The organism is Microbacterium sp. NPDC056569 (assembly GCF_042793475.1).
In the GTDB taxonomy this organism is placed as follows: Bacteria; Actinomycetota; Actinomycetes; order Actinomycetales; family Microbacteriaceae; genus Microbacterium.
In genome coordinates this window covers 225,912-283,582 of record NZ_JBHTUV010000002.1, presented here as the reverse complement: position 1 = coordinate 283,582, position 57,671 = coordinate 225,912, and the positions used below count along the sequence as shown (strand labels likewise).

General features: G+C 71.3%; 43 protein-coding genes, 1 tRNA gene and 1 pseudogene (2 of these 45 cut by a window edge). 17 read left to right on the top strand and 28 right to left on the bottom strand.

Annotated elements, in window-relative coordinates:
- The 5 genes from ACFQ7C_RS03640 to ACFQ7C_RS03620 form a co-directional block, all read right to left on the bottom strand.
- Positions 1–467: the 5' portion of a hypothetical protein gene (locus tag ACFQ7C_RS03640; RefSeq protein ID WP_378898035.1), read on the bottom strand. 13 nt of this gene lie to the left of the window's left edge; the window shows 467 of its 480 coding nt (coding positions 1–467); the start codon lies at positions 465–467; its stop codon lies beyond the left edge, outside the window.
- A 74-nt stretch (positions 468–541) separates the two neighbouring features.
- A complete protein-coding gene (locus ACFQ7C_RS03635) occupies positions 542–3,313 on the bottom strand; it encodes a cation-translocating P-type ATPase (protein WP_378898033.1) in 2,772 nt (923 codons plus the stop codon).
- A 56-nt stretch (positions 3,314–3,369) separates the two neighbouring features.
- On the bottom strand, positions 3,370–4,404 hold the full coding sequence (locus tag ACFQ7C_RS03630; RefSeq protein ID WP_378898031.1) for a ribose-phosphate diphosphokinase: 1,035 nt from the start codon (positions 4,402–4,404) through the stop codon (positions 3,370–3,372).
- On the bottom strand, positions 4,379–5,851 hold the full coding sequence (gene glmU, locus ACFQ7C_RS03625) for a bifunctional UDP-N-acetylglucosamine diphosphorylase/glucosamine-1-phosphate N-acetyltransferase GlmU (protein ID WP_378898029.1): 1,473 nt from the start codon (positions 5,849–5,851) through the stop codon (positions 4,379–4,381). The genes ACFQ7C_RS03630 and glmU overlap by 26 nt, the downstream gene beginning before the upstream one ends.
- 1 nt (position 5,852) lies before the next feature.
- A tRNA-Gln gene (locus tag ACFQ7C_RS03620) sits at positions 5,853–5,924 on the bottom strand.
- Between the two features lie 119 nt (positions 5,925–6,043).
- On the opposite strand from ACFQ7C_RS03620, the gene ACFQ7C_RS03615 reads away from it, so the two are divergent.
- Positions 6,044–6,547, top strand: coding sequence for a MarR family winged helix-turn-helix transcriptional regulator (locus ACFQ7C_RS03615; protein WP_378898027.1), 504 nt, complete (start codon positions 6,044–6,046; stop codon positions 6,545–6,547).
- A gap of 8 nt (positions 6,548–6,555) precedes the next feature.
- Here ACFQ7C_RS03615 and ACFQ7C_RS03610 read toward each other — a convergent pair whose 3' ends face one another.
- The 4 genes from ACFQ7C_RS03610 to ACFQ7C_RS03595 are packed head-to-tail and all read right to left on the bottom strand — an operon-like array spanning position 6,556 to position 11,842.
- Positions 6,556–8,370 (bottom strand): ABC-F family ATP-binding cassette domain-containing protein, encoded by a 1,815-nt coding sequence (locus ACFQ7C_RS03610; RefSeq protein ID WP_378898025.1) that lies wholly within the window; start codon positions 8,368–8,370, stop codon positions 6,556–6,558.
- A 50-nt stretch (positions 8,371–8,420) separates the two neighbouring features.
- Positions 8,421–9,791 carry a GNAT family N-acetyltransferase gene (locus ACFQ7C_RS03605; RefSeq protein ID WP_378898023.1) on the bottom strand — a complete coding sequence of 457 codons (1,371 nt, stop codon included), beginning with the start codon at positions 9,789–9,791 and terminating at the stop codon, positions 8,421–8,423.
- Positions 9,792–9,851: 60 nt separating this feature from the next.
- The gene (locus ACFQ7C_RS03600; RefSeq protein ID WP_378898021.1) at positions 9,852–10,778 is read right to left on the bottom strand and encodes a 4-(cytidine 5'-diphospho)-2-C-methyl-D-erythritol kinase; all 927 of its coding nucleotides are present in this window, start codon (positions 10,776–10,778) and stop codon (positions 9,852–9,854) included.
- The gene (locus ACFQ7C_RS03595; RefSeq protein ID WP_378898018.1) at positions 10,775–11,842 is read right to left on the bottom strand and encodes an aldo/keto reductase; all 1,068 of its coding nucleotides are present in this window, start codon (positions 11,840–11,842) and stop codon (positions 10,775–10,777) included. Before ACFQ7C_RS03595 ends, ACFQ7C_RS03600 begins: the two co-directional genes overlap by 4 nt.
- A gap of 175 nt (positions 11,843–12,017) precedes the next feature.
- Here ACFQ7C_RS03595 and ACFQ7C_RS03590 point away from each other — a divergent pair, with 175 nt between their 5' ends.
- Positions 12,018–13,604, top strand: a complete 1,587-nt coding sequence (locus ACFQ7C_RS03590; RefSeq protein WP_378898015.1) for a stealth conserved region 3 domain-containing protein — start codon at positions 12,018–12,020, stop codon at positions 13,602–13,604.
- On the opposite strand, the gene ACFQ7C_RS03585 is transcribed toward ACFQ7C_RS03590, so the two are convergent.
- Together ACFQ7C_RS03585 and rsmA are read right to left on the bottom strand one after the other, a co-directional pair.
- Positions 13,552–14,472, bottom strand: coding sequence for a phosphodiesterase (locus tag ACFQ7C_RS03585; protein WP_378898012.1), 921 nt, complete (start codon positions 14,470–14,472; stop codon positions 13,552–13,554). The genes ACFQ7C_RS03590 and ACFQ7C_RS03585 overlap by 53 nt on opposite strands.
- A 117-nt stretch (positions 14,473–14,589) precedes the next feature.
- Positions 14,590–15,450 carry a 16S rRNA (adenine(1518)-N(6)/adenine(1519)-N(6))-dimethyltransferase RsmA gene (rsmA, locus tag ACFQ7C_RS03580; protein WP_378898009.1) on the bottom strand — a complete coding sequence of 287 codons (861 nt, stop codon included), beginning with the start codon at positions 15,448–15,450 and terminating at the stop codon, positions 14,590–14,592.
- Between the two features lie 93 nt (positions 15,451–15,543).
- On the opposite strand from rsmA, the gene ACFQ7C_RS03575 reads away from it, so the two are divergent.
- Both ACFQ7C_RS03575 and ACFQ7C_RS03570 read left to right on the top strand, forming a co-directional pair.
- On the top strand, positions 15,544–17,007 hold the full coding sequence (locus ACFQ7C_RS03575; protein ID WP_378898007.1) for a sugar porter family MFS transporter: 1,464 nt from the start codon (positions 15,544–15,546) through the stop codon (positions 17,005–17,007).
- Positions 17,008–17,093: 86 nt separating this feature from the next.
- On the top strand, positions 17,094–18,398 hold the full coding sequence (locus ACFQ7C_RS03570) for an MFS transporter (RefSeq protein ID WP_378898004.1): 1,305 nt from the start codon (positions 17,094–17,096) through the stop codon (positions 18,396–18,398).
- A gap of 12 nt (positions 18,399–18,410) precedes the next feature.
- On the opposite strand, the gene ACFQ7C_RS03565 is transcribed toward ACFQ7C_RS03570, so the two are convergent.
- The 4 genes from ACFQ7C_RS03565 to ACFQ7C_RS03550 form a co-directional block, all read right to left on the bottom strand.
- Entirely contained in the window at positions 18,411–18,932 is a 522-nt protein-coding gene (locus tag ACFQ7C_RS03565; RefSeq protein WP_378898002.1) for an NUDIX domain-containing protein, read from the bottom strand.
- A 19-nt stretch (positions 18,933–18,951) separates the two neighbouring features.
- Positions 18,952–19,863 carry a TatD family hydrolase gene (locus ACFQ7C_RS03560; protein WP_378897998.1) on the bottom strand — a complete coding sequence of 304 codons (912 nt, stop codon included), beginning with the start codon at positions 19,861–19,863 and terminating at the stop codon, positions 18,952–18,954.
- The gene (metG, locus tag ACFQ7C_RS03555; protein WP_378897995.1) at positions 19,863–21,443 is read right to left on the bottom strand and encodes a methionine--tRNA ligase; all 1,581 of its coding nucleotides are present in this window, start codon (positions 21,441–21,443) and stop codon (positions 19,863–19,865) included. Before metG ends, ACFQ7C_RS03560 begins: the two co-directional genes overlap by 1 nt.
- Positions 21,444–21,544: 101 nt before the next feature.
- Positions 21,545–22,561 carry a LacI family DNA-binding transcriptional regulator gene (locus ACFQ7C_RS03550; RefSeq protein ID WP_378897992.1) on the bottom strand — a complete coding sequence of 339 codons (1,017 nt, stop codon included), beginning with the start codon at positions 22,559–22,561 and terminating at the stop codon, positions 21,545–21,547.
- A 198-nt stretch (positions 22,562–22,759) separates the two neighbouring features.
- On the opposite strand from ACFQ7C_RS03550, the gene ACFQ7C_RS03545 reads away from it, so the two are divergent.
- The 6 genes from ACFQ7C_RS03545 to ACFQ7C_RS03520 all read left to right on the top strand — a co-directional run bounded on the left by ACFQ7C_RS03545 (position 22,760) and on the right by ACFQ7C_RS03520 (position 36,052).
- Positions 22,760–24,778, top strand: coding sequence for a beta-galactosidase (locus tag ACFQ7C_RS03545; protein ID WP_378897989.1), 2,019 nt, complete (start codon positions 22,760–22,762; stop codon positions 24,776–24,778).
- A 44-nt stretch (positions 24,779–24,822) separates the two neighbouring features.
- Positions 24,823–26,052 carry an extracellular solute-binding protein gene (locus ACFQ7C_RS03540; protein WP_378897986.1) on the top strand — a complete coding sequence of 410 codons (1,230 nt, stop codon included), beginning with the start codon at positions 24,823–24,825 and terminating at the stop codon, positions 26,050–26,052.
- A gap of 156 nt (positions 26,053–26,208) precedes the next feature.
- Positions 26,209–27,831, top strand: coding sequence for an ABC transporter permease subunit (locus ACFQ7C_RS03535; protein ID WP_378897983.1), 1,623 nt, complete (start codon positions 26,209–26,211; stop codon positions 27,829–27,831).
- Complete coding sequence (locus ACFQ7C_RS03530; protein WP_378897980.1) at positions 27,831–28,751, top strand: sugar ABC transporter permease; 921 nt, start codon at positions 27,831–27,833, stop codon at positions 28,749–28,751. The genes ACFQ7C_RS03535 and ACFQ7C_RS03530 overlap by 1 nt, the downstream gene beginning before the upstream one ends.
- A gap of 39 nt (positions 28,752–28,790) precedes the next feature.
- Positions 28,791–31,520: a glycosyl hydrolase 53 family protein gene (locus ACFQ7C_RS03525; protein WP_378897977.1), complete on the top strand. Its 2,730-nt coding sequence runs from the start codon at positions 28,791–28,793 to the stop codon at positions 31,518–31,520.
- Between the two features lie 182 nt (positions 31,521–31,702).
- Complete coding sequence (locus tag ACFQ7C_RS03520; RefSeq protein WP_378897974.1) at positions 31,703–36,052, top strand: hypothetical protein; 4,350 nt, start codon at positions 31,703–31,705, stop codon at positions 36,050–36,052.
- On the opposite strand, the gene rsmI is transcribed toward ACFQ7C_RS03520, so the two are convergent.
- Positions 36,025–36,843: a 16S rRNA (cytidine(1402)-2'-O)-methyltransferase gene (rsmI, locus tag ACFQ7C_RS03515; protein ID WP_378897971.1), complete on the bottom strand. Its 819-nt coding sequence runs from the start codon at positions 36,841–36,843 to the stop codon at positions 36,025–36,027. The genes ACFQ7C_RS03520 and rsmI overlap by 28 nt on opposite strands.
- Positions 36,844–36,866: 23 nt before the next feature.
- Here rsmI and ACFQ7C_RS03510 point away from each other — a divergent pair, with 23 nt between their 5' ends.
- Positions 36,867–38,450, top strand: a complete 1,584-nt coding sequence (locus tag ACFQ7C_RS03510) for a dolichyl-phosphate-mannose--protein mannosyltransferase (RefSeq protein ID WP_378897968.1) — start codon at positions 36,867–36,869, stop codon at positions 38,448–38,450.
- 7 nt (positions 38,451–38,457) lie between these two features.
- On the opposite strand, the gene ACFQ7C_RS03505 is transcribed toward ACFQ7C_RS03510, so the two are convergent.
- The 8 genes from ACFQ7C_RS03505 to ACFQ7C_RS03470 all read right to left on the bottom strand — a co-directional run bounded on the left by ACFQ7C_RS03505 (position 38,458) and on the right by ACFQ7C_RS03470 (position 45,768).
- Positions 38,458–40,308: a thioredoxin domain-containing protein gene (locus ACFQ7C_RS03505; protein WP_378897965.1), complete on the bottom strand. Its 1,851-nt coding sequence runs from the start codon at positions 40,306–40,308 to the stop codon at positions 38,458–38,460.
- A 27-nt stretch (positions 40,309–40,335) separates the two neighbouring features.
- The gene (locus tag ACFQ7C_RS03500; protein WP_378897962.1) at positions 40,336–41,172 is read right to left on the bottom strand and encodes an aldo/keto reductase; all 837 of its coding nucleotides are present in this window, start codon (positions 41,170–41,172) and stop codon (positions 40,336–40,338) included.
- 10 nt (positions 41,173–41,182) lie between these two features.
- Positions 41,183–41,707 carry an ArsR/SmtB family transcription factor gene (locus tag ACFQ7C_RS03495; protein WP_378897959.1) on the bottom strand — a complete coding sequence of 175 codons (525 nt, stop codon included), beginning with the start codon at positions 41,705–41,707 and terminating at the stop codon, positions 41,183–41,185.
- A 570-nt stretch (positions 41,708–42,277) separates the two neighbouring features.
- Positions 42,278–43,063 (bottom strand): ABC transporter permease, encoded by a 786-nt coding sequence (locus tag ACFQ7C_RS03490; protein WP_378897957.1) that lies wholly within the window; start codon positions 43,061–43,063, stop codon positions 42,278–42,280.
- Positions 43,060–43,992: an ABC transporter ATP-binding protein gene (locus ACFQ7C_RS03485; RefSeq protein WP_378897954.1), complete on the bottom strand. Its 933-nt coding sequence runs from the start codon at positions 43,990–43,992 to the stop codon at positions 43,060–43,062. Before ACFQ7C_RS03485 ends, ACFQ7C_RS03490 begins: the two co-directional genes overlap by 4 nt.
- A complete protein-coding gene (locus tag ACFQ7C_RS03480; protein WP_378897951.1) occupies positions 43,989–44,285 on the bottom strand; it encodes a transcriptional regulator in 297 nt (98 codons plus the stop codon). Before ACFQ7C_RS03480 ends, ACFQ7C_RS03485 begins: the two co-directional genes overlap by 4 nt.
- Positions 44,282–44,950, bottom strand: coding sequence for a hypothetical protein (locus ACFQ7C_RS03475; protein WP_378897949.1), 669 nt, complete (start codon positions 44,948–44,950; stop codon positions 44,282–44,284). The genes ACFQ7C_RS03480 and ACFQ7C_RS03475 overlap by 4 nt, the downstream gene beginning before the upstream one ends.
- Positions 44,947–45,768, bottom strand: coding sequence for a CPBP family intramembrane glutamic endopeptidase (locus tag ACFQ7C_RS03470; RefSeq protein WP_378897947.1), 822 nt, complete (start codon positions 45,766–45,768; stop codon positions 44,947–44,949). Before ACFQ7C_RS03470 ends, ACFQ7C_RS03475 begins: the two co-directional genes overlap by 4 nt.
- A gap of 106 nt (positions 45,769–45,874) precedes the next feature.
- Here ACFQ7C_RS03470 and hrpA point away from each other — a divergent pair, with 106 nt between their 5' ends.
- The gene (gene hrpA / locus ACFQ7C_RS03465) at positions 45,875–49,798 is read left to right on the top strand and encodes an ATP-dependent RNA helicase HrpA (RefSeq protein ID WP_378897944.1); all 3,924 of its coding nucleotides are present in this window, start codon (positions 45,875–45,877) and stop codon (positions 49,796–49,798) included.
- A gap of 28 nt (positions 49,799–49,826) precedes the next feature.
- Positions 49,827–50,768, top strand: a complete 942-nt coding sequence (locus ACFQ7C_RS03460) for a zinc-binding alcohol dehydrogenase family protein (RefSeq protein WP_378897941.1) — start codon at positions 49,827–49,829, stop codon at positions 50,766–50,768.
- A gap of 9 nt (positions 50,769–50,777) precedes the next feature.
- Here the strand turns inward: ACFQ7C_RS03460 and ACFQ7C_RS03455 are convergent, their stop codons facing one another.
- A complete protein-coding gene (locus ACFQ7C_RS03455; protein ID WP_378897939.1) occupies positions 50,778–51,629 on the bottom strand; it encodes a sulfurtransferase in 852 nt (283 codons plus the stop codon).
- Between the two features lie 115 nt (positions 51,630–51,744).
- Between ACFQ7C_RS03455 and ACFQ7C_RS03450 the strand changes: the two genes are divergently transcribed.
- From ACFQ7C_RS03450 to ACFQ7C_RS03440, 3 genes are read left to right on the top strand one after another with little or no spacing between them, the layout of a single operon-like run.
- The gene (locus ACFQ7C_RS03450) at positions 51,745–53,115 is read left to right on the top strand and encodes an O-acetylhomoserine aminocarboxypropyltransferase/cysteine synthase family protein (protein ID WP_378897937.1); all 1,371 of its coding nucleotides are present in this window, start codon (positions 51,745–51,747) and stop codon (positions 53,113–53,115) included.
- 42 nt (positions 53,116–53,157) lie between these two features.
- Positions 53,158–54,150: a Gfo/Idh/MocA family protein gene (locus tag ACFQ7C_RS03445; RefSeq protein ID WP_378897934.1), complete on the top strand. Its 993-nt coding sequence runs from the start codon at positions 53,158–53,160 to the stop codon at positions 54,148–54,150.
- Between the two features lies 1 nt (position 54,151).
- Positions 54,152–55,027, top strand: a complete 876-nt coding sequence (locus tag ACFQ7C_RS03440) for an NYN domain-containing protein (protein WP_378897931.1) — start codon at positions 54,152–54,154, stop codon at positions 55,025–55,027.
- Positions 55,028–55,072: 45 nt separating this feature from the next.
- On the opposite strand, the gene ACFQ7C_RS03435 is transcribed toward ACFQ7C_RS03440, so the two are convergent.
- From ACFQ7C_RS03435 to ACFQ7C_RS03425, 3 genes and pseudogenes are all read right to left on the bottom strand, one after another.
- A complete protein-coding gene (locus ACFQ7C_RS03435) occupies positions 55,073–55,900 on the bottom strand; it encodes an alpha/beta fold hydrolase (protein ID WP_378897928.1) in 828 nt (275 codons plus the stop codon).
- Between the two features lies 1 nt (position 55,901).
- A complete protein-coding gene (locus tag ACFQ7C_RS03430; RefSeq protein ID WP_378898274.1) occupies positions 55,902–56,792 on the bottom strand; it encodes an FAD-binding oxidoreductase in 891 nt (296 codons plus the stop codon).
- A 21-nt stretch (positions 56,793–56,813) separates the two neighbouring features.
- Positions 56,814–57,286 (bottom strand): annotated as a pseudogene (locus tag ACFQ7C_RS03425) (FAD-binding oxidoreductase); the annotation flags it as partial.
- 99 nt (positions 57,287–57,385) lie between these two features.
- On the opposite strand from ACFQ7C_RS03425, the gene ACFQ7C_RS03420 reads away from it, so the two are divergent.
- On the top strand, positions 57,386–57,671 hold the start of the coding sequence (locus tag ACFQ7C_RS03420; protein ID WP_378897926.1) for an ROK family transcriptional regulator. It continues 917 nt past the right edge of the window; the window shows 286 of its 1,203 coding nt (coding positions 1–286); its start codon is at positions 57,386–57,388; its stop codon lies beyond the right edge, outside the window.

The following is a 57,671-nucleotide window of genomic DNA, read 5'->3' as shown; positions in this document are numbered from 1 at the left end:
TCGGTCTTGATCGTCTCGATGGCATCGTTGAAGCCGCCGCTCGTGAGCGACGATCCGGCGACGCGGCTGACCTGGATGTCGTCGATGGCTTCGCCCACGACTTCCTCCGCGATGCCGCCGATGAACTGGCTCTGGTACTGCTCCGACTCGCGCTTCTGCGGGTCGCCGGTCACCTCGACGGCCGTGATGATGTCGTCTTCGAGGGTCACCGTGACGCTGATGGTCTCGACCGACTCGGGCGTCGCGTACGAGCCGTCGGCGGTGTAGGTGCCGTCGGCGTAGGAGCCGGAGGCGCCGTCGGAGCCGGTCGCGCCGGTGTCGGTGGACGACGACCCGGTGTCGGTCGTGGCGGGCTCTTCGGCCTCGGAGGCGGTCGGGGCGCAGCCGGCGAGAAGGGCGATGCCGGCGACGGCGGTGAGGGCCGCGCCGGCGCGGACGGGGCGGGAAGCGAGTGCGGTGCGGATCATGATGGTCCTCCTGGCTCGGGTCGGGCTCGTGGCGTCGACGCTGGCTGCGTCGAACACGATCCTGTCAACCGGTCCTATGAGCCGCCTTTGAGTGACGCAGCGGTGCGCGATGAGGCGGACCGCGCGCGCAGCACCGCCTTCAGCGCCTCCACCGCGAGGAAGATGCCGATCGAGGCGAGGATCGGGAGGATCCAGGATGCCGCGGGCAGCGGCCGCGATTCGAACAGCACGTTCATGAACGGCACGTAGGTGTAGATGAGCTGCAGCACCACGAGCGCCAGCGCCGACCACCACACCACCCGATTGCCCCGGAGCACGTCGATCGTGAGGCTCGAGCGGGTGAGGAACCGGCAGTTGAAGAGGAAGGCCAGCTGCCCGAGCGCGAGCATGAGCACCGCCTCGGTGCGGGCCACCTCGATGTCGACACCGGTGGCGGCCACTCCGTAGAAGACGCCCATCGCGGCGCCGCCGATGAGCAGCGACACGATGAGCACGAAGCCCAGCTCGCCACGATTGATGATCGGCCCGCCGGTCGCGCGCGGGGGCCGGCGCATGATCCCGCGCTCCGCCGGCTCGTACGCGAGCGCGAGCGAGAGGGTGACGGCGGTGACCATGTTGACCCACAGCACCTGCACGCTCGTGATCGGCAGCGCCAGGCCGAAGACGACCGCGACCAGGATCACGAGCGACTGCGCGCCGTTGGTGGGCAGCAGGAACACGATGGACTTGCGCAGGTTGTCGTAGATGCGCCGGCCCTCGGCGATCGCGCTGCGGATCGTCGCGAAGTTGTCGTCGGCGAGCACGAACTCCGCCGCTTCCTTGGTCGCCTCGGTGCCCTTGATGCCCATCGCGATGCCGACATCGGCGCGGGTCAGGGCGGGGGCGTCGTTGACGCCGTCGCCCGTCATCGCCACGACCTCGCCGTGCGACTGCAGCGCGCGCACGATGCGGATCTTGTGCTCGGGGCTGGTGCGGGCATAGACGTCGACGTCGCGCACGACTTCGCGCAGCTGCTCCTGGCTGAGCGCCTCGAGCTCCGCACCGGTGAGCACCTCGGCGTCGGCGCCCGCGAGGCCCATCTCGTGGGCGATCGCCAGCGCGGTTCCGGCGTGATCGCCGGTGATCATCTTCACGCGGATGCCGGCAGTGTGGCAGTCCGCGATGGCATCGACCGCCTCGGGCCGGGGCGGGTCGACGATCCCCCACAGGCCGATGAACTCGAGGTCGACGAGGTCGTCGAGCGCGAACTCCTCGGTCGTCGGGCGCACGGGTTTGCGCGCGGCCGCCAGCACGCGCAGGCCCTGGCCGCTGAGCGCTGCGACCGCCTCGTCCCAGCGGGCGAGGTCGAGCGGCTCCGACCCGTCGGCGCCGCGCTGCGTCAGCGAGCGCTCGAGCAGCCGGTCGGGCGCGCCCTTCACAAGGATCGCACGCGACACCTCCCCGGCCTCGCCACCGGAGCGGGCGCCCTCGTTGAGCGTCGCCATGAGCTTGTTGGCGGAGTCGAACGGGATGACCGCGACGCGGCGCCCGCCGGCGCTGCCGACGCCGCCCTTGATCGCGACGGCCTTGAGCGCGCCCTCGGTGGGCTCGCCCACGAGGGTCCACGTACCGTCATCACCGCGCACGATGTGCGCGTCGTTGCACAGCGTCGCGATCGCGAGGATCGCGGCGAGATCGCCCCGGGCGGCAGCATCCGCACCACCGCCGACCGGCACGATCTCGCCCTCAGGGGCGTAACCGAGCCCGGTGACGTCATAGTTCGCAAGCGGGGTGACGATGTGGCGCACCGTCATCTCGTTGCGGGTGAGCGTGCCCGTCTTGTCGGAGCAGACGGTGGTGACCGACCCGAGCGCCTCGACCGCCGGGAGCTTGCGCGTGATGGCGTTGTGGCGCGCCATCTGCTGCACGCCGATGGCGAGCGTGATCGTCACGAGTGCGGGAAGCCCCTCGGGGATCGCCGCGACGGCGAAGCCGATGGCGGCCGAGATCAGCTCGTCGAACGGCATCCCGTGGAGGAACCGGCCGATCATCAGCATGACCGCCGCCATGCCGAGGATCACGACGGTGAGGACGCGGCCGAAGCTGTCCAGCTGACGCGTGAGCGGGGTGGCCAGCGCGTCGGCCTCGTCGGCCAGGCTCTGGATGCGGCCGAGCTCGGTCGCCGGCCCCGTCCCTGTCACCACGCCGCGGCCCTGCCCGGCGCTCACGATCGTGCCCGAGAAGGCCATCGAGCCGCGGTCGCCCACGCCCGCGTCGGCGACGACCGGATCGGTGGTCTTGGACGACGGCACCGACTCCCCGGTGAGCGCGGCCTCGTCGATGCGCAGCTGGTGCGCCTGCAGCAGGCGGAGGTCGGCGGGGACCTTGTCGCCGGGCATCAGCCGCACCACGTCGCCGGGCACGAGATCGGCCGCGGGGACCGTGACCCAGCCGCCGTCGCGACGTGCGCTGGCGTCGGCCGACAGCATCCCGCGGATCCCCGCGAGCGCCTTCTCGGCGCGCCCCTCCTGGACGTACCCGATGACGGCGTTGATGATCGCGACCACCATGATCACCCAGAAGTCGAGCCAGTCCCCCATGAGCGCCTTGATGACGGCGGCGCCCAGCAGGATGTAGATCAGGGTGTCGTTGAAGTGGGCGAGGAACCGCAGCCAGCCCGGCTTGCGCGCGGGCTCGGGCAGCCGGTTCGGCCCGGCGATCTCGAGCCGCTCCGCCGCGTCCGCGGCGCGCAGGCCGCCGGCGTCCGCCTCCAGTTGCGCGAGCACGTCGTCGAAGGGCATCGCCCACGGGCGCGCGACCGTCAGCCTGGCCTCCGTCGGCGGTGCGGAATCGAGCGGCTGCGACATTCTGCTTCGTCCTTCCGTCGCCTCCGCGGAGCCGGTGCCTCGACTCGATGTCGGCGTCAGGCGGCCCCGTCGAACATGCTGGTGACGGAGCCGTCCTCGAACACTTCGTGGATCGCACGTGCGAGCAGGGGTGCGATAGGCAGAATCGTAAGCGTCGCGAAGCGCTTCTCGGCGGGGATCGGCACCGTGTCGGTCACGACGACCTCGTCGATCGCCGGGCTCTGCAGGCGCTCGGCCGCGGGATCGCTGAAGATCGCGTGGGTCGCCGCGACGATGACCTTGACCGCGCCGTTCGCCTTGAGCGCCTCGGCGGCCTTCACGATCGTGCCGCCGGTGTCGATCATGTCGTCGACGAGGAGGCAGACGCGCCCGTCCACGGCGCCGACGATCTCGTTGACGGTGACCTGGTTGGCGACGTTCGGGTCGCGGCGCTTGTGGATGATCGCCAGCGGCGCGCCCAGGCTGTCGGACCACTGGTCGGCGACGCGCACGCGCCCGGTGTCGGGCGACACGACGGTGAGGCGCTCGCGGTCCTCGGCGCTCAGCGTGTTCTCGAAGTACTCGAGCAGCACGGGCTTGGCGAACAGGTGGTCGACAGGCCCGTCGAAGAAGCCCTGGATCTGCGCCGCGTGAAGGTCGACGCTCATGACGCGGTCGGCGCCGGCGGTCTTGAAGAGGTCGGCGACCAGGCGGGCGCTGATCGGCTCGCGGCCGCGACCCTTCTTGTCCTGCCGGGAGTACGGGAAGTACGGCGCGACGACGGTGATCCGCTTGGCCGACGCGCGCTTGGCGGCGTCGAGCATGATGAGGGTCTCCATCATCCACTCGTTGACCGGCGGGCCGAAGCTCTGGATGAGGAACAGGTCGCAACCGCGGATCGAGACCTCGAAGCGGGTGAGGATCTCGCCCGACGCGAACGTGCGGTACTCGGTCGGGACCAGCTCGGTGCTCAGCTGTGCGGCGACCTCGGCCGCGAGCTCGGGGTGGGAGCTTCCCCGTGCGACCACGAGGCGCTTCTTCGTCTTCGCGACGAGTCCCGGGGCGATGTCGTTCGCCCGGTCGAGCTCAACGGTCTTCTTCTTGCGCGCCATCGTCCGCCTTCTGTGCGCTGCGGGCCTTGGCGGCGACATCCGCCGCTCCGGTACCCGGTCTGTTCTTCTCGACCCACCCCTCGACGTTGCGCTGAGGGGCGACGCTGAGAGCGAGGGCACCGGCGGGCACATCCTTGCGGATGACCGCCCCTGCCCCGGTCTTCGCGCCGTCTCCGATCCTAACGGGCGCCACGAAGACGTTGTGCGAGCCGGAGTGGACCTCGTCGCCGATCTCGGTGCGGTGCTTGTTCACGTCGTCGTAGTTCGCGGTGATCGCGCCGGCGCCGAGGTTGACGTGCCTGCCGATCGTCGTGTCGCCGATGTACGAGAGGTGCGGCACCTTGCTGGCCTCGCCGATCGTCGAGTTCTTGGTCTCGACGAAGGTGCCGATCTTGCCCTTGTCGCCGAGGTACGTGCCGGGGCGCAGGTAGGCGAACGGGCCCACGGTCGCCTTCGCGCCGATGACCGCGAGCGTCGCGTCGGTGCGGGTGACGGTGGCGTCCTCCCCCACCTCGCAGTCGACGAGGCTCGTGTCGGGGCCGACGATCGCCCCGGAGGCGATCACGGTCGCACGGAGGATGTGCGTGTTCGGCAGCACCGTCACGTCGGGCGCCAGCTTCGCGTCGACGTCGATCCACGTCGTCGCGGGGTCGAGGATCGTCACGCCCTCGAGCTGCCAGCGTCGCACCGTGCGCGCATTCAGCACCCGCGCCGCCTCGGCGAGCTGCACGCGGTCGTTGACGCCCAGGGCGGCCGCAGCATCCGGAGCCGTCTGAGCGGCGACCAGGAGGCCGTCGCCGCGCAGCAGCGCCACGACGTCCGTCAGATACTTCTCGCCCTGTGCGTTCGCGGTGCCGACGAGCGCGAGCTCGGTGCGCAGCGCCTGGACCTGGAAGACGTACACCCCGGCGTTGATCTCGGTGACGGATGCCTCGTCCGCTGTCGCGTCCTTCTGCTCGACGATGCGCGACACGGCGCCGTCGGCATCGCGGATCACACGGCCGTAGCCGGTGGCGTCGTCGAGCGCCGCGCTGAGCACGGTCGCGGCCACGGCGCGGTCGCGGTGCGTGCGCACGAGCGCCGCGAGCGTGTCGGCCTCGAGGAGCGGCACGTCGCCGCTCAGCACGAGCACGTCGCCCGCGAAGTCGCCGAGGGCGTCCAGCGCCACCTCGACGGCGCGGCCGGTGCCGGGGATGTCGTCCTGATCGACGACGACCACGCCCGGCACGGCGTTCACGACGGCGTCGGCCACGAGGTCGCGCTCGTGCCGGACGACGACGACGACGCGCTCGGGCCCGAGGGCGATCGCGGTGTCGAGCACATGCCCGACGAGCGGGCGCCCGCCGATGCGGTGCAGCACCTTCGGCATCGCGGACTTCATGCGGGTGCCCTGGCCGGCGGCCAGGACGATGACGGCCAGTGCGCTGTCGCGGGTCGTGTCGGTCATGCTCCGCCGCCAGGACTCGAACCTAGACCTCACAGCTCCAAAGGCTGTCGTGCTGCCATTACACCACGGCGGACCGCGGCGCTCCCGGGTGCCGGGCGCCGCCCGTCAAGTCTGCCAGTCCTTCGACGGGCTCAGGAACCGATGGCCGGTCGCTGAACCTGTCGAAGCGCCTCGGCTCGGGATAATGGGGGCATGACGGCGCAGAGCGACGAGGTGGACCGCATCGTCGAGGCGTGGACCACGCAGCGCCCCGACCTCGACTTCTCGCCCCTCGGCGTGCTGTCGCGCGTCGACCGGCTGTCGCGGCACCTCGACCGCGCGCGCCGCGACGCGTTCAAGCGCAGCGAGCTCGAGCCCTGGGAGTGGGACGTGCTCTCGGCGCTCCGCCGCGCGGGCGAGCCGTTCCAGCTCAGCCCGAAGCAGCTGCTGCTGCAGACGCTCGTCTCGAGCGGCACGATGACCAACCGCATCGACCGCCTCGTGGGCCGCTGGCTGGTGCGCCGGGAGTCCGATCCCGACGACGGCCGCAGCATCCTGGTCACCCTCACCGACGAGGGGAAGATCCGGGTGGATGCTGCGATCACGCGTCTGGTCGACGCCGAGGCCCTCCTGCTCGAGGGGCTGTCGCGCGGCGACCGCGACCGGCTCGCAGCCCTGCTGCGCAAGCTCAGCCTCGGGTTCGACGCGGCCGACTGATGTCGCGGTCAGCCGATTTGGTCGGTGAGCTCGAACCAGCGCTCCTCGACGCCGTCGCGCTCCTTCTCGAGCTCGCCGATGCGCGCCATCTCGGCGCCGAGGCCGACGTAGTCGGACTGGTCGTGGTCGGCGAGAGCGGTGCGGGCGGCGCCGATCTGCGTCTCGAGCTTCTCGAGGCGGCGTTCCAGCGACGCGACCTCCTTCTGCGCGGCGCGCAGCTCCTGCCCCGACAGCGACGGCGTCGTGGACGGCACGGATGCTGCAGCCGCGGCATCCGTCGTCCTCGATGTCGTCGGCCCCCCGGCACGCTCACGCTCGCGCAGGCGCAGGTACTCGTCGACGCCTCCGGGCAGGTGCCGGAGGTGGCCGCCGAGGATCGCGTACTGCTGGTCGGTGACGCGCTCGATGAAGTACCGGTCGTGCGACACGACGAGGAGGGTGCCCGGCCAGGAGTCGAGGAGGTCCTCGATGGCGGCGAGCATGTCGGTGTCGAGGTCGTTCGTGGGCTCGTCGAGGATGAGCACGTTCGGCTGCTCGAGGAGGATCAGCAGCAGCTGCAGGCGGCGCTTCTGGCCGCCGGACAGATCCTTGACCGGAGTCGAGAGCTGTGCGCTCTGGAAGCCCATGCTCTCGAGCAGCTGGCCGGGCGTGAGCTCCTGCGCCTTCGACCCGCTGCCGAACGTGTACGTGGTGCGCAGGCGCGAGATGACGACGCGCACCGGGTCGTCGAGGTGCTCCTCGAGCTCGTCCAGGCGCTGCGTGAGAGTCGCGACCTTCACCGTCTTTCCGCGCTTCACGCGGCCGGCGGTGGGTTCGACGTCGCCCGCGACGAGGCCGAGCAGCGTCGACTTGCCTGCGCCGTTGACACCGAGGATGCCGGTGCGCTCGCCCGGTGCGATGCGCCACTCCACCGGGTGCAGCACCTCGCGCCCGCCGTACGAGACCGCGGCGTCGAGGAGGTCGACGACGTCCTTGCCGAGACGCGAGACGGCGAGGGAGCGGAGCTCTGTGGCGTCGCGGATCTCGGGCACGTCGGCGATGAGCACGTTGGCGGCGTCGATGCGGAACTTCGGCTTCGACGTGCGTGCGGGCGCGCCGCGGCGCAGCCACGCGAGCTCCTTGCGGGCGAGATTCTGGCGGCGCTGCTCGATCACGGCCGCTTGACGGTCGCGTTCGACGCGCTGCAGGATGTACGCCGCGTAGCCGCCCTCGAACGGCTCGACGATGCGGTCGTGCACCTCCCACGTGGTGTTGCACACCTCGTCGAGGAACCAGCGGTCGTGCGTCACGACCAGGAGGCCGCCCTGATTCGCCGGCCACCGGCGTTTGACGTGCTCGGCGAGCCACGCGATCGCCTCGACGTCGAGGTGGTTCGTGGGCTCGTCGAGGAAGAGCACGTCATGGTCGCCGACGAGCAGCGCCGCGAGCGACACGCGCCGGCGCTGCCCGCCCGACAGGCCCGCGACGGGACCGTCCCACGCGAGGTCGCCGAGGAGGCCTGCGATCACGTCGCGCGTGCGCGCGTCGCCCGCCCACTCGTGATCGGGGCGGTCGCCGACGACCGCCTCGCGGATCGTGAGGGCATCGTCGAGGGTGTCGGCCTGGTCGAGCACGCCGACGCGGACGCCGCCGCGCACCGTGACCCGGCCGCCGTCGGGCTCGAGCCGCCCGGCGAGCATCGCCAGCAGGCTCGATTTGCCGTCGCCGTTGCGGCCGACGACGCCGATGCGGTCGCCCTCGTCGATGCCGAGCGACACGCGGTCGAAGACGACCTTGGTCGGGAACTCCAGGTGCAGGGCCTCGGCCCCCAGAAGATGTGCCATGTCCCCTCAAGGCTAGGCGAGGGCGCGCGCGCCGGCCGACACGCCCGGACTCAGTACCAGATGCTCAGGCGCGGCGCCGTGTGCCAGCCGAGCACGCGGGTCGCCATGGCGAGCGCGGTCACGGATGCCTCGGCCGCGGTGTCCGTCACCGTCACACGCCCGGCGGCCGCCAGGGTCGCGAGCGACACGCCACCCAGGTACGTGGCCGACAGCTCGGTCACGCCGAGCGTCACCGTCACGGCGTCGACCGTCTCGCCGCCGAGGCTGCGCACGCGCCCGGCACCGGACTCGTCGACCTCGAGCAGGTAGCGCCCCGCGGCGATGCCGAGCGGATCGGAGACATCGAGCACCAGCGCTCCGGGGCCGCCGTAGCGGCGCGTCTCGAGGCAGGCGACCACATCGAGGATCCGCACGTACTGGTGGTCGCGCACGGTGATCTTGGCGGCACGCTGGTCGGCGATCATCCACAGCAGCGGCTCGTCGACCGACAGCTCGCCGGCATGCACCTCGCCGACGAGGTCGAGCTCGAGAAGGAACCGCCACAGCGCCGCGTACGCGTCGTCCGTCTCGGCCAGCAGGTAGTGCACGCTGACGGTCGCCTTGGTGAAGTCGTCGTGGTTCTCGCGCACCGCGTACACCGCCGCGCCGCGGACATCGCCGGCCGCATCGGTGTACTGCACCGCCCGCTTCTCGCCCGTCTTCTCGGCGGCCGGGTTCGTGCCGGCGAATCCGTCCCAGTGGCTGTGGGGCACGTCGATCTCGCCGGCCCGGCGGTGGCGCACGCGGTTGTGCAGCGCCGGAAGCAGCTCGCGCACGCGCTCGCGGCTGACGAAGTCGATCCTCCCGGCCGGCTGCGGACCGATCCAGCCCGCCCGCTTCGTCTCGATCTGCCACGACGCACCGGCTGCCGCCGGAGCGAAACCGTAGCGGCCGTAGAGCGGCGACTCGCTCACCGTGAGCATCGCCATCGGGATGCCGGCCGCGTGGGCGGCGCGCAGCTCACCCTCGAGCATCGCCCGCGCGACACCCCTGCGGCGGTGCGTGGGGGCCACCGTGACCGCCGAGATCGCGCAGGACGGGATCATCGCCTCGCCTGGCACCGTGAGCTCCCCGAGCCATGAGGCGATGGTGGCCACGGGTGCGTCCATCGGCGACTCGGGGTCGAAGACGCCGGTGAGCCGGCGGTAGCCGCTGCGCTCGCGGGACGCCGCGATCTGCTCGCCGGAGCGCTCGCCGTCCTGGAAGCCGCGGGCGACGGACTGCAGCCAGCCGACGTACTCGTCGCCGTCGACGGCCAGCCGGCGGTAGTCGAGCCCGTTCGCCGCGAGCCGGTCGGCGGACTCCTCGTCGACGGGGCCGGCGCGGAAGGACGCGCGTTCGGTCTCGCCGACGCGGCCGTGTGTCTTGTCGAGCGTGCTCATGGGTCTTCCTCTCCGTACCCGCGAACGGGCTCAGGTGGGTCTGCGGCCGGCGAGGCCGAATCAGGTGATCACGCGGGCGCCCGCCACCGGTCCGTGCACGTGGAGCGCCTCGTAACCGGCGGCGGACAACGTGATCTGCAGTTCGAGCGCCGACTCGGGGTCGACGGTGAGGAACGCCAGCGTAGGGCCCGACCCCGACACCATCCCCGCCAGGGCACCGGACTCCTCGCCGAGCTCGAGCACGTCTCGCAGTTCTGGCCGCAGCGACAGCGCGGCGACCTGGAGGTCGTTGCGCGTGTGCTCGGCGAGCGCGATGGGATCGCCCGCCCTGAGCGCCTGCAGCACGCCGGGCGCGACGGCGGGCACGCGCGCGCCGGCGATGATGTCGGGCCGCGCGCGCAGCTCGTCGAGGTGCCCGTACACGTCCGGGGTGGACAGGCCGGCGTCCGACGGCACGACGACCCAGTCGAAGCGACCCTTCGCGAGAGCGGGGCTCAGCTCGTCTCCTCGCCCGGTGCCGACCGCCGTCCCGCCCATGAGAGCGAACGGCACGTCGGCGCCGAGCCGCGCGGCGAGCTTGTGCAGCTCGGCCGTGCCGAGCTCGGCCCCCCACAGCGCGTCGCACGCGACGAGGGCGGCTGCAGCATCCGCCGATCCGCCCCCCATGCCGCCGGCGACCGGCACGTGCTTGACGATGTCGAGGTGCACGCCGCCGGCGTGCCCGACGCGCTGCGCCACGAGGCGCGCAGCGCGCACCGCGAGGTTGCGGTCGTCGGCAGGGACCCCCGTCACGTCGACCGTGCCCGAGATCGACACCGTGAACTCGTCGGAGGGCGAGGCCCACACGTCCTCGTACAGCGACACTGCCTGGTACGCCGACGCGACGTCGTGGTAGCCGTCGTCGTGCACGCCGCCGACCTCGAAGAAGAGGTTGAGCTTGCCCGGCGCCCGCACCCGGACGCCGGAGGCGGCGAGAGCCTGGCTCACCGGTTCGCCGATTCCGCCCAGAGGTCCACGTCGATGCCGTCCGACAGCGCGTCGATGCGCTCCTGCTCCTCCATGGTGAAGGCGGGACCCTCGAGCGCCTTGAGGTTCTCGTCGAGCTGCGCCGGACGCGACGCGCCGATGAGCGCGGACGCGACCACCGGGTCGCGCAGCACCCACTGGATCGCCATCTGCGCGAGCGTCTGTCCGCGCTCCTTCGCGATGACGTCCAGCGAGCGCAGCGTCGACACGCCCTTCTCGCTCAGCGAGCCGTTCGGCAGCGAGCCGCGCTGCTGCGCGCGCTCGGCCGAGCCGTCGGCGAGGTACTTGTCGGTGAGCAGACCCTGCGCGAGAGGCGTGAACGCGATCGCCCCCATGCCCTCCTGCTTGAGCACTCCGGTCAGCCCGTCCTCGACCCAGCGGTTCAGGATCGAGTAGGCCGGCTGGTGGATCACGAGCGGGGTGCCGAGCGAGCGGGCGACGGATGCCGCCACCGCCGTGCGCTCGGCGCTGTAGGACGAGATGCCGACGTAGAGGGCCTTGCCCTGCCGCACCAGGGTGTCGAGCGCTCCCACCGTCTCTTCGACGGGGACGTCGGGGTCGACGCGGTGCGAGTAGAAGATGTCGACGTAGTCGACGCTCATGCGCTTCAGGGACTGCTCGGCGCTGGAGATGAGGTATTTGCGCGACCCGCCGTTGCCGTACGGCCCGTGCCACATGTCGTAGCCCGCCTTCGACGAGATGATGAGCTCGTCGCGGTACGGCGCGAAGTCCTCCCGCATCATGCGGCCGAAGTTCGTCTCGGCCGTGCCGTACGGCGGGCCGTAGTTGTTCGCCAGGTCGAAGTGGGTGATGCCGCGGTCGAACGCGTGGCGCAGCAGCGCCCGCTGGTTGTCGAACGGGATGTTGTCGCCGAAGTTCCACCAGAGTCCGAGCGACACGGGCGGCAGCGTGAGCCCGGACGTGCCGACCCGGCGGTAGTCCGCGCCGTCGTAGCGGTCGGCGGCGGCGGTGTAGGGGCGGTGGAGGTCTCCTCCACGGGACAGGTAGCGCGCGTCTTCGGTCACCGGTCCAGGCTAGCGAGGTCGGCCCACGCGCGCAGGAGGCGCGACACGGCATATCGGCGTGCCCGGTGTCAAGGGTCTACGTCCGAAACGTCGTCGTAACGGACGCTCCTTATCGTGGCGACACGGGAAGCACGCTCGCACCGGAGCGCCGCCCGCCCGACGAAAGGAGGACCGCATGACCCTGCTGTCCGCACTGCCGCGCGCGACGGACCCCTGGAGCGTGCTGATCGAGCGGGGCGACGTGGTCGTCGACCGCGGCATCCTCCATCTCGTCCACGACGACCTCGCCCCGCACGAAGCCCGCGAGGCCGATCTGCTCCTCGTCGCATCGACGCTCGCCGAGGCGGGCCTGGAGACCCTGCTCATCCGCCACGACCACACGGTGCCCGCGCTCGTCGTCGACGTCCGCGATCGTGCGGCCGCGCACGCCGCCCTCGCCGCCGTCTGCACGCGCGAGCCGCTGTATGTGAAGGCGAAGGGACGCCCGCCCATCCTCGCGTGCGATGCGCCGGCGGTCGCCGACACGCCCTCGGTGGTGCGCCTCTACCGTCCGCGGGTGACGCCGTCGGGAGCGCTGCGGTACGGACCGGCGCTCGGCGTGCCGCTCGAGTTCTGGAGCTTCGCCGACGACGTCGTCGAGGCTCCGCGCGACAACGCCCTGCTGCGCCGGCGCACGGCGACCGAGGACGTCGCGTACGCCACCGTGGAGCGCCACGGACGCGCGTGGCGCACGATCGCGGGCATGTTCGACGCGCACCCGCTGGAGGTCACCGACGACATCGACATCGTGTTCTCGTGGGTCGACGGATCGTCGAGCGACTTCCAGCGTCAGCGTGCCGCGCAGCTCGCCGAGTACGTCGTCGGAGAGGGTGACGACGGGCCGGCGCGCTACCGCCACGTCGATGAGCTGCGCTACGCGCTGCGCAGCGTCCACATGTACGCACCCTGGGTGCGTCGCATCTTCATCGCGACGGACTCCCCCGCGCCGGCCTGGCTGCTCGACCACCCGAAGGTGACGATCGTGCGCAGCGAGGAGTTCTTCGCCGATCCCTCGGTGCTGCCGACACACAACTCCCACGCGGTCGAGGCCCAGCTGCACCGCATACCGGGCCTCGCCGAGCACTTCCTCTACTCGAACGACGACATGTTCTTCGGGCGCCCGCTCGAGCCGGAGATGTTCTTCACCCCGGCCGGCGTCACGAAGTTCGTGGAGTGCGAGGTGCGCATCGGCGCCGGCGAACCCGCCCTGCAGCGCAGCGGCCACGACAACGGCCTGCGCGTGAACCGCACGCTCCTGAAGGAGCGGTTCGGCCGCACGATCGTCCGCGACCTCGACCACTGCGCCGCGCCGCTGCGCCGCAGCGTCATGGCGGAGCTGGAGGAGGCCTTCGCCGACGACTTCGCCCGGACTGCGGCATCCCGTTTCCGCTCCGCGACCGACATCTCGGTGACCAACAGCCTCTACCACTACTACGCGCTGCTCACCGGGCGCGCGGTCGCCACCCGCGCGCCGCGCGTGAGCTACGTGCAGACGACGCTCGCCGCCGGTCTGAGGCGCATGGAGCGGCTCACCGAGCGCGCAGACGTCGACATGTTCTGCCTGAACGACGGCGGCGATTCCGAGGTGCCGGAGGAGCTGCGCGTGCAGGCGATCCGCAGCGCGCTGGAGCGCATGTTCCCGGTGCGTGCGCCGTGGGAGCGCGACGAGCTCAGCGAAGCACGGCGATCGGCGCGGTCGGCGCATCCTTCCGTGCGGCGGTGAGCGGCGCGATGCCGGCCGCCAGGAGCCGGCGTCGCGCCTCTTCGGCGTCGATGTGCTCGAGCGTGCGGGGGGCGTCGACGGGCACGACGGAGTGCACGACGGTGTCGTCGTACACGTGCACGAGGTTGAACGCCTGCGCGCCGTCCTGAGGACGCGTGCCCCCGACGGGCACCGTGAGGTCCTGCGCGTAGCAGGTCGACGACGCCACCGACACCGGGATGCCGGCGAACGTCGCGAACGTCGAGTAGTGGAGGTGGCCGGCGATGATCGCCCGCACGTCGGTGCCGCGCAGCACCGCCGCGAGACGGCGCTGCTCACGCAGCTCGACCGTCGCGGCGAGGGGAAGCACGCTCGGCACGGGCGGGTGGTGCATCGCCAGGATCGTGCCCAGCGGCGCGGGCGTGGCCAGCTCGTCGGCGAGCCACGCGAGCTGGTCGTCGCGCAGCTCGCCGTGGTGGTGGCCGGGCACACTCGTGTCGAGCGTGATCACGCGCAGGCCGTCGAGCTCGTCGACGCGGTCGACGGGGCGCGCGTCAGAGGCCTCGTCGTACAGGCCCGCGCGGAACGCCCCGCGCTCGTCGTGGTTGCCCATCACCCAGAGCACGCGTGTGCCGATGCGCTCGGCGAACGGCTCGACGAGCGCGCGCAGCGCGGCGTAGGCGCCGGGCTCGCCGAGGTCGGCGAGGTCGCCGGTGACGACGATCGCGTCGGGGCGGATGCCGCTCGACTCGATCACGCCGATCGTCGCAGCGAGCTGAGCCGCACCGTCGACCGCATCGAAGAGTCGCGGCGTCGCGGGCGCTCGCAGGTGCGTGTCGCTCAGGTGCAGCAGGGTGCGTTCAGGGGCCGGGTACTCGGCGGTGCGCATGTCGGGTCACTCCGGTCCGCCGCGAGGCGAGGTGCCGTGTAACCGGACGGCGGACGCTCGAATGTTACCGGCATGTTTCGTGCGTTCCCCGACGGCGCGGTGAAGATCCGCTGAAAATCAGCTTTCGGGGATGTGTCCCGCGGCCTCCGCGATGCGTACGTAGTCATCGATCGAGAGGTCCTCGCCGCGCGCGGTGGGCGCGACCCCCGCGCGCTCCAGAATCACGGATGCTGCCGCCGCCGATCCGCCGAGCACACCGGCCGTCGCCTGCCGGAGCATCTTTCGCCGCTGTTGGAACGCGGCATCCACGATCGCGAACGTGCGCGCGCGGAGCTCCTCATCGCCGCGGGGCTCGGCGGCTCGGTGGAACCCGACCAGCACGCTGTCGACGTTCGGGACCGGCCAGAAGACCTGACGCGACACCGTGCCCGCCAGGCGCCACGGCCCGTACCACGCGGCCTTGACGCTCGGTGCGCCGTACACCTTCGATCCGGGCGGCGCGGCGAGACGCTCCCCCACCTCGGCCTGCACCATCACGACGCCGCGCTCGAGACCCGGGAAGTGCTCGAGGAAGTGCAGCAGCACCGGCACGCTGACGTTGTACGGCAGGTTCGCGACGAGCACGGTCGGCTCACCCGGCAACTCCGTGACGCGCAGCGCGTCGGCGTCGACGACGGTGAGCGCCCCGTCTGCGACGCCGTGTGCGGCCGCGGTGGCGGGCAGCCGCTCGGCCAGCCGGTGGTCGATCTCCACCGCGGTGACGGATGCCCCGGCCTCGAGGATGGCGAGGGTGAGCGATCCGAGACCCGGCCCCACCTCGACCACGCGGTCGCCGGGCTGGACCTCTGCGACGTGCACGATCTTGCGGACGGTGTTGGCGTCGACGACGAAGTTCTGCCCGAGCTTCTTGGTCGGCGTCACGTCGAGTTCGGCGGCCAGCGCGCGGATCTCGGCCGCACCGAGGAGTGTCACGGGCATGCGCACCACTGTACCGAGCGCCGATGCGGTGCATCCGCCGACGAGCCGCCGATGCCCTCGTGCTCGCCGCGACCGAACGCTAGCGTGACCAGCATGAACTCGACCGGCTCGATCCCCGCAGACGCGTTCTCCCTCCGCAGTCCCTACGGGCGACGAGCGATCGGCCTCTCCGTCGCCGCCGCCGTGGGCGGTTTCCTGTTCGGCTTCGACTCCTCCGTCATCAACGGCGCGGTCGACTCGATCTCGAAGGACTTCGGGCTCAACGACGTCATCACCGGGTTCGTCGTGGCGATCGCGCTGCTCGGCTGCGCGGTGGGCGCGATCATCGCCGGCAACCTGTCGGACCGGTGGGGGCGCCTCCGGGTGATGTTCCTCGGGGCCATCATGTTCTTCGTCAGCTCGATCGGAGCCGGCCTCGCGTTCTCGGCCTGGGACCTCGCCCTCTGGCGCGTCGTGGGCGGTCTCGGCATCGGCATCGCGTCGGTCGTCGCCCCGGCCTACATCGCCGAGATCGCGCCGCGTCAGATCCGCGGCGGACTCGCGTCGCTGCAGCAGCTCGCGATCACGATCGGCATCTTCGCCGCGCTCCTGTCGGACGCGCTGCTGGCGAACGCCGCGGGCAGCGCCGACAACGTGCTGTGGTTCGGGCTCGAGGCGTGGCGGTGGATGTTCCTGGTCGGGGTGATCCCCTCGGCGGTTTACGGCATCCTGTCGTTCACGGTGCCCGAGTCGCCGCGCTACCTGCTGGCGAAGGGCCGTACGGACGAGGCCCGCGCGATCTTCGCGCGCCTGATGCCCCCCGCCGACCTCGACCAGACGATCCGCGAGCTGCAGAACGCGATCGAGACCGACCGGAAGAACGCCGGCGTCTCGATCCGCGGACCGGTGCTCGGGCTTCAGCGCATCGTGTGGGTCGGCATCATCCTGTCGGTGTTCCAGCAGTTCGTCGGCATCAACGTGATCTTCTACTACTCGACGAGCCTCTGGCAGTCGGTCGGGTTCGACGAGAGCGACTCCTTCACGATCAGCGTCGTGACCTCGATCACGAACGTGCTCGTGACGCTGATCGCGATCTTCCTGGTGGACCGTGTCGGACGGAAGCCGATCCTGCTCACCGGGTCCGTCATGATGACGCTGTCGCTCGGGCTGATGGCCGTCTCGTTCCTGTTCTCCACGACGGATGCCGAGGGTGCGGTCGTGCTGCCCGCACCGTGGGGCCCCATCGCGCTGATCGCGGCGAACGTGTTCGTCGTCGGGTTCGGCGCGTCGTGGGGACCGCTGGTGTGGGTGCTCCTCGGCGAGATCTTCCCGAGCCGCATCCGCGGCAAGGCGCTCGGCGTCGCCGCCGGCGCGCAGTGGATCGCCAACTTCCTCATCACGATCTCGTTCCCGGCGATGTCGGCGTGGTCGCTGCCGCTCACGTACGGCATTTACGCCGTGTTCGCGGCACTGTCGTTCATCTACGTCGCGTGGCGCGTGCCCGAGACCAAGGGCATGGACATCGAGCAGACCGAGACCCTGTTCGTCCATCCGAAGGACGCGCCCGCCGCCCGGTGAGACGACGGTGTGCGGACGCGACGCCGGGGACTCCAGGGTCTCGTCCTCCGGCTGTCGCCTGGCCGCCGCCGTTCTAGGATGGCGGGATGCCCTCGCTCGGCGAACTGATCGCCCCACGGCGCCTCGGAACCGATTTCCGGTGGCTGCTCGCGTCGTCGTGGACGAGCAACCTCGGCGACGGCATCGCTCTCGCCGCGGCCCCGCTGCTGATCGCCTCGCTGACGTCGTCACCGGTCCTCGTGGCCGCGGGCGCCATGATGCAGTTCCTTCCCTGGCTGCTGTTCGGCCTGGTCGCAGGCGCCGTCGCCGACCACCACGACCGGCGCCGCCTGGTGATGCTGGCCAACGGCGCACGCGCGGTGATCGTGGCCGTGCTCGTGGTGTTCCTCGTCACCGGGCAGGCGACCGTGTGGCTCGTGCTGGCGACGGCCTTCCTGTACGGCACGGCGGAGGTCTTCGCCGATTCGGCCGGCAGCACGCTGCTGCCGATGCTGGTGAAGCCGGCCGACCTCGGCATCGGCAATGCGCGCATGCAGGCCGGCTATCTCGTCGCGAACCAGCTCGCCGGCCCGCCGCTGGGCGCCTTCCTGTTCGCGGTCGGGTCGTTCTGGCCGTTCCTGCTGCAGGTGCTGTGCGTGTCGCTGGCCGTGCTGCTCATCTCCCGCATCGCCCGCACGCCCGTCCCCGAACACCCGGAGTCGGCCCGCGGCACGAAGGCGCACGCCATCCGCGAGGGACTGCGCTGGCTGCGTCACAACGCACCGGTGCGCACGCTCGTCATCATCATCCTGGTCTTCAACGTCACCTGGGCGGCGCCCTGGGGCGTGCTCGTGCTGTACGCCACGGAGCACCTCGGCATGGGGCCCGTCGGCTACGGCGCATTGACGACCGCGGCCGCGCTCGGCGGCATCATCGCGATCTTCAGCTTCGGCTGGCTCGAGAAGCATCTGTCGTTCGCGACGCTCATGCGGGTGTGCCTGTCGCTCGAAGTGCTCATGCACCTCTCCTTCGCGCTCACCACCTCCCCCGCCGTCGCGTTCGTCATCATGTTCGGCTTCGGACTGTACGCGTTCGTGTGGGGCACGATCTCGACGACCGTGCGCCAGCGCCTCGTGCCGATGGAGCTGCAGGGCCGCATCGCCTCGGTGAACATGGTCGGCGTCTTCGGCGGCCTCGTGATCGGGCAGTTCATCGGCGGCATCCTCGCCCAGGTGTGGGGACTCACCGCGCCGTGGTGGTTCGCCTTCGGCGGCTCGCTCATCACGCTGCTGCTGGTGTGGCGCTCGATCTCGCACATCGCGGCCGCGAAGCCGGTGCTCGACCAGGGCGAAGCGGAGCAGGTCGCAGACGAAGAAGAGCCCGGCGCGGGCGGGCTCCCGCTGATCGACTGAGCCGGCGGAACCCTAGAGGGACTGCGCGCTCGCGAGTTCGGCGAGGCGCGCTCCGAGCTGCGTCAGGCGGGGAGTCCACGGGCCCGCCATCTCGCCGGCGTCGCCGCGACGCATCGCTTCGGCGAGAGGCACCCATGCGCTGTCGCACACCTCCGCCGGGTCGAGGGCGAGGACGGGGTCGCCGGCCACCTGCGCGACGTACACGTCGAACAGCGCGGTCCGCTCCGTGAGGCGGCCGACGAGCCGGAGGTCCGTGGTCCGCACCCGCACGCCGGTCTCCTCGTGCAGCTCGCGCACGGCCGCCTGCTCGCTCGTCTCACCGGTCAGGGCGCTCCCCGCGGGGAACTCCCAGGTGAGGCCCCAGTCCTTGCCCTGGGCACGCCGCGTGAGCAGCACGAGCCCGTCGCCGCGAACGACGCACACCGACGCCACGATGTGGAAGAGCCCCTCGGGGAACGTCGGATCGCCACGGCGGTGGGTCCGGCCGATGGGTGCGCCCGCGGCATCCCGCAGGTCCCACAGCTCGTCGTCCACCGCTGCCTCCCGAGTCCGCTCAGCCCTCGAACGCCCCGTAGACCTCGAGCGTGTTCGCCGCGATCCGCGCGCACAGCTCGTCGAGATCCACGCCGAGCTCTGCGGCCATGTACCGCACCGTCACCGGGATCAGGTACGGCGCGTTGGGGCGACCGCGGTGCGGGGTCGGCGTGAGGAACGGGGCATCCGTCTCCACCAGGATGCGCTCGCGCGGGATCACCGCGAGCGCGTCGCGGAGGTTCTGGGCGTTGTTGAACGTCACGTTGCCGGCGAACGAGAGGTAGTACCCGCGCTCCCCCGCGATCCGCGCCATGTCGGCGTCGCCGGAGAAGCAGTGGAACACCGTGCGTTCGGGGGCGCCCACGCGCTCGAGGGTCTCGAGCACGGCGTCGTGCGCGTCGCGATCGTGGATCTGCATCGCGATCGCGTGCTTCTTCGCGAGCGCGATGTGCGCCTCGAAGCTCTCGAACTGGGCGGGCCTGCCGTCCTCGTCGGTGCGGAAGAAGTCCAGGCCGGTCTCGCCGATCGCGCGCACCCGCGGCTGCGCGGCGAGCTCGTCGATCACCGCGATCGCCTCGTCGAGGCGCCCGGCTGCCTGGTACGCCGGTGCCTCGTTGGGGTGGATCGCCACCGCGGCGAGCACGCGAGGATGGGATGCTGCCGCCCACGCCGACCAGCGGCTCGAGTCGATGTCGCCGCCGGCCTGCACGACGCCGGCCACCCCCACCGCGCCCGCGCGTGCGAGCTGCTCGTCGAGCGACAGACCGACGCCGTCCTCGATCTCGAGGTGGGCGTGGTTGTCGTACACCGGCACCGCGAGAGGCTCGGGCGCCGCCGGGTACGTGACGTCACGCGACCCCTTCTCGCGGGTGCGCACGTATTGCGACGGGTCTGACCCCGCCTCGGGGTACGGGACCGGAGGTGTCGCCATCAGACCGACTGCTCGACGCGCGGGAAGAGCGGCGCGAGGCCGTTGACGCTGGTGCCGGGGTTCAGCACGCCCCACGCCCCCGCTTCGCGGATCGGCTGATCCTGCAGGCGCCCGATCGACTCGGCCGCGCCGAGCGCGATCCACAGCTTCTCGGTCGAGACCGGCATCACCGGCGACAGCAGCACCGCGAGGGCCCGCAGGCCCTCGGCCGCGGTGTAGAGCACCGTGCCGAGACGCTCATGCTGCGCGTCGTCCTTGGCCAGCGCCCACGGCTCGTTCTCGGTGATGTACAGGTTCAGCGCGTCGACGATGGTCCAGATCGCGTGGATCGCCTCGTCGATGCGGAACCGCTCGATCGCGGCGTCGGCGTGGGCGGCAGCATCCGCCACCGTCTTCTGGATGTGCAGGTCGGCCTCGGTGTACGCGCCCGCGGGAGGCACGATCCCCTCGAAGTACCGCTCGATCATCGCGGTCGTGCGCGACGCGAGGTTGCCGAAGCCGTTGGCGAGCTCGGCCTGGTAGCGGGCCGAGAGGTCCTCCCACGAGAACGAGCCGTCCTGGCCGAAGGCGATCGCCGACAGGAAGTAGAAGCGGTACGCATCCGACCCGAAGACGTCGGTGATCTCGGTCGGCGCGATGCCGGTGAGCTTCGACTTCGACATCTTCTCGCCGCCGACGAGCAGCCAGCCGTGCGCGAACACGCCGCGCGGCACCTCGAGCCCCGCGGCCATCAGCATCGCCGGCCAGATGACGGCGTGGAAGCGGAGGATGTCCTTGCCGACGATGTGGTACGCGGGCCAGCGGCGCGCGAACTCCTCGGGGTCGGTGCCGTAGCCGATCGCGGTGGCGTAGTTGAGGAGCGCGTCGACCCACACGTAGATGACGTGCGACTCGTCCCACGGGAGCGGGATGCCCCAGTCGAACGCCGAGCGCGAGATCGACAGGTCCTTGAGACCGTTCTTCACGAACGACACGACCTCGTTGCGCGCCGACTCGGGACGCACGAAATCGGGGACGGACGAGTAGAGCTCGAGGAGCTTGTCCTGGAACTCGCTGAGCTTGAAGAAGTAGTTCTTCTCCTGCAGGAGCTCCAGCGGCTTCGAGTGGATCGCGCAGACCTTGAGACCCTCGAACGCGCCGGTGCCGTCGACGATCTCGGACTCGGGCTTGAACTCCTCGCACCCCACGCAGTAGAGCGCCTCGTACTCGCCGGCGTAGATGTAGCCACGGTCGTAGATGGCCTGCACGAACTGCTGCACGCGCTCTTCGTGGCGCTGCTGCGTCGTGCGGATGAAGTCGTCGTTGGCGACGTCGAGCGTGTCGAGCAGCGGGAACCACGCCTCGGCGACCAGCTTGTCGACCCACTCCTGCGGCGTCACGCCGTTCGCCGATGCGGCCCGCATCATCTTCTGGCCGTGCTCGTCGGTGCCCGTCAGCATCCAGGTGTCGTCGCCCGCCTGGCGGTGCCAGCGCGCGAGGGTGTCGACCGCCACGGTGGTGTAGCCGTGGCCGATGTGGGGCACGTCGCTCGGATAGTAGATCGGCGTCGTGATGTAGAAGGACGAGGGGCCGGAAGTCACCCGACGAGTCTAGCCAGCACGGATGCCCCGCCCGCCGCTGTGACCGGACGCCTCCGTCCGCCGGCGGCGAGGTGCCCGAATGTAACACTCGGGCGTGTCCGTCACGCGCTGTCGCGGACCACGAGCGTCGTCGGGAGCGTGACCGGCCCGGGACGTGCGCCGCCGATGACCTCGATCAGCAGCGAGACCATGCCGTCGCTGATGCGCTGCCACGGCTGGCGCATCGTGGTGAGGGCGGGCTCGTGCGTGGCGGCGAAACCCGAGTCGTCGAACCCCGCCACCGCGATGTCCTCCGGCACGCGCAGCCCGGCCTTGCGCAGGGTCGCGATCGCACCGGCGGCCATCAGGTCGCTCGCGGCGAAGACCGCGTCGATGTCGCGGGTGCGCTCGAGCAGGCGCGCCATCGCGACCGCGCCGGACTCCTGGCTGTAGTCGCCCTCCTCGACGAGTAGCGGATCGAACTCGTCGCCCATCTCCTGCTCGAACCCGACGAGGCGGAACTTGCCTCCCGGCGTGTCGTGGGGTCCGGCGATCATCGCGATCCGCCGGTGACCGCGCCCGCGCAGATACCGGGTCATCTCGCGCGCCGAGCCGATCTCGTCGACCGATACCGTCGGCACCTGGGATTCGTGACCGAGCGGGATGCCGCAGCACACGGTGGGCACGCCGGCCTCGAGCAGCTGGTCGACGAGCGGGTCGGACTCGTGCGACGAGATGAGGAGCACGCCGTCGACGTGGCCCGCGCTCACGAAGCTGGCGACATTGGCCCGCTCCGCCGGGGTGCCGGCGACCAGCAGCACGAGGGTCATCGAGCGCTGCGCGAGAGCCTCGGCGGCACCGCGCAGCAGCAGCGCGAACGTCGGGTCCTGGAAGAGCAGGTGCTGGGGCTCGGTCAGCAGGAACGCGAGGGATCCCGCGCGCCCGGTGGCCAGGCTGCGCGCGGCGTGATTCGCCGTGTACCCGGTGCGGCGGATCGCCTCCTCGACGGCCTCCCGCGCATCGGGCGAGACCCAGTGGCCGCCGTTGATGACGCGCGACACGGTGCCGCGCGAAACGCCTGCCACCGCCGCGACATCGCGGATGGTCGGCTTGCGCCTCACGGACGTCGTCTCCTCCACGACGAGCGACTCTACCCCCGTCACGGCAGGGAACGCGCGCCGACACGATCAGGACTGTGACCGGTCACAGTTCGGTAACGGTTCCCGGCCGAGCCCGTGCCGCGGCGGTGGTCCGGGTAAGACTGTGACCGGTCACAGTCGCCGACGTGACCGACACCGCACTGCAGCACGACCCTGCACCGACCCGATGGAGCGTCCATGACCTCGCCCGACCGCTGGCCCGAGATCCGGGGAATCGCCTATGGCGGCGACTACACCCCCGAGCAGTGGCCCCGGGAGGTGTGGCGCGAAGACGTCGCGCTCATGCGCGAGGCCGGGGTCAACCTCGTCAGCGTCGGCATCTTCGCGTGGGCGCTCATCGAGACGAGCGAGGGCGTCTTCGACTTCTCTTGGCTCGACGAGCTGCTCGATCTGCTGCACGAGAACGGCATCTCGGCCGACCTGGGCACCCCCACCGCTTCTCCCCCCGCGTGGTTCTTCGCCGACCACCCCGACGCGCGCGTCGTCACACGGGACGGCGTCACGATGGGCTTCGGCGCGCGCGGCATGGCCTCGCACGCCTCGACGGCGTACCGCGAGGCGATCGTGCGCATCGCCTCCGCGCTGGCGGAGCGCTACGGCTCGCACCCCGCGGTCGTCATGTGGCACGTCCACAACGAGTACGGCGTGCCGGTCGGCGAAGACTACTCCGAGCAGTCGGTGCGCGCCTTCCGCGAGTGGCTGCGCGAGAAGTACGGCACGCTCGACGCCCTCAACGCCGCGTGGGGAACGACGTTCTGGGGCCAGCGGTACGGCGAGTGGGATCACATCGGCGCCCCCGCAGCCGCGCCCTCCGTCGTGAACCCGGCGCAGCGCCTCGACTTCGTCCGCTTCACCGACCACCAGCTGCGCGCGTGCTTCGTCGCCGAGCGCGACGCGATCCGCGCCCACGCCTCGCAGCCCGTCACCACGAACTTCATGGCCAACCAGAGCTGGACGACGGACCTCTGGGCCTGGGCCCGCGAGGTCGACATCGTGTCGGACGACCACTACCTGTGGGCGGCCGACCCCGAGGGCGAGATCGGGCTCGCGATCGCCGCCGACCTCTCCCGCTCGGTCGGCGGCGGGAAGCCCTGGATCCTCATGGAGCATTCGACGTCGGCCGTCAACTGGCAGCCGCGCAACGTCGCCAAGCGCCCCGGCGAGATGGCCCGCAACTCGCTCGCGCACCTCGCGCGCGGCGCGGATGCGATCCTCTTCTTCCAGTGGCGCGCCTCGCGCTCGGGCGCCGAGAAGTTCCACTCCGCGATGATCCCCCACGCCGGCACTTCGTCCCGCGTGTGGCGCGAGGTGGTCGAGCTCGGCGGCGCGCTCGGGCGGCTCGACGAGGTGCGCGGCTCGCGCGTCGCCGCCGACGTGGCGATCCTCTGGGACTTCGAGTCGTTCTGGGCGCAGGATCTCGAGTGGCGCCCGTCGGTCGACGTGACGCACGCCGAGCAGATCCGCGCGTTCTACGAGCCGCTGTGGCGCGACGGCATCACGGTCGACTTCGCGCTGCCCGGACAGGACCTCTCGGGCTATCGGCTCGTGGTCGCCCCCGCGCAGTACCTCCTGAGCGCCGCCGACGCCGCGAACCTCACGCGTTACGTCGAGGCCGGCGGAACGCTGGTCGTCTCGTTCTTCTCCGCCATCGTCGACGAGAACGACGCCGTGCATCCGGGCGGCTTCGTCGCTCCGCTGCGCGACGCGCTGGGCGTCACGGTCGACGAGTTCCTGCCCCTGCGCGAGGGCGCCCGCCAGGCCGTCCGGTGGGAGGGCTCGGCCCCGGGCGTCCTCGTCGCCGACGCCTGGCAGGAGGACCTCGTGCTCCGCGGCGCCGAAGTGAAGGCGACCTACGTCGACGGCCCCGGCGCCGGCAAGGCGGCGGTCACCCGTCACGCGCACGGCACCGGGCACGGCTGGTACATCAGCACCCGATTGGATGCTGCGGCCCTGCGGACCGTCATGTCCGACGTGTACGCCGACGCGGGCGTCTCCGCGTCGAACCACCCCGAGGGCCTCGAGGTCGTGGTGCGCCGGGGCGACGACGCGGACTACGCGATCGCCGTCAACCACCGCGACGACGACGCGACGCTCGCGGCGTCGGGCGTCGAGCTGATCACCGGCGCCGATGTCGCCGGCGAGCTCGTCGTGCCCGCCGGCGGCGTCGCGGTCGTCCGCACGCCGCGCACCCCCTGATCCACCCGGACCCTGCAACACACCACATCACCGAAAGGGAAACCATGCGAAAGCAGATCGCACTCGGAGCGCTGGCGCTCACGGCAGCGGTCGTCCTCGCCGGCTGCGCCGGCGGAGGCTCGTCCGACACCGGCGACGACGCGGCCGACAGCAGCGCCGAGCTCGTCATCTGGACCGACGAGGAGCGCCAGACGGCCGTCAAGGACGCGGCGAAGGCCTTCGAGGAGGAGACCGGCGCCACCGTCGAGATCGTCAAGAAGAACTTCGAGGACCTCCGCAACGACTTCATCGCGCAGGTGCCGACCGGCGAGGGTCCCGACATCACCGTCGGCGCGCACGACTGGCTGGGCGCCCTGGTCGCCGCAGGCGTCGTCGACACGATCGACCTCGGCGACAAGGCGTCGGAGTTCGAGCCCGTCGCCCTCGAGGCCATGACCTACGACGGTCAGCTCTACGCCCTCCCCTACTCGCTCGAGACCATCGCGCTCGTGCAGAACGTCGACCTCGTCGGCGCCGAGGCCCCGGCCACGTGGGACGAGATGATCCAGAAGGGCCTGGCGTCGGGCGCCGAGCGTCCGTTCGTCATCAACACCGCCGGCGAGACGGGCGACGGCTACACGATGTACGGCTTCCAGACGTCGTTCGGCGCCCCCGTCTTCGTGCAGGACGCGTCGGGCTCCTACACCACCGAGGTGGGCATGGGCGGAGCGACGGGCGAGGCCTTCGCGACGTGGCTCGGAGCGAACGGCACCGCCGGCACCGGCTACATCTCGACGACGGTCGACTACGACATCAACAACGAGCTGTTCAACAGCGGCAAGGCGCCGTACACGATCCAGGGCCCGTGGGCGATCAGCGCCTACACCGACGTCGCGAACATCGCGGTGAACCCGATCCCGTCGGCGGGCGGCGAGACGGCCGCTCCGTTCGTGGGCGTGCAGGGCTTCTACCTCAGCTCGCAGTCGAAGAACGCGCTGCTCGCGCAGGAGTTCCTCGTCAACTACCTCGGCACCGAGGACGCGCAGCGCGCCCTCTACGAGGCCGACCCCCGCATCCCCGCGTGGTCGACCCTGGCTGCCGAGGTCTCGTCCGACCCGATCATCGCGGGCTTCCTCGCGTCGGCGCAGAACGGCGTCCCGATGCCGAGCATCCCCGAGATGGGCTCGGTGTGGGACCTGTGGAACGCCGCGCAGTCGCAGATCATCAGCGGCGCCGACCCCGTGTCGACGTGGAACACCATGGTCGCCGACGTCCAGGCCGCGGTCGAGGGCTGATCCCGGCCGCGTGAACCCGGTCACCGCCACGGTGGCCGACATGCTCCGGGAGGCGGGTGAGTGCCTCTCCCCGCCTCCCGGATCCCAACACCTTCCCCGATCGACCCATCGATCCCCTCACGCCCGGCGATGAGGCCCCGTGACAGGAGCAGACGCATGACGGTGGACGCACCCACCCTCCCCCAGGCGCCGGCGGAGACACCGCCCCCGCGCGAATCGCATGCCCGCCGCTGGCGCGGCCTCGGCTGGGGCTTCCTCGCGAAGCTCGCCCTGATGGCCCTCGTCAACGCCTTCGGCGTGATGACCCTGCTGAGCGCGTTCCGCGTCGAGTCCTGGGTCGTGTTCTCGGCGACGCTCGTGCTGCTGCTCGCCGCCGACATCGTCTACTTCACCAAGCGCGCCCTGCCGCTCAAGTACCTGCTGCCGGGCCTGGTGTTCCTGCTCGTCTTCCAGGTCTTCATCTTCGGCTACACGGCCTACATCGCCTTCACGAACTACGGCACCGGCCACGCCGGCACCCAGGAGCAGGCCGTCGAGGCGGCGCTCGTCCAGGGCGAGCGCCGCGTCGAGGACTCCCCCACCTATCCGCTCTCCGTCGTGGAGCGCGTCGGCGAACTCGGCTTCGCGATCGTCGACGAGAACGGCGACGTGCTCGTCGGCTCGGCCGAGCAGCCGCTCGAGGAGGCCGCCGACGCAGCGGTCGGCAGCGGCGGGGCTCCGTCCGACGTCCCCGGTTGGGAGGTCGTGCCCCGCGCCACCGTCATCACGGACGCCGCCCTGCAGGAGCAGATCGCGAGCCTGCGCGTGCCCGTGTCGGAGGATCCCAACGACGGCTCGATCCGCACGCGCGACGGCTCTTCGGGCGCCGTCTACGAATCGACGCTGGTCTGGGATGCCGAGGCCCAGACCATCACCGACACCACGACCGGCACCGTCTACGCCGCGAACGACAAGGGTTCGTTCGTCGCCGAGGACGGCTCCGCGCTCCCCACCGGCTGGTACGTCAACGTCGGCTTCGAGAACTTCTTCCGCCTGTTCACCGACCCCGCGCTCGCGCAGACGCTGCTGTCGGTCACGGTGTGGACGTTCGTGTTCGCCACGCTGTCCGTGGTGCTGCCGTTCGCCCTCGGCCTGCTGCTCGCGCTCATCTACAACGACGCCCGGCTGAAGGGCCGGCGGTTCCTGCGGACGCTGTACATCCTCCCGTACGCCTTCCCGGCGTTCATGTCGGCGCTGCTGTTCCGCGGCATGTTCAACGCCGAGTTCGGCGTCATCAACGACCTGTTCTTCTTCGGCGCGAACATCAACTGGCTGGGCGACCCGTGGCTCGCCCGCGCGGCGGTGGTGTGGGTCAACCTGTGGCTCACGTACCCGTACTACTTCCTCGTGTGCACCGGCGCGCTGCAGGCGCTCCCCCAGGACACCCTCGAGGCGGCGTCCCTCGACGGCGCGGGCCGCTCCCGGCAGCTGCGCTCGATCATCCTGCCGCTGGTGCTGGTCGCCACCGCGCCGCTGCTGATCTCGTCGTTCGCGTTCAGCTTCAACAACTTCACCGTCATCTACATGTTCAACAACGGCGGGCCCGCGATCCCCGGAGCCCCGTACGCGCTCGGTGCCACCGACATCCTGATCTCCGCCATCTACGACATCTCCGGAGTGTCGGGCGGTGCCGCGGACTACGGCCTCGCCAGCGCGCTGTCGATCCTCGTGTTCGCCGTCGTCGGCGGCATCTCCGCGATCGCGTTCCGTCAGACCCGCAAGCTCGAGGAGTTCCAGTGATGTCCACCGCCACCGATGTCGCCGCTGGATCGACCACCCGCACCGCCGGTGCTCCCGACGACCGCCGCTCGGCGCGCCGCCGCCGCTGGCTGCTCGAGGTCGGCTGGAAGTACCTGCTCGCCGTCGTGGTGATCTTCTACGCGATCTTCCCGCTGGTGTACGTGCTGTCGGCGTCGCTCAACCCGAACGGCACCCTCGCCGCCAGCAACGCGCTGTTCAGCGTCATCGACCTGTCGAACTACGCCGCCCTCGGCGAGACGAGCTTCTGGATCTGGGCGGGCAACACCCTGCTGATCGGCGGCATCGCGTCGGTCGGTGCGGTGCTGATGGGCGCCGCCGCCGCGTACGCGTTCTCGCGCTTCCGGTTCTCGGGCCGCCGCGCCGGGCTCACCGGCCTGCTCATCATCCAGATGTTCCCGCAGGCGCTCGCCTTCGTCGCGATCTTCCTGATGCTGCTCGGCCTCGGCGAGGTCGTGCCGGCGCTGGGCCTCAACTCCAAGATCGCGCTCATCTGCGTGTACCTGGGCGGAGCGCTCGGCGTGAACACGTTCCTCATGTACGGGTTCTTCAACACCGTGCCGATCGAGATCGACGAGTCCGCCAAGATCGACGGCGCCTCGCACGCCCAGATCTTCTGGCGGCTCATCTTCCCCCTGGTCACGCCGATCCTCGCGGTCGTCGCCCTGCTGGCCTTCATCGCCGCGTTCGGCGACTACATCATCGCCAAGATCGTCCTCGTCTCTGAGGACAACTGGACCCTCGCGGTGGGCATGTACCAGTGGGTGTCGAACCAGCTCGCCTCCAATTGGGGTCTGTTCGCGGCGGGCGCCGTGATCGCCGCGATCCCGGTGCTCGTCCTGTTCCTGTCGCTGCAGCGCTACATCGTCGGCGGCCTCACCGCGGGGTCCGTCAAGGGCTGATCCCGCCCGCCCCTTGATCAACGTCGATCGGAGAACACCGTGTCCCACCATCCCCGACCCGCGCGCCTCGCGGCGGTCGCGGCATCCCTCGCCCTCGTCACCACCGCGCTCGCGGCGGCACCCGCCGCGGCCGCCGACGGCCCGGCGGACGCCGGCATCACCGTGCCGAAGGTCGAGAACCTTCCCGCGGACTTCCTCAGCGGCGTCGACGTGTCGTCGGCGATCGCGCTCGAGGAGTCGGGCGTCGTCTTCCGCGACGCCGCCGGGCAGCCCGCCGACCTGTTCGACGTGCTCTCGGACGCCGGCATCACCGACGTGCGCGTGCGCGTGTGGAACGACCCGTTCGACACGGCCGGAAACGGCTACGGCGGCGGCGACAACGACGTGGCGCACGCCGTCGAGATCGGAAAGCGGGCGACGGATGCCGGACTCGGCGTGCTCGTCGACTTCCACTACTCCGACTTCTGGGCCGACCCCGCGAAGCAGCAGGCTCCCAAGGCCTGGGCGTCGATGACGGTCGCGCAGAAGGCGGTCGCTGTGAAGGACTTCACCACCGACGCCCTCCAGGAGCTCGAGACCGCGGGCGTCGACGTGCGCACGGTGCAGGTCGGCAACGAGACCAACAACGCCGTCGCGGGAGTGAGCGGCTGGGACGGCATGGCTCAGATCTTCTCCGCCGGCTCTGCGGCGGTGCGCGCCGTCTTCCCGGACGCGCTGGTCGCGGTCCACTTCACCAACCCCGAGACGAGCGGGCGCTACGCCGGGTATGCCGCGAACCTCGCTTCGCGCAGCGTCGACTACGACGTCTTCGCCTCGAGCTACTACCCCTTCTGGCACGGCACGCTGTCGAACCTCACGTCGGTGCTGAAGAACGTCGCCGACACGCACGGCAAGAAGGTCATGGTCGCCGAGACCTCGTGGGCGTACACCCTCGAGGACGGCGACGGGCACGGCAACGTCATCGACCTCCCGTCGGAGGCGACGCAGTACCCGGTGAGTGTGCAGGGACAGGCGACCGCGGTGCGCGACGTCATCCAGGCGGTCGCGAACGTCGGGCCCGCCGGCATCGGCGTCTTCTACTGGGAGCCCGCGTGGCTGCCGGTGGGCCCGCCCTCGGCGCTCGACGCGAACAAGGCGCTGTGGGAGGCCCACGGCTCCGGCTGGGCCTCGAGCTTCGCCGGCGAGTACGACCCGCATGACGCCGGCCAGTGGTACGGCGGTTCGGCGTGGGACAACCAGGCGCTGTTCGCGCACGACGGCACGCCGCTGGAGTCGCTCAACGTGTTCGCGTACGCCCGCACCGGCGCCGTCGCGCCGCGCGAGGTCACGGGGGTCGCGCCCGTGCACCTCACCGTCGCCGAGGGCGACGCGGTGACACTGCCCGCCACCGTCACGGTGTCGTACAACGACGGTTCGTCGGAGGTGCAGGAGGTCACGTGGTCGGACGCCGCCGAGTGGATCGACGGCCCCGGCACCTATTCGATCGCGGGCGTCACGTCGTCGGGTCTCGCGGCGGCCGCGACGGTCGTCGTCGCGCAGAGGAATCTGCTCCGCAGCCCTGGGTTCGAGGGCGACAACAGCCCCTGGACGAAGACGGGCGCGGCGCTCACGGTCGGCGCGTGGGACGACCCGCACTCCGGCGAGCGGTCCGCGCACTTCTGGGCCGCGGGTTCCTACTCCTTCACGCTGTCGCAGCGCGTGGAGGGCGTTCCCGCCGGATCGTACGTCGCGCGCGCCGCACTGCAGGGCGACGGAGAGGATGCCGCGAGCAGCGTGCGCCTGAGCGTCTCGAGCGGGTCCGCCGAGGCATCCGTCCCGTTCTCGATGGACGGCTGGCGCAACTGGTCGATGCCGGCGACCGCACCGATCGACGTGGCCGCGGGTGGCAGCGTGACGGTGACCGTGACCGCGACGCTCGCCGGCGGCGCATGGGGCACGATCGACGACCTCGAGCTGGTGCGGGCTGCCCCGACCGGCGTCGACACCTCCGCCCTCGCCGCGGACCTCGCCGCCGCGGAGCAGATCGACCGGTCCGCGTACACGCCGACGACCGCGACGGCGCTGCAGACGGCGATCGAGCGGGCGCACATCGTGCTGTCGGCGGATGCTCCGTCCCGCACCGCCGTCGACGGCGCTACGGCCGCGCTGACGGATGCCGCCGACGGGCTCGTCGTGGTCGACGCCGCGTCCCGAGAGCCGGGCCGCGGCGTGCTGTCGCACGACAACGGCTGGGACACGGGCCTGCAGGACGGCGCGTACACCGTGCGGATGAACCTGTGGTGGGGCGAGAACGGCACGAAGCTGCGCGTGTTCGAGAACGGCGAGCGCATCGCCACCGTGCCGCTCGGGTACGGCGGCGTCGCCGCCCAGTCGGCCGAGATCCCGGTCACGGGCAGGAAGAACGGCGTCTACGTCTACACCGGGGAGCTCGTGAACTCACAGGGCACGACCGCGCTGCAGCCGGTGACCGTCACGGTCACGGACGCGAACCCGGGCAAGCCCGTGCTGAGCCACGACAACAAGGACGGCGACGGCACCTACACACTGACCGCCGATCTGTGGTGGGGCACCAACGCGACGACCTACCGTTTCTACGAAGGCGAGATCCTCGTCGGCGAGGGCGCACTCGTCGCGGCGACCCCCGGCGCGCAGCGCGCGACGCTCGCCGTCACGGGGGCCGCCCGCGGAACCCGCACCTATCGCGTCGAGTTCGCGAACGACGCGGGTGCGACGTCGAGCAAGGACCTCGCGGTCGCGGTGCGCAAATAGGACTGATCACGCGCCGATAAAGCGCACGGACGGATACGGATGCCGGGGGTCGCGCCGACCCCCGGCATCCGGTATGTTCTCGCTCAAGCCGGCGATCGGTGCGCTCTCACCGATCGCCGACGGGTGTGTGGGCCTTCGGCAACCCCCGGCGATGGCCCTCTTCCTGGGGAGGAGAAAACGCCATGTCGAGTACCCGTGTCGTCTCACTGATCGGGATCGGAGCGCTGGTCGGCGCCCTGCTGGTGCCGTTGGCCGGCGCAGGAGCGGCCACAGCCGCCACCCTGCAGCCCTCGGGTCTGCAGACCGGGTTCGAGATCGACGGGGACAAGACAGGGGGAACGCCGCCGGACACCTTCGACTGGAACTCGTTCCTCACCGCCCCGGTGCCCGACGGCAGCTACACGTTCACTCCCACGGGGCCGTACACGACCGCGGCCGGGCTGGCGTCCTCGGGGATCCTCGACGCCACGTTCGACTGGGACAACGGCAGTCTCGAAGGCGCCTGTCCGGCCACCGCCCAGGATGCGACCGGGTCGCCGGGATCCCAGACCCCCGACACCATTCCGTGGGCGCCCGGCTCGGCCAACGTCAACGACAAGGGCAACATGTGCAGCACGGGAGCTGCCTACGAAGTGGTGGTCGACGCGCAGGGAACCCGTCACGCCATCCTCTACGCGTACTGGACGCGCCTGGTCGGCAACGGCAGCCTGAGCCTGCTGCAGAACCTCGAGGGTCCGGCGGCCGGTCGCTGCGACGACGTGCTCGTGGTGTTCGACTACGAGTCCAGCCTGGGCACGGTGACCGTGCACTTCCGCCGCTGGACGCCGAACGCGAACGACGCGTGCGCGAATCCCAACGGCGCCGGCCAGTGGCTGCCCACCGGGCAGCCCATCGACTTCGCCTGGGCGGTCGGGGCCCGGACCGAGGGGCCGCCGCTCGGCAACCAGCCGCAGGCGACGTTCGGCGAGTTCGCCGTCGACCTGACCACCGCGGGCCTGTTCAGCCCCGAAGAGTGCACCACGTTCCAGGTGTCGACCGAGCTCTCGCGCACGGGATCCGACTTCGGCGCGCAGACCCAGGACTACCTCGACTCGGAAGATCCCCTCGTCCTGTCGAATTGCGGTTCGCTGAGCGTCACGAAGGACGTCGTCCCCGCGGGGTACGACTCGGACGACCGCTTCGACTATCTCGTCGACCGCGCGAGCGGCGGCATCGTGCTCCCCGACACCGGTGCCACACAGATCGTGGACGACCTCGGAATCGGCGAGACCGACACGTTCCAGAACGTGCTGGGCGCGACCGACTACCGACTGTCGGAGACGGTGGCCGCCCCGTGGCAGCAGCAGTCGGCGATCTGCACCACGACGCAGCCGGGCACCGGCGAGGAGGTCGTCTTCACGCTGACCAGCCCGACCGACCTCTTCACGGTCTTCCCGAGCACGCAGACCGACTGCGTCATCACGAACGCGACCTCGACCGTGACGGTGACGAAGCAGACGCTGCCGGACGGCTCGCCGCAGCAGTTCTCGTTCGACGTCGGCGGCAACGCGGCGACACTCACCGACGGGCAGAGCGCGACGTTCGCGTTCGCTCCGGGCACCGAGGTCGACATCAGCGAGGTCGTGCCGGACGGCTGGATGAGCGAGCCCGACATCGTCTGCAGCGACGACGGGGCGCAGATCGACCCCGCCACGGCGTCCGCGACCGTGACGACCGTCGCAGGACAGGACGTCTCGTGCACCTTCACGAACAGCCAGCTCGGCAACATCGTCATCAGCAAGGAGGCTTTCGGGACCCCCGACGACTCCGTCTTCGAGTTCGAGGGCGACTGGACGACGGGGACGCCCGCGCTACCCGACGACGGCGCATTCTCGATCAACGCCGAGACCGGCGACGGCGAGAACTACTTCACGTCGTTCGAAGGCGTCGAGCCCGGCACCTACACGGTGACCGAGCTGCCGAACCAGCACGGAACCGTCCTCGGGTCCTTGATCTGCACCATCGGCGGGCAGGACGTCGACTTCGACGACTACACGGCGGAATTCGAGCTCGCCCCCGGAGACACCGTCACGTGCTACTACGCGAACGTCACGCCCGGGCGCATCCTCGTCGTCAAGTCCACGGATCCGTTCGAGTACGACCAGGACTTCGACTTCGTCTTCACACCCGCGGAGGGTGAGCCGGTCGACTTCACCCTGAACCCGCTGCCAGGACAGGCGACATGGGACAGCGGGACGCTCGATCCCGGACAGTACGACATCTCGGAAGTCCTCGACCTGCCCGACTGGGAGCTCACGGACATCACGTGCGACACGAGCGAGGGCACCACGTGGACGCCGAATGTGAGCGGCGGCGTCGTCACGGTCGAGCTGGGTGCAGCGGGCGTCGCCGAGTGCGTGTTCACCAACACGGCGGCACCGGTCTCGCTGCAGCTGGAGAAGACCGCGGTCGACGTCGCCGACGGCTTCCCGTGGTCGTTCGACTTCGAGCTGACCGATGAGAGCACCGGCGACGTGCGCACCCTGACCCTGTCGTCGGAGAACCCGTCGATCGAAGTCACCGACATCGTGCCCGGCGCGGACTACAGCCTCGTCGAGGTCGCGAAGGCGGGCTGGGCCGGAACGCTCGACTGCGAAGTGGTCGACAACCGCGCCGAGGACGGCTGGCAATTCACCCTGACGCCGGGCACCTCCTTCTCCTGCACCGCCGAGAACACGGCGGCTCCGGCATCCGTGTCGGTGACGAAGACCGTCACGGGCGTGACGGACGACTACGAGTGGTCCTTCCCGTTCACGCTCACGCCCTCCGAGGGCGTGACGCCGGCGGGTGGCGCCCAGGCGATCTCGGGCACCGGCCCCGGCGCCGAGACGGCGACATGGACCGGCCTGCTCGCGGGCGAGACCTACACGATCGCCGAACAGCCCGTACCAGGGTGGACGGCGGGCGCCCTCACCTGCACCGGCGTCGACGACACGAACCCCGACCCGGTGGCGGTCACCTTCGTCGCCCAGCCGGGTGGCGAGATCGACTGCGACATCGAGAACACCCCCGACTCGATCGACATCACGATCCACAAGGCGGCCCGCGGTGGGGACGCCACGTTCCAGTACGTGCTCACGCCGATCGACCCCGCCGGCGAGGCCATCGTGTCGTCCGTCGTCACCGAGGGAGGCTTCGGCACAGCCACGTTCACAGGCCTGACGGCACGCACCCTGTACTCCCTCGCCGAGCGAGATCTGCCGGGCTGGATCGAGGGCGAGCTCTTCTGCACCGTCGCCCACGCCGGTGGTGACGTCGACAGCCTCGACGTCACGGGCTTCCGCGTGGAGCCCGGCGACCAGATCGAGTGCGAGATCGAGAACTCCGCGGTCGGCCGCATCGTCGTGGTCAAGAACGTCGAGGGCGCCGATGCCGTGTTCGACTTCACCGGCACGTGGCTCGATCCGGAGGACTTCTCCATCGAGACGTCCGAGGGCACCGGGTCCGCGACCTTCGAGGACGTCACCCCCGGCGAGTACGAAGTCACCGAAGTCACGCCCGACGGCTACGACAACACCGACCTCGTCTGCGTCGACGGCGACCCCGAGGGCGGGGCGTCGACCGACGTGGACCTCGTCGGGCTGATCGTGCTCGATCCGGGCGAGACCGTCGTCTGCACGTTCACGAACACGCAGTGGGGCTCGCTGGTCGTGGACAAGACGACGCTGCCGTCCGGCTCACCGCAGGAGTTCGACTTCGAGTGGGGTCCCGGCGGTGAGGCGTTCACGCTGACCGACGAGGCCGACCCGTACTCGACGGGGCTCATCGCTCCCGGCGAGTACACGGTGACCGAGACGAGCGAGCTCGAGCGCTGGCTGCTCGACGACATCGAGTGCGTGGGCTCCGCCGGCGATCCGGTGATCGAAGGCTCGTCGGTATCGGTCGAGGTGCCGCTCCAAGCGGCCGTGTACTGCACCTTCGTCAACGCCTACCTGGCACCCCTCGAGATCGACAAGACGGTGACGTCGGGCCCGACCGAGCAGGCGGACGGAACGTTCGCGGTCGCGTACTCGGTGACGGTCACCAACCCGGGCGGGCTCTCCGACGCGTACGACCTCGACGACGAGCTCCGCTTCGGCACCGGCATCACCGTCGTCGAGGCGAGCGTCTCGTCGGTCGAGGGCTTTCCCCTGAACGCGGGCTGGGATGGTCTCACCGACCTGCGGATCGCCACGGGCATCACGATCGACGGCGGCGCGACGCACACCTACGAGGTGCATGCCATGACGCGGGTCTCGTCGACGATCACGACCGATCAGGCCGACTGCACGACCGGATCCGGCACCGAGGGCACCGGGCTCCTCAACGCCGCCACGGTGCTCTTCACCGACGGCGAGGCCACCTCGACCGCCTGCGCGCCGGTGCCGGCGGCCCTCCCGCCGACGGGTGTGACCCTCACCGCGCTGTGGGTGGGGCTCACGATGCTCGCGGGCGGTGCGATCCTGTTCGCGATCCGGCGGCGGCGCTACCCGCGCACCGACAGCGCGGCCTGATAGAGCTCGCGGCTGGAGTGTCCGGTGAGGCCGGACACTTCAGCCGCCGCCTCCTTCAGCCGCGTCCCGCCGCGGACGAGCTCGAGCACCTGGGTCACCGCGTCGGGGAAGGGGACCCCGCGGGCGGGCGCGCCCTCGACGACGATCACGAGCTCACCGCGCACGCCGGTCTCGGCCCAGGCGACGAGCTCGCCGAGGGGGGCGCGCGCGACCTCCTCGTGCAGCTTCGTCAGCTCACGGCACACCGCGGCGCGGCGGTCCGCGCCGAACGCGGCCGCCATGTCGGCCAGCGTCGCCGCGACACGCGACGGCGCCTCGAAGAAGACCATCGTGCGCGGTTCCGAGGTCAGCGCGCGGAAGGCCGCGGCGCGCTCCCCCGCCTTGCGCGGCACGAAGCCCTCGAACGTGAAGCGGTCCGTCGGGAGCCCCGACACGGCGAGTGCCGTCACGACGGCGCTCGGCCCGGGGATCGCGGTGACGTCGACGCCGGCCGCCGCTGCCGTGGCGACGAGCCCGTAGCCGGGGTCGCTCACGGTCGGCATCCCGGCGTCGCTCAGCACGAGGACGTCCTGCTCGCGTGCGAGCTCGACGATCTCGGGCGCCCGCTCCTTCTCGTTGTGGTCGTGCAGCGCGATGAGCCGCGGGCGATTCGCGATGCCCAGGGCCGCCAGCAGGCGCTGCGTCGTGCGGGTGTCTTCGGCAGCGACGACGGTGGCCTCTTCCAGGGCCTCGACGAGCCGGCGGGACGCGTCCCCGAGGTTTCCGATCGGGGTCGCCGCGAGGATGATCACACCCTCAGCCTAAACTTGGCCGGGTGACGGATGCCCCGCGGCTCGAGGCCGATCAGCCCGCCGCGCCGCTGAACCCCCCGGCACGACCGAGCCTGTACGACCGCTTCGCCCGCCGGCTGAGCGAGGACGCGCGCGCCCGCCGGCTGTACCGGTGGCTCGGCCCTGCGATCGTCCTCGTCATCGCCGCGGTGCTGCGGCTGTGGAACCTGGCCACCGCGCGCGACCTGATGAACCAGTTCGACGAGACGTACTACGTCAAGGACGCCTGGACGCTGCTCAACCTCGGGTACGAGGCATCCTGGCCCGGCGGCGCCAACGAGAGCTTCCTGTCGGGTGACGTGAACGTCTTCACGACCAACCCGTCGTTCGTCGTGCACCCGCCGCTCGGCAAGTGGATCATCGCGCTCGGCATGGCGGTGCTCGGCCCCGGCTCCGGGTGGGGCTGGCGCATCACGACCGCGCTGCTCGGCATCGCCTGCGTGCTGGTGCTGATGCTCATCGCCAAACGCCTCACCCGCTCGACGACCTTCGCCGTGGTCGCGGGCCTGCTCATGGCCGTCGACGGTCTCGCGATCTCGATGAGCCGCATCGCGCTGCTCGACACCTCGCTGACGTTCTTCGTGCTGCTCGCCTTCCTCTTCGTGCTGCGTGATCGCGAGCGCACCATGACGCGGATCGCGCAGACCGTCGCCGCCGGGTACGACGGTGATCGAGCGCCCTCGTGGGGACCCGTCCTCTGGAACCGGCCGTGGATCATCGCCGCGGGCGCCGCGCTGGGCGCCGCGAGCGCCGTGAAGTGGTCTGGCGCGTGGGTGCTCGCCGGGCTCGGAATCTACCTCGTCGTGACGGACGCGCTCGCGCGGCGCCGGGCGGGCGTGCTGTTCTGGCCGACGGATGCCGTGCGCCAAGGGTTGGTCATCTTCGTGCTGTTCGTGCCGGTCGCGGTCGTGGTCTACCTCGCGTCGTGGACCGGCTGGCTCGTGACCGACGGCGGGTATGACCGCCACGCGGGGAGCAATCCGCTCGAGAGCCTCTGGCTGTACCACGTCGCGATGTACAAGTCGACGGCGGGGATCACCTCGGGCCATTCGTATGCGAGCCCGGCGTGGCAGTGGCCGCTGCTGTGGCGCCCCACGGGGGTCTACTACCACCACGATGCGCTGGGCGTGAACGGCTGCACCGCCCCGAGCGGCTGCGTCGACGTGATCTCGACGATGCCGAACCCGCTCATCTGGTACGCCGGCGTCGCCGCCGTGCTCTACCTCGCATACCGCTTCGTCGTCGTGCGCGACTGGCGCTACGCGCTCGTGCTCACCGGCGTCGCCGTCACCTACGTGCCGTGGCTGTTCCTTCCCGGGCGCACGATCTTCCAGTTCTACACGGTGCTGATCCTGCCGTTCATGCTCCTCGGGCTGACCTTCGCGCTGAAGGACATCGCCGGTCCGCCCGCGGCCGACTCGTACCGACGGCTCACGGGTCAGCGGCTCGTCCTGGTGTTCCTCGTGGTCGCGCTGACACTGTCGGCGTTCTGGTACCCGATCATCTCGGCGATGACGGTGCCCTACGACTTCTGGCACATGCACATGTGGTTCAACAGCTGGGTCTGAGCCCGCTTCACGCCGGCAGGTCGGCGACCTCCGTGACCGGGAGCCGGCAGGCGAAGTCCCGGCAGTCGTACGCCGTGGGCAGTCCGTCCCGCTGGGTCTTCTCGGCGAACAGCTCGAATCCCGCACCGGTCCACGAGGTCGCCTGCTGCGGAGAAACGATGCTCACGACGTCGGCACGGATGCTGCGCGCCGCCGTCGCGAGCGCGGCCCGGGCGTCGTCCGTCACGACGACGACCTGCCGCGGCGCAGCGGCGAGACTCGCGGCGACCCGCAGCAGCGCGCCGTACGCGAGCGGCTGCGCGAGGGCAGCGGGTGCGTGGGAGGAGATCAGGCTCTCGGCGATGCCCCGGTAGGCGTCGCCGGCGCCCAGCATCCAGAGCGCCGCGGCGGCCTCCGCGACCGCGGCGGGACCGGACGGCTCGTCGGCGTCGGAGGCGGCATCCGGTGCTCCGATCCCCTGGCGCGACAGCACCGGGTCTCCGCCACCGGGAACCGCCACCCGCCCGTCGGGGCCGACGCACGCATCGACCAGCTCGCGCGCCCGCGCGGCGTACGCGACCTCGCCCGTCGCGACGGCGAGGGCGATCAGGCCCGCGGCGAGCTGGCCGTGGTCGGCGAGGGTGGCGTGAGCCCGCGACGGCACCTCGTCGAGTGACGCGCGCAGCAGACGACCGTCCGCCGTGACGTTCGTCTCGAGCACGGCGTCGGCAGCCCACCGCGCCGCCTCGATCCAGGACGCCTCGCCCAGGCGCGCACCGGCGCGTGCGAGGGCGCCGACGGCGAGGCCGTTCCAGCCGCTGACCACCTTGCCGTCGACGGCCGGGGCCTCGAGACCCGCGCGGTCCGCGGCCACCCGTGCGTAGTAGCCGCCCTCGCTGCGGGCGCCGCCGATCCAGGACTCCGAATCCTGCGCCGCACCGAACCCGCCGCCGGGCTGCTGCAGCACGTCGCGCAGGAACGCCGCGCTGCCGCGGGCGATGTCCTCGCGCGCGGGGACCGCGTCCATCGCGACGTCGAGCAGCTGGGCGTTGTCGGTCAGCATGCGTTCGTAGTGCGGCACCGTCCAGTCGGGTCGCGTCGCGTACCGGAAGAACCCGCCCTCGACGGCGTCGCGCAGCGGCGACGCGGCCATCGCGCCGAGTGCCCGGTCGGCGACGACGGATGCCTCGGCCGCGTGTTCGCGGACGACCCGCGCCTGGAGGAAGCGGAGTGCCGTCGCGACCGGGAACTTCGGCGCCCCGGCGGAGGGGTCGCCGAATCCGCCGTGGAGGGGATCCTCGCGCGCGGCGAGCGCACGCGCGGCGCCGGCCAGGTCATCGGCCGAGGGGACGGAGGAGTCCTCGGTCGGCGCGGATCCGCGGACCTCCGCGAGCGCGCCGGCTACGGCATCCGCCGTCTCGTCGATCTGCTCGCGCCGCTCGGTCCAGGCCTCGTGCACCGCGGCCAGCACCTGCCGGAAGGCCGGGATGCCGGCGCGCGGCTGCGGCGGGAAGTACGTGCCGGCGTAGAACGGCCGCCCTTCGGGCGTCGCGAACACGGTGAGCGGCCAGCCCAGGCTCGGCGAGAACGCCGAGGCCGCGGCCATGTACGCCGCGTCCACCTCGGGGTGCTCTTCGCGGTCGACCTTGATGGACACGAAGCCGGCGTCGAGCTCGGCCGCGGTCGTCTCGTCCTCGAACGACTCCCGTGCCATGACATGGCACCAGTGGCACGTCGAGTAGCCGATCGACACCATGACCGGCACATCGCGGCGTCGCGCCTCGGCGAACGCCTCCTCGCCCCACGGGAACCATGCGACCGGGTTGCCCGCGTGGGCTCTCAGGTACGGGCTCGTCGCTTCCGCGAGGCGAGGGTTCACGGCATCCGCTCCTGCCGCTCGCCCGCTTCAGTTGACCTCGTCGGGGTGCGCGCTGACGCGACCCGTGCCGTCGCCGGGCTCCATTGCGTCGATGGCGGCGATCTCGTCGGCGGTGAGCTCGAAGTCGAACACGTCGAGGTTCTCTTCGAGGCGTTCGCGGCGCACCGACTTCGGGAAGACGATGAAGCCCTTCTGCAGGTGCCACCGCAGCACCGCCTGCGCCGGCGTCTTGCCGTGGGCCTCGGCCGCAGCAGCGACCGGCGCGGCGCCGAAGAGGTCGTACTTCCCCTGTCCGAGGGGACCCCACGACTCGATCTTCACGTCACGGGCGGCCGCCCAGTCGGTGATGTCGCGCTGCTGGTGAGCCGGGTGCAGCTCGATCTGGTTCACGGCGGGCACCACCCCGGTGGCCGACACGATCTTCTCGAGGTGCGGCACGAGGTGGTTCGAGACGCCGATGCTGCGGGTGAGACCGGCGTCGCGCAGTTCGATGAGCTTCTCCCAGGCGTGCAGGTAGTTGTCGTGGGCGGGCGTCGGCCAGTGCACGAGGTACAGGTCGACCTGCTCGAGACCCAGCTTCGCGAGGCTCTCGGCGATCGCGGCGTTCGGCTCGTCGCCGTCGTGGCGGTCGTTCCAGAGCTTGGTGGTGATGAACAGCTCGTCGCGCGGGATGCCGCTCGATGCGATCGCCGCGCCCACGCCCTCTTCGTTGCCGTAGATCGCGGCGGTGTCGATGTGGCGGTAGCCGACCTCGAGCGCCTCGGCGACGGCGCGCTCGGTGTCGGTCGGCGGGACCTTGAAGACGCCGTAGCCGAGCTGCGGGATGGTGTTGCCGTCGTTGAGGGTCACGCTGGGGACTGTCATGGTTCCCAGCCTATGCATCCGACGAAGTGCCGGGTCCGGCTTTCCCTCGCGGATCGGTCGGAGGCGGTGAATACGTCACAGGGATCGGAGGCGCCGGCGGGGCGATGTCGTCCGGCGTTCCGTGGACGTCGAAGGTCCGCTGACGCCCCCTCCGGCCGCGCCGGGGCGGCTTTCCCGGGCCGCGGAACGGGACCGGCGCATACACCGGCATGACGGCGAGAGGGTCGTGCTTCTGCCGAGCGTCCGGGTCCCACCCGATCGCCCGGTCCAGCTTCGACCGGAGTTCGGCGACCGAATCCTCGAGCGCCTCGAATCCGGTGCGATCGAGCCGGTACCACCGCCATTTCTCCTCCGCCCGCACGTCGACGTATCCGGCGTTGCGGAGCAGTCGCAGGTGCTTGGAGACCGCTGTTCGGCTGATGCGGAACTCCGCGCCTACCGCGTCGGCCAGCTGACCGGATGTGTGCTCCCCGCTCGCGAGGATCTCGATGACGCGGCGGCGCACGGGTTCGGCCAGAGCTTCGAACGGGTCCATGGCTGGACGCTAGAGGCGGGGGCGGCCGGCGGTCGTTGCGATGCGCGCTATCTGTGCAGAGGAGGCGCGCGCCCGATGTCTGGGAGGAAGCTCGGGTGCGCCTGGGCGACTGCTCGCCCGGGCCGGCCGCGTGACTTCCTCAATGCCGGGGCAGCCGTGGTTGCCACGGGCAGACACCTTCTTTGTCGACCGATGAACTTCCCACTCACACGACCCAAGGCACCACCGCCCCCTCCCGATGAACTTCCCACTCACACGACCCAAGGCGCCACCGGCCACTCCCGATGAACTTCCCGCTCACACGACCCAGGGCACCACCGCCCACTCCCGATGAACTTGCGACTCACACGACCCGTCCGCTGCGGTCGCGCCTGTCTTCGAGCTCTGCGGTCTCGTGGTGATCCGTAGCTGGTCCCGCGCGGCCTACGTGTGCCGCCGCTGTGCTGATCTCGTGTGAGCCGGAAGTTCATCGTTGTTTTCGAGAGGTGGCGGAGGCCGGAGGTCGGGCACGGCAGATGCGTGGAAGACGCGGCCGGTCGCACTGCGGCCGCAGACCGGGCGCGGCCGCACTCAGCGGTAGCGCTTGCCTTCGTCGCGACGGTACAGCGCGAGCGAGGCCGCGAGCATCGCGACGGTCCACACGAGGATGCCGACCCACACCCACCACTCGACCGGACCGCCCTCGACGGCCCAGATCACGAACTCCCGCGCCTGCCGCGACGGGGTGAACTTCGACAGCTCGTTCAGCCAGTCCGCGAACAGGATCGGCGGAAGGAACAGCCCGCCGATGAACGCCAGTGCGAACATCACGATCTGGATCACGGCGATCGCCGCCTTGAACGGCAGCGCGTAGCCGATCGCCGTCCCCATCAGCATGAACGGCACGGCCGCCACGGCCAGCGCCAGGATGCCGGCGAGTATGCGCGCCGGCGTCGCGTGGGCCGCCGTGAAGACCCCGCCGACGAGGACCACGGGGAGTATCGCGACCAGCCCCAGCGTTCCGGTCGACAGGATCTGCGCGAGCACCCGCGCGATGCCGGGCGCCGGAAGCGTGCGCAGGTACGGATCCCACGGCTTCTCGCGGTTCTCCGAGATGGTGAGTCCGAACGAGAAGAGCGCGTTCGTCATCACCGCGAACACGCACAGCGAGATGACGGCCTGGGTCGCGTAGAGCGGGTTCTCCGCCACCGACCGCTGCGGGACGACGAAGAACAGCAGCGCGAGCGCGGGGAAGACCACCGTCCCGATGACGGCGATCGGGACCCGGAAGGTCTCGATGAGCCCGTACTTGGCGTGGAGCGCGGTCAGTCGCAGCGTCGACGGCGCTGGTGACGCGGCCTCGGGTGCGATGGTCATGACAGGTCCCTTCCGAACGGTGCGGGGGTCGCGCCGGCGACCGCGCCGGCTGCCACGGATGCCTCGGTGAGAGCGAGGAACGCCTCCTCGAGCGTGGCGCCGCGCACGGTGAGTCCGCGGAAGTCGGCACCGGTGCGGACGAGCGCGCGGACGAACGAGTCGGCATCCGTCACCGTCAGCACTTCGATGTCGTCGTCCTGTTCGTGCCGCACCACGCCGGGCAGGCGCGCGATCGACGTGGCGTCGTCCGAGGCGAGCTCGACGCGGCTCACACCGACCCGCGCGACCACGCTGGCGACCGTGTCGTCAGCGAGGACGCGGCCCTCGGCCAGCACGACCACGCGCTGCGCCAGCGCTTCGATCTCCTCGAGATAGTGGCTCGTCACCACGACCGTCGCACCCGCCTCGTGCTGGCGGCGGATCGCGGCCCACAGGGTCCGGCGCGCGTCGACGTCGAGCCCGGTCGTCGGCTCGTCCAGCAGCACCAGCCGGGGGCGCCCGACGAATGCGAGCGCCACCGCCACGCGCCGCTTCTGCCCGCCCGACAGCGAACCGCACTGCCGTCTCAGCAGCTCCGTCAGTCCGAACTCCGCCGCCAGTTCGGAGGTGGGGACGCGGTCGGCGAAGTGACCGCCGACGTAGTCGAGCACCTCGCCCACGCGCAGCGTGTCGGGCAGCGCCGTCTCCTGCGGTGTCGTACCGAGCCGACGGCGGGTGCGCGGATCGGCGGGATCGCCGCCGAACAGGCTCGCCCTGCCCGCGGTGGGACGCCGCAGACCCTGCAGCAGCGACAGGAGGGAGGTCTTGCCCGCCCCGTTCGGCCCGAGGAGTCCGACGATGACGCCGGGATCGAAGACGAGGCTGACGTCGTCGACGGCGACGAGATCGCCGTAGCGACGCGTCACGTGGGCGAACTCTGCGATGCTCATGACAACTCTCCCAGCAGGGAACGCAGGGCCTCGGTGTAGTCCTCGAACGCGCGGCGGCCCTGCCTGGTCAGCGCGAGATAGGTGACGGGTGTGCGCCCGCGGTGCGTCTTCTCGACCGTCACGTAGCCCGCGTCCTCGAGCCTTCGCACGTGCGTTGAGAGATTGCCGGCGGTCATGTCGAGCAGTTCCTGCAGTCGGGGGAAGGCGATGCTCTCCCCCGGGTCGAGCGTCGCGAGGGTCGCGGTGATCCGCAGGCGGGCGGCCGCGTGGATCACGGGATCCAGCTCCGTCATCTCCGCACCCACAGCCACACGACGACGGCGGCGACGAGGAAGACCCCGCCCCCGGCGACCGAGAAGACGAGGTAGTGCGTGGGATAGCCGAAGAACGGCGCGATCAGCGCGACGACGATGATCCAGCCGCCGAGCCACAGCAGCGGCTTCGCGTGCCAGATGCCGCCGCCCACGAAGTACAGCAGCCCCACGAGGAGCGTCGACGCGGTCGGGTAGTAGATGTTCGCGAGGTCCGGCGGCATCCCGTTGCGGATGAGCGCGGTGCCCAGGACGAACATCGCGACGAAGGCGATCGTCCAGCTCCAGCCGTAGACCGCGCCGGTGAAGGCGGCCTCGGCGGAGGGGCGGATGCCGCGGCCGCTGCGGATGCCGAGGATCGCGGTGGACACGAGGGCGCCGACCATCAGCACGATGAAGACGGCGACCGCGACCGGCAGGGGCACGGAGACCGCCGGCTGCGCGCCATCGATGAGCCAGAGCAGCCCGAAGCCCACGAACCACGCGATCCCCCAGGCCAGGAGGATGAGCGGCACCTCGGCGGCGAGCTGCTTGCTGACGCGGTCCTGCTGACTGCGGACGAGGTCCAGCATCGCAGCGGCGTCGCGCTGCTCTTCACCTTCCGACTCGGGGACGCTCGGCAGGTCGGGCGGGTCGGGGATGCTCATGCGACTCCGTTCGCGAGGAGGAAGGGGACGACGAGTGCCGGCAGCGTGGTCAGCAGGTTCACGAGTCCGTGCGCGATGATCAGCGGCAGCAGCCGGCCCTGGCGCCAGGCGACGATGCCGGAGCCGATCCCCCACACGAAGAAGGCGCACGCGTAGACGACGACCGCATCGGGCGTCGGCGCGTACCAGACGTGCTGCAGGCCGAAGAACGCCGCCGAAACGACGATGGCGCCGATGACCGGCATCCGTGTCGCCAGATCTCGCTGCGCCGTCCCCCGATAGAGGAGCTCCTCGGTCGGCGCATTCAGCGGCGCGAACGTGATGACGGCCACGATCGCGAGCACGGCGGCGACACCCGGCGACAGGGGCGGGATCGTCGCGGGGTCGAAGAACACGGTCTCGAACGCGGTGAACATGTCTGCGCTGTGCAGCGCCCACATGACCAGCATGATCGTCAGCGCGAAGGGCACGTAGAGCACGGCCAGCCACAGCAGACCCCACAGGATGTCGCGGCCGAGGCGTCCGCGCCGGTAGCCGATCAGGGCGGCGACGGTCGTGCCCATCGAGTGGGTGCGCCGCACCACGAGCACGAGGCACAGCACATTGACCGGCAGCATCGCGACCACGGCGACAAGCGGCGACGGCGGGAAGGCGGACGGACCGACGGCGGCGACGAGCAGCAGCCACGCGAGCGTGCATGCCGCCGCGACGAGCAGCACGCGCAGCGCCGGCAGTCCGATCCCCCAGGCGAGCGCGCCGTGGTCGCGGCGTCGCCCGGGTCGGGACGGCGGTGCGACGGGGTGGGTGTGGATGGACATGGCAACTTTGTATCGCAAAGTTGTTTGCTCGTCAAGACTCTTTGTGATACATCGCACGTCGCCTGCGACGCCGGGACACGAGCGGCACGGGATACGATCGAAGGCTATGTCCGCGCCCGAACCCGTCATCTCGTATCCGCCGGAGCTCCCCGTCAGCGCCGCGCGCGACGAGATCGCGCGTGCCATCCGCGAGCACCAGGTCGTGATCGTCGCGGGCGCCACCGGCTCGGGCAAGACCACACAGCTGCCGAAGATCGCCCTCGAGCTGGGACGCACGCGCATCGCGCACACCCAGCCGCGACGTATCGCGGCGCGGACGATCGCCGAGCGCATCGCCGAGGAGCTGCAGGTTCCGCTCGGCTCGACGGTCGGCTACAAGGTGCGCTTCACCGACAAGGTGTCGGAGGACACGCGCATCGCGCTGCTCACCGACGGCATCCTGCTCAACGAGATCCACCGCGATCGACTCCTGCGCCGGTACGACATGGTCATCGTCGACGAGGCCCACGAGCGCTCGCTCAACGTCGACTTCCTCCTCGGGTACCTGCGCCGGATCCTGCCCAAGCGTCCCGACCTCAAGGTCGTCATCACGAGCGCGACGATCGACCCCGGGAGCTTCGCGAAGCACTTCGCCGAGCCCGACGGCACGCCGGCGCCGATCATCGAGGTGTCGGGCCGCACGTATCCGGTCGAGATCCGCTACCGGCCGCCGGCTCGCCCCGCGAAGGGCGAGGACGAGTCCGACGACGTCGACGGCATCACGTCCGCCCTGCGCGAGCTCGACCGTGAGCCCGCCGGCGACGTGCTCGTGTTCCTGCCGGGCGAGGCCGAGATCCGCGACGCCGCAGATGCGGTGCGGGGCATGTACGCGAAGGATGCCGCGCCCACCGAGGTGCTCCCCCTCTACGGGCGCCTCTCCGCGGCCGAGCAGCACCGGGTGTTCGAGCGGTCGCAGGTCGCCGGCATCCGTCGTCGTGTCATCCTCGCGACGAACGTGGCCGAGACGAGTCTCACGGTCCCGGGGATCCGCTACGTCGTCGACACCGGCACGGCGCGCATCTCGCGCTACAGCAACCGCAGCAAGGTGCAGCGGCTCCCCATCGAGGCCGTCTCGCAGGCGTCCGCCCAGCAGCGCTCGGGCCGGGCCGGCCGCACGAGCGACGGCATCGCGATCCGGCTCTACGCCGAGGAGGACTTCGACACACGGCCGGAGTTCACCGAGCCGGAGATCCTCCGCACGAGCCTGGCCTCGGTCATCCTGCAGATGCTCTCGCTGGGGTTCGGCGACATCTCGTCGTTCCCGTTCCTCACCCCGCCGGACTCGCGCGGCGTCAAGGCGGCGCTCGACCTGCTCGTGGAGCTCGGGGCGGTCCGCGCCGGACGCGATCACCCGACGCTCACCGACCTCGGCCGCGAGATCTCGCGTCTGCCGATCGATCCGCGCTTCGCCCGCATGCTCGTCGAGGCCCGCCGCACCGGCGTGATGCGGGATGTCCTCGCGATCGTCGCCGGGATGTCGATCCAGGACGTGCGCGAACGCCCTGAGGACCGGCGCGAGGAGGCCGATCGCCTGCACGCGCGGTTCACCGACCCGTCGAGCGACTTCCTGAGCCTGCTCAACCTCTGGAACCACCTGCAGGAGAAGCAGGCGGAGCTCGGCTCGAGCGCGTTCCGGCGCCTCTGCCGCGCCGAGCACCTCAACTACGTGCGCGTGCGGGAGTGGGCCGACGTGCACCGCCAGCTGAGCGCGCTCGTCAACGCTCCCCGCAAGGCGCCGGCGGAGACAGCCGATCCCGACGAGCTCCACAAGGCGATCCTGTCGGGCCTGCTCTCGCACCTCGGGATCCTCGACGACCGCACCGCCTCCACCGCCGCGCGCGGCCGCACCGGCACCGACCGCGCCGACCAGCGGCGCGGCGCCGAGTACCTCGGCTCGCGCGGCACGCGCTTCGCGATCTTCCCGGGCTCCGGCCTCAAGAAGAAGCGGCCGAGCGCCGTCATGGCCGCCGAGGTGGTCGAGACCAGCCGCCTGTTCGCCCGGACGGTCGCGGCGATCGACCCGGCGTGGGCGGAGCCGCTCGCGGGCGACCTCGCGAAGCGCTCGCTGAGCGAGCCGCACTGGTCGAAGGCGTCGGGCGCGGCATCCGCCTACGAGAAGGTCACGCTGTTCGGCCTGGAGATCGTGCCGAAGCGCCGGGTGCAGCTCGCCCGCTTCGACCGGCCGTTCGCGCGCGAGCTGTTCGTGCGCCACGCGCTGGTCGAGGGCGAGTGGGACTCGTCCCACCTCGACAAGAAGCTGACGGCGTTCGAGCGGCGCAACCTGGAGCTCCGGCGCCGCCTCGAGAAGATCGAGGAGCGCGAGCGCCGCCGCGACATCCTGGTCGGCGACGAGGCGGTGTTCCGCTTCTACGACGCGCGCATCCCCCGCGACGTGTTCGACGCGCGCTCCTTCGAGGCCTGGTGGAAGGATGCCTCGGCCCGCACGCCGCGCCTGCTCGACATGACTGAGGCCGACCTCGTCGACGAGGCGTCGCGCGGCGACGAGCGCGACTTCCCGGCGCGGTGGACCCAGGGCGATCAGGTGCTCTCGCTCGCGTACCGGTTCGAGCCGGGCGCGGCCGACGACGGCGTCACGGCCGTCGTGCCGCTGGCCCTCCTCGCGCAGCTGCGTCCGGACGGCTTCGACTGGCAGGTGCCCGGGATGCGGGACGAGCTCATCACCGCGCTGCTGCGCTCGCTCCCCAAGGCCATCCGCCGACACGTCGTGCCCGCCGCGGACTGGGCGGCGACCTTCGCCGCCGACCTCGCGGGTCAGGGTCCCGAGGCCCACGACGGCCTGCCGCCGACACCCCTGCGCGAGGCTCTGGCGACGCGCATCCAGCGGGTGGCGAGCCAGCCGGTGACCGCCGCCGAGTTCGAGATGGAGAGGGTGCCCGGACACCTGCAGGTGTCGTTCCGCGCCGTCGACGAGCGCGGGCGCGCCGTCGGATCCGACCGCGACCTCGCGGCGCTGCAGTCGCGGCTCGCCGACCGGGCCCGGGCCTCGGTGTCGCGCTCGCTGACCGCACCGGCGTCCACGACCGGACGCGGTGACCGCAGTGCGGCGCGCCCCGGTCCCCGGCCGGCGGACACGCCGGGCGCCGCACGGCCCGAGTCGACCTTCGCGGAGCGCACCGGCCTGACCGACTGGACGTTCGGCGACCTGCCCGACGTCGTCGACACGAAGGTCGCGGGCGGCGTCGTGCGCGGCTACCCCGCGATCGTCGACGAGGGCGCATCGGTCGCGCTCCGCATCGAGACCACCCCTGAAGCGGCGGCCCGCGCGACGAAGGCCGGCGTGCGGCGTCTCGTGCTGCTGTCGGTCGCGTCGCCGTCGGCGTACGTGCTCGAGCACCTGACATCGACGGAGAAGCTCGCGCTCGCGGCATCCCCGTATCCGTCCGCGAAAGCACTCATCGAGGACTGCCGGGTAGCGGTGGCGGATGGCGTCATCGCACGCACCGCCGTCGACGCCGTCGTGCGCACCCGGGCCGGCTTCGAGGCGGTGCGCGACGCGTTCTCGGGTGCGGTGGTCGACGAGCTCTTCCAGACGGTGTCGCTGACGGCCCGCATCCTCACGGGCGCGCGCGACGTGGAGCGGTCGATGCGCGACGCGAACTCGCTGACCCTCCTCGGCGCTCTGAACGACGTGAAGGGGCAGCTCGCCGGCCTGGTGTTCCCCGGGTTCGTGTCACGCACCGGCACGGCGCGCCTCGCGCACCTCCCCCGGTACCTGCGAGGAGCCCTCGACCGCGTGCTGGCGCTCGCCGACAACCCCGGACGCGATCGCCAGCGGATGACGGAGTTCGAGCGCGCGGCCACCGTGTTCGCGGAGGCGGGCGGTGCGATCCCCACCGCGGATGACGCTCCGAGTCCGCTCGTGCACGCCCGGTGGCTGCTCGAGGAGTACCGTGTGAGCCTGTTCGCGCAGTCCCTCGGCACGGCCGAGCCGGTGTCGCTGCAGCGGATCCAGAAATCCCTGAGGGATTAGCCCCCTCGACGACAGGAGTCGCCCCGTCATGACCACTGCGATCGCGTACACCGAGTTCGGGGGCCCTGAGGTCCTGCACGAGATCGCCGTTCCCGAACCGGTGGCCGCCGCCGGGCAGCTCGTGATCCGCGTGACCGCGGCGGGCGTGAACCCGATCGACGGAAAGCTCCGCTCGGGACTGCGGGCCTCGGCCGAGATCACCGAGCCGCGCCGCGTCGGCGCGGACGGCGCCGGTGTCGTGACCGGCGTCGGCGAAGGCGTCGACGGTTTCCGCGTCGGCGACCCTGTCGTCTTCGCGGGCGCGTTCGGCGCCTACGCGACGGACATCGCGGTGCCCGCCTCCCACGTGTTCCCGCGGCCGCCGCAGGTGAGCGCGGCCCACGGCGCCGCTCTCGGCATCCCCGTCGGCACGGCGTACCAGACGCTCCGCTCGCTCGCCGTCGGCGCCGACGACACCGTGCTCGTGCACGCCGGTTCCGGCGCCGTCGGCCAGGCGATCATCCAGTTCGCCGTGCTGTGGGGAGCCACCGTCGTCGCGACCTCATCCGAGGGGCGATTCGACAGGGTCCGTGAGCTCGGTGCGATCCCGGTCGCGTACGGCGAGGGGCTCGCGGACCGGGTGCGCGAGGCGGCGCCGCAGGGCGTGACCGTCGCGATCGACGCCGCAGGCACCGACGAGGCCCTCGACGCCTCGCTCGAGCTGGTCGCCGACCGTCAGCGGATCGCGACGCTGGTGCGGGGGCGGGATGCTGCGGGCCGCGGCATCCGCGCGTTCTCGGGCGGTTCGCCCGAACCGCTCAGCGCTCAGCAGCAGGTCTGGCGCACCGAGGCGGTTCCCGTCGCGCTCGCACTGATCGCCGCGGGACGCTTCTCTGTCGAGCTCGGACCGTCGTTCGCCCTCGCCGACGCGGCCGAGGCGCACCGCGCCATCGAGTCGGGCGTGGCCGGCAAGATCACGCTCGTCCCCTGAGCGTGCGGGTCACACGGTGCCGGTGATCTCGGCGGGCGCCGCGCCGGTCGCGATCGGGCGGCCCGGCGTGTTCGACCACTGACTCCACGAGCCCGGGTAGATGGCCAGTTCCAGTCCCGCGAGCTCGGCCGCGAACACCGCCTGCGCGGCGGTGACCCCCGATCCGCAGTACGCCGCCGCGGTCACGCCGTCGCCGGCGCCCACGGTGGCGAACAGCGCGCGCAGGGTCGCAGCATCCCGGAATCGCTCTCCGTCCATGTAGGCGCCCGTCGGAAGGTTCACCGCTCCGGGGATGTGCCCCGCCACCGGGTCGATCGGCTCGACCTCGCCGCGGTAGCGCTCGGCCGCCCGCACGTCGACGAGCACGCCCGATGCGGCGAGCGCGGCGGCCTCATCGATCGACAGCACCGGCTCGTTGATCGCAGTGAGCGACACGTCGCCCGGCTCCGGCGCGACCGGCCCCGCCTCCAGCGGCAGTCCGGCGGCGATCCAGGCGCTGAGTCCGCCGTCGAGGAGGCGGACGTCGGCGATGCCGGAGCGGGTCAGCAGCCACCACGCACGCGACGCGCCGAGCGCGCGATCGTCGTCGTAGACGACGACGGTGTCGCCGTCCTCGATGCCCCAGCGGCGCGCAGCCGCCTGCAGCGCCTCGAGCGGCGGGAGCGGATGCCGCCCGTCGCCGGGGCGGCCGTGCTGCGAGAGCTCCGTCTCCATGTCGACGTAGACCGCGCCGGGCACATGGCCCTCGAGATGCTCGGCGCTGCCCTCGGGGCGGTCGAGGCGATAGCGCACGTCGAGCACGCGGGCGCCACCGGATCGAAGGAGGTCGTCGAGTTCTGCGGGGGTGATCAGCTGCGCCACCCGACCATTCTCGCCCCCAAACCCACTACCGCTCCGCCAGCGGGCCGGGGCCGCCGACGCAACAGTTCGACACACGAAACACCGCCGCAGGCACCGCGGCTCGACAATGGTCTGCATGCCTGAAGAGACTCGTCCTGCCGCCCCTCGCTCGTTCGCGACGGCGCAGGTGCAGGCCGGGTTCGACTCCGGCGTCGCGGAGAACACCGCCATCCCGTCGATCCACCAGTCCAACGGGTTCGAGTTCCGCTCGCTGGCCGAGGCGCGCGACCTCTTCGCGCTCCGCAAGGACGGCAACATCTACAGCCGTGCAGCGAATCCCACCGTGCTGGTGTTCGAGCGCCGCGTCGCCGAACTCGAGGGCGGGATCGCCGCGGCGGGCGTCGCATCGGGCCAGGCGGCCGTCGCCGTCGCGCTGCTGGCGCTGGCCAAGCAGGGCGAGCACATCGTCGCCGCCCGCCAGCTCTACGGCGGCACGATCGACCTGCTGCAGGACACCTTCGCCGACTGGGGCATCGAGGTCACCTTCGTGGACCAGGACGACCTCGGCGCCTGGCGCGCCGCCGTGCGCCCGACCACGCGCGCACTGTTCGCCGAATCGATCTCGAACCCGATCGCCCAGGTGCTCGACCTCGGCGCCGTTGCCGCCGTCGCCAAGGACGCCGGCGTGCCGCTCGTGATCGACAACACCGTCGCGACGCCGTACCTGCAGCGCGCGAAGGACTTCGGCGCCGACATCGTGGTGCACTCCGCGACGAAGTTCCTCGGCGGTCACGGCACGTCGCTCGGCGGCGTCGTCGTCGACCTCGGCACGTTCGACTTCACGGCGGAGCCCGGCCGTTGGCCCCAGCTGACCGAGACCTACCCTCGGGTGCCCGACGGCAGCCTGGTCGAGCGCTTCGGCGAGACCGGGTCGCCGTACATCGCGCTCGTCAAGACGAAGTACGTGCACGACCTCGGCCCGTCGCTGTCGGCCTTCAACGCCTTCCAGCTGCTGCAGGGCCTCGAGACGCTCGACCTGCGGATGGAGCGCCACACCGCGAGCGCGCTGACCGTCGCGCGGTTCCTCGAGTCCCACCCCGCGGTGGCGCGGGTGCACCACCCCGGCCTGGACTCCAGCCCGTGGCACGCGCAGGCCCAGACGTACCTCCCCGACGGGGTGAGCTCGGTGTTCGCATTCGACCTGCCGGCGACGGGCGATGCCGAGGCCGACTTCCGGCTCGTCGAGGCGTTCATCTCCCGCCTGCAGGTGATCCGCCTGGTCGCGAACATCGGCGACGCGCGCAGCCTCGTCGCGCACCCGGCGTCGATGACCCACAGCCACATGTCGCCGACGCAGCTCGCCGAGGCGCACATCGGCCCGACCACGGTGCGCCTGTCGATCGGCCTCGAGGACGCGCGCGACCTCGTCGACGACCTGGCGCGTGCGCTCGACGCCGTCGCCGTGCCGGCTCCGCAGCCGGAGCTCGCGGAGAGCATCGCCCGCTAGTCGCACGGGCGACGGCGCCATCTCGCCGCTAGCCTCGTGTTCATGACCTCGCCCTCGTCCCCCCGCTGGGGGATCCTCGGTCCGGGCGGCATCGCCCGCGCCTTCGCCAGCGACCTGCGCACCGCCGGTCTCGACATCGCCGCCGTGGGATCCCGTCGGCACGGCACCGCGCAGGCCTTCGCCTCCGACTTCGGCATCCCCCACGCCCACGGCTCGTACGAGGAGCTGGTCGCCGACCCCACCGTCGACATCGTCTACATCGCGACGCCGCACCCGATGCACGCCGCGAACGCGCTGCTCGCCCTCGACGCCGGCAAGCACGTGCTGGTCGAGAAGGCGTTCACCCTGAACGCCGCGGAGGCCGCCGCGGTGCGCGACGCCGCAGCGGAGCGCGGGCTCCTCGCCATGGAGGCGATGTGGACGCGCTACCTCCCGCACATGGTCCGCATCCGCGAGCTGGTGGAGTCGGGCGCGCTCGGCGAGGTCCGCGCCGTCACCGCCGATCACACGCAGCGCCTGCCCTCCGACCCCGAGCACCGCATCAACGCGCTCGAGCTCGGCGGCGGCGCCCTCCTCGACCTCGGCATCTACCCGGTGTCGTTCGCGTGGGACATCCTGGGCGAGCCGCTCTCGATCGCGGCGGCCGCGCGCATCGGCGACGCCGGATCCGACACCGAGATCGCGACGATCATGACGCACGCCTCGGGCGCGCTGTCGACCTCGCTGTCGGCCTCCCGCGGAGCCGGGCCGAACACCGCGACGATCATCGGCACCGAGGCCCGCATCGACATCGACAGCGTCTGGTATTCGGCGACGTCGTTCCGCCTCGTCGGCCCGGACGGTGCGGTGCGCGAGGAGTTCCGCTCCGAGATCGAGGGGCGCGGCATGCAGTATCAGGCGCTCGCGGCCGTACGGTACCTCGCCGAGAGCCGCACCGACTCCGACGTCCTGCCGATCGACGAGAGCGTCGCGATCATGGCCACGCTCGACGAGATCCGCGACCTCGTCGGCGTCCGCTACCCCGGTGAGGAGTGACATGCCCGACCTGCTGAGCCCGCGCGTGGCGGTGTACCTGGACTTCGACAACATCGTGATGTCGTGGTACGACCGCGTCCACGGCAAGAACTCGTACTCGCGCGACCGCCAGAAGATCGCGACGGATGCGGCGAACCCCGAGATCGCCGAGCGCCTCGCGGCCGCGACGGTCGATGTCGGCGCGATCATCGACTACGCGACGTCGTTCGGCACCCTCGTGCTCACCCGGGCGTACGCGGACTGGTCGGCGCCGGTCAACGCCGAGTACCGGTCGCAGCTGGTGGCGCGCGCCGTCGACCTCGTGCAGCTCTTCCCCGCCGCGGCCTATGCGAAGAACGGCGCCGACATCCGCCTCGCCGTCGACGCGGTGGAAGACATGTTCCGCCTGCCCGACCTGACGCACGTGGTGATCGTCGCCGGCGACTCCGACTACGTGCCGCTCGCCCAGCGCTGCCGTCGCCTCGGGCGTTTCGTGGTCGGTGTCGGCGTCGCGGGGTCGACCGCCAAGTCCCTCGCCGCGGCGTGCGACCAGTTCGACTCGTACGACGCGCTCCCGGGCGTCGCGGCTCCGCCGGCGGGGAAGAAGGATGCTGCGCCCCCGCGCTCACCGGCGGGCCGGCGCGCGAAGAAGACCGCTGTCGATCCGACCGAGTCGCTGCTCGAGCGCGCGCTGCGCCTCGAGAGCGACAAGGAGGGGGTGGAGTGGCAGCACGCGTCGGCCGTGAAGAGCCTCATCAAGCGCCTCGACCCGTCGTTCAGCGAGAAAGCGCTCGGCCACAAGAGCTTCTCCGAGTTCGTGAAGGCCCACCCGGGCGTCGCCGAAGTCGACGAGTCAGGCAACATCGTGCTCATCCGCCTCGCCGCCGACCGGCGCTGAGGAACCGCGAGAGGGTGGATTCCCGCACGCGCGCCGTGTGGAGATCTACCCTCTCGCGGCTCCAGACGGGGCGACGCGGGCGAGGAACTCGAGCAGACCGGCGTTGAAGGCCTTCGGCTGCTCGATGTTCGCGGCGTGCCCGTCGCGGCCGATCACGGCCGACTCGCCACGGGGCGCGAGGGCGGCGGAGGCCGCCGCGTGGGAGCTCGGCCAGAACTCGCTCTCGGCGCCGGCCACGAACAGCACGGGCACCTCGGCCGCCGCGATCACCGGTCGCCAGTCCGCCTTCGCATGGTCGTTCAGCAGGGCGAGCTCGCCCGGCGTGAACTCGCGCTCGGCGCCCTTCATCGCGCGGAGCAGGCGGACGAGCCGCGCTCCCCGACGCAGGAGCGGCGTGCCCTGCCCGGTGTCGGGGATCCCCGCGGCGAAATACGTGTCGAGATTCTGCGCGGTGTAGCCGTAGAACCCGTGCGGCCAGTCCGCGGTGTTGAGCATCTTCGGCGTCTGGTCGACGCTCACCACCGCCGCCACCCGGTCCGCGCCCTCCTGCGACAGGTACGACCAGATCGTGCTCGCGCCCATCGAACCGCCGACGAGCACGGCATCACGCAGGTCGAGGTGGTCGAGCACGGCGCGCACGTCGCCTCCGCGGCGGGCCATGTCGACACCGGATGCCGGTCGCTCGGCGCCACCGTGCCCCCGCAGGTCGACCCCCAGCACTCGATACCCCGCGCGCTCCAGGGCGGGCACCTGGTACAGCCAGCTGGACGCGGCCGCCTTGAACCCGGCGAGCAGCACCACCGGGCGACCCGACGGATCTCCGGACTCCGCGTACTCCAGCCGGACACCGTCGTCGGCGTGGATCGAGGGCATCTCACTCTCCGTTCGGGAAGGCCTTGCCGGGGTTGAGGATCGCGGCGGGTTCGAGGGCATCCTTGATGGCCCGATGCAGGCGCAGCACCGTGGGGCTGAGCTCCTCCGCGGCGCCCGGGAGCTTCAGCAGGCCGACGCCGTGCTCACCGGTCACCGTTCCGCCGAGCGCGCGGCAGTCGTCGACGATGCGGTCGAACGCGGCCTTCGCGCGCGCTTTCGCGTCGTCGTCGCCCTCCGGCGCGATGATCAGCGGATGGAGATTGCCGTCGCCCGCGTGGGCGATGTTCGCGATCACGACGCCGGCTGCATCGGCCGCCGCCTCGATGCGCGACAGCATCTCGGGTACGGCGGCACGCGGCACGCAGACGTCCTCGGTCAGCACAGGACCGAGCCGTTCGAGCGCCGGGTAGGCGAGGCGCCGAGCGGTGAACAGCCGGTCGACCTCGGCGGGCTCGGCCGCGCGCTCGACGCGGCTGCCGCCCGCCGAGCGGAAGATCCCGGCGATCGCCGCGGCCAGCTCCTCTCCCCGCGCGCCGGGCTCGTCGACCTTGGCGAGCAGCAGGGCGTACGCCTCTTCCGGCAGGTCCCAGCCCTGCCATTCGGCGACCGCGTGCAGGCAGGTGCGGTCGATCAGCTCCAGCGCCGAGGGCACGATCCCCGCCTCGGTGACGGCGGCGACCGCGCGGCCGGCATCCGTCAGCGTGCGGAAGTAGCCGACGACAGCGCGCTCCTCGCGGCCGCCGAGCGGCCGGAGCTTCAGCGTCACGTCGACGATGATGCCGAGCGTGCCCTCCGAGCCGACGAAGAGCCCGGCGAGGTCGTAGCCGGTGACGCCCTTGGCCGTCGTGCGGCCGAGCTTCGCCGCGCTGCCGTCGGCGAGCACGACGGTCATGCCGAGGACGTAGTCGCGCGTCACGCCGTATTTGACGCAGCAGATGCCGCCGGCGTTGGTGGCGACGTTGCCGCCGATCGTCGAGATCGCCTGGCTCGCGGGTCCGGCGGATACCAGAGCCCGGCCGGCGCGACATGCTTCCGCAGGTCGTCGTTGAGCACGCCCGCCTCGACCACCGCGTACCGTTCGGCGACGTTCACCTCGACGATCCTCGTCATGCGCTCGAGCGAGAGGACGAGGCATCCGCTCGTCGCGTTCGCCCCTCCGGACAGCCCGGTGCCGGCGCCGCGCGCGACGATCGGCACGCCGTGGGCCGCCGCGACGCGGACGGTCGCGACGACGTCGTCGAGCGACGACGCGAACACGACGGCGGCGGGCAGCCCGAAGTCCGCCCATTCGGCGTCGTCGTGGCTCAATCGCTCGCGCGTGGCGGCATCCGTGACGACGGCGTGTGGCGGCAGGGCGGCGCGGAGGGCCTCGACGACGATGTGCATGGCGTACCGATGCTAGTGCGTGCCGCGCGCGGCCGGTCCGCGGTGCTGCCTGAACCCACAGCCGACCTGGGAAATCAGCGGTGGGATACAGTGTGACCTGTGGCACGCCGTAACGCCCCGCCGGGCTCGCAGACCTCGCTGCGCGAGGCGAATCGCGCGCGCGTCATCGAGTCCCTCAAGCGCCACGGCCGGCTCACCCAGATCGAACTCGCCGGCAGCACGGGGCTGTCGCCCGCGACGGTGTCGAACATCGTCAAGGAGCTGACCGCCTCGGGCCTGCTCCACACCTCTTTCACGACCAGCAGCGGACGCCGTGCGACGCTCGTGTCGCTCGCCCGCCGCCTCGGCCTCGTGGCCGGCGTCCACTACAGCTCGCGGCACCTGC

What these genes read in the sequence shown, in the direction of transcription:
- ACFQ7C_RS03545 (WP_378897989.1), top strand. Translation starts at nt 22,760, where the DNA reads ATGACCTCGCCCGACCGCTGGCCCGAGATCCGGGGAATCGCCTATGGC.
- ACFQ7C_RS03430 (WP_378898274.1), bottom strand. Translation starts at nt 56,792, where the DNA reads ATGACCGTCGTGCTCGCCGACGGCAGCGCGGCGAAGCTCGGCCGCACG.
- ACFQ7C_RS03610 (WP_378898025.1), bottom strand. Translation starts at nt 8,370, where the DNA reads ATGGCACATCTTCTGGGGGCCGAGGCCCTGCACCTGGAGTTCCCGACC.
- ACFQ7C_RS03470 (WP_378897947.1), bottom strand. Translation starts at nt 45,768, where the DNA reads ATGTCCATCCACACCCACCCCGTCGCACCGCCGTCCCGACCCGGGCGA.
- ACFQ7C_RS03590 (WP_378898015.1), top strand. Translation starts at nt 12,018, where the DNA reads ATGACCCTGCTGTCCGCACTGCCGCGCGCGACGGACCCCTGGAGCGTG.
- ACFQ7C_RS03485 (WP_378897954.1), bottom strand. Translation starts at nt 43,992, where the DNA reads ATGAGCATCGCAGAGTTCGCCCACGTGACGCGTCGCTACGGCGATCTC.
- ACFQ7C_RS03475 (WP_378897949.1), bottom strand. Translation starts at nt 44,950, where the DNA reads ATGAGCATCCCCGACCCGCCCGACCTGCCGAGCGTCCCCGAGTCGGAA.
- ACFQ7C_RS03435 (WP_378897928.1), bottom strand. Translation starts at nt 55,900, where the DNA reads ATGCCCTCGATCCACGCCGACGACGGTGTCCGGCTGGAGTACGCGGAG.
- ACFQ7C_RS03480 (WP_378897951.1), bottom strand. Translation starts at nt 44,285, where the DNA reads ATGACGGAGCTGGATCCCGTGATCCACGCGGCCGCCCGCCTGCGGATC.
- ACFQ7C_RS03445 (WP_378897934.1), top strand. Translation starts at nt 53,158, where the DNA reads ATGACCTCGCCCTCGTCCCCCCGCTGGGGGATCCTCGGTCCGGGCGGC.
- ACFQ7C_RS03440 (WP_378897931.1), top strand. Translation starts at nt 54,152, where the DNA reads ATGCCCGACCTGCTGAGCCCGCGCGTGGCGGTGTACCTGGACTTCGAC.
- ACFQ7C_RS03615 (WP_378898027.1), top strand. Translation starts at nt 6,044, where the DNA reads ATGACGGCGCAGAGCGACGAGGTGGACCGCATCGTCGAGGCGTGGACC.
- ACFQ7C_RS03575 (WP_378898007.1), top strand. Translation starts at nt 15,544, where the DNA reads ATGAACTCGACCGGCTCGATCCCCGCAGACGCGTTCTCCCTCCGCAGT.
- ACFQ7C_RS03605 (WP_378898023.1), bottom strand. Translation starts at nt 9,791, where the DNA reads ATGAGCACGCTCGACAAGACACACGGCCGCGTCGGCGAGACCGAACGC.
- ACFQ7C_RS03460 (WP_378897941.1), top strand. Translation starts at nt 49,827, where the DNA reads ATGACCACTGCGATCGCGTACACCGAGTTCGGGGGCCCTGAGGTCCTG.
- ACFQ7C_RS03490 (WP_378897957.1), bottom strand. Translation starts at nt 43,063, where the DNA reads ATGACCATCGCACCCGAGGCCGCGTCACCAGCGCCGTCGACGCTGCGA.
- ACFQ7C_RS03635 (WP_378898033.1), bottom strand. Translation starts at nt 3,313, where the DNA reads ATGTCGCAGCCGCTCGATTCCGCACCGCCGACGGAGGCCAGGCTGACG.
- ACFQ7C_RS03570 (WP_378898004.1), top strand. Translation starts at nt 17,094, where the DNA reads ATGCCCTCGCTCGGCGAACTGATCGCCCCACGGCGCCTCGGAACCGAT.
- ACFQ7C_RS03450 (WP_378897937.1), top strand. Translation starts at nt 51,745, where the DNA reads ATGCCTGAAGAGACTCGTCCTGCCGCCCCTCGCTCGTTCGCGACGGCG.
- ACFQ7C_RS03535 (WP_378897983.1), top strand. Translation starts at nt 26,209, where the DNA reads ATGACGGTGGACGCACCCACCCTCCCCCAGGCGCCGGCGGAGACACCG.
- ACFQ7C_RS03500 (WP_378897962.1), bottom strand. Translation starts at nt 41,172, where the DNA reads ATGACAGTCCCCAGCGTGACCCTCAACGACGGCAACACCATCCCGCAG.
- ACFQ7C_RS03540 (WP_378897986.1), top strand. Translation starts at nt 24,823, where the DNA reads ATGCGAAAGCAGATCGCACTCGGAGCGCTGGCGCTCACGGCAGCGGTC.
- ACFQ7C_RS03520 (WP_378897974.1), top strand. Translation starts at nt 31,703, where the DNA reads ATGTCGAGTACCCGTGTCGTCTCACTGATCGGGATCGGAGCGCTGGTC.
- ACFQ7C_RS03585 (WP_378898012.1), bottom strand. Translation starts at nt 14,472, where the DNA reads ATGCGCACCGCCGAGTACCCGGCCCCTGAACGCACCCTGCTGCACCTG.
- ACFQ7C_RS03530 (WP_378897980.1), top strand. Translation starts at nt 27,831, where the DNA reads ATGTCCACCGCCACCGATGTCGCCGCTGGATCGACCACCCGCACCGCC.
- ACFQ7C_RS03630 (WP_378898031.1), bottom strand. Translation starts at nt 4,404, where the DNA reads ATGGCGCGCAAGAAGAAGACCGTTGAGCTCGACCGGGCGAACGACATC.
- glmU (WP_378898029.1), bottom strand. Translation starts at nt 5,851, where the DNA reads ATGACCGACACGACCCGCGACAGCGCACTGGCCGTCATCGTCCTGGCC.
- ACFQ7C_RS03560 (WP_378897998.1), bottom strand. Translation starts at nt 19,863, where the DNA reads ATGGCGACACCTCCGGTCCCGTACCCCGAGGCGGGGTCAGACCCGTCG.
- rsmA (WP_378898009.1), bottom strand. Translation starts at nt 15,450, where the DNA reads ATGCCCGTGACACTCCTCGGTGCGGCCGAGATCCGCGCGCTGGCCGCC.
- ACFQ7C_RS03495 (WP_378897959.1), bottom strand. Translation starts at nt 41,707, where the DNA reads ATGGACCCGTTCGAAGCTCTGGCCGAACCCGTGCGCCGCCGCGTCATC.
- hrpA (WP_378897944.1), top strand. Translation starts at nt 45,875, where the DNA reads ATGTCCGCGCCCGAACCCGTCATCTCGTATCCGCCGGAGCTCCCCGTC.